Source organism: Streptomyces sp. NPDC086835 (genome assembly GCF_044745705.1).
Classification (GTDB): Bacteria; Actinomycetota; Actinomycetes; order Streptomycetales; family Streptomycetaceae; genus Streptomyces.
Window position 1 is genome coordinate 210,655 of sequence record NZ_JBIVAU010000009.1, and the last position, 57,671, is coordinate 268,325.

At 72.5% G+C, this 57,671-nt stretch carries 51 protein-coding genes (2 of these 51 only partly in view); 38 read left to right on the forward strand and 13 right to left on the reverse strand.

What is annotated here, in order from left to right; genetic code table 11:
• On the forward strand, positions 1-472 hold the 3' portion of the coding sequence (locus ACIPJI_RS27010; protein WP_307710268.1) for a glycerophosphodiester phosphodiesterase family protein. 179 nt of this gene lie to the left of the window's left edge; 472 of the gene's 651 nt are visible here — the last part of the coding sequence; its start codon lies beyond the left edge, outside the window; its stop codon occupies positions 470-472.
• Between the two features lie 66 nt (positions 473-538).
• Here the strand turns inward: ACIPJI_RS27010 and ACIPJI_RS27015 are convergent, their stop codons facing one another.
• A complete protein-coding gene (locus ACIPJI_RS27015; RefSeq protein ID WP_402249380.1) occupies positions 539-1,090 on the reverse strand; it encodes a GNAT family N-acetyltransferase in 552 nt (183 codons plus the stop codon).
• Between the two features lie 217 nt (positions 1,091-1,307).
• Between ACIPJI_RS27015 and ACIPJI_RS27020 the strand changes: the two genes are divergently transcribed.
• From ACIPJI_RS27020 to ACIPJI_RS27040, 5 genes are all read left to right on the forward strand, one after another.
• Entirely contained in the window at positions 1,308-1,850 is a 543-nt protein-coding gene (locus ACIPJI_RS27020; protein WP_402249381.1) for a DUF5134 domain-containing protein, read from the forward strand.
• A 113-nt stretch (positions 1,851-1,963) separates the two neighbouring features.
• Complete coding sequence (locus ACIPJI_RS27025; protein ID WP_402249383.1) at positions 1,964-2,899, forward strand: M56 family metallopeptidase; 936 nt, start codon at positions 1,964-1,966, stop codon at positions 2,897-2,899.
• Positions 2,900-2,931: 32 nt separating this feature from the next.
• Positions 2,932-3,663: a phosphatase PAP2 family protein gene (locus ACIPJI_RS27030; protein ID WP_356620394.1), complete on the forward strand. Its 732-nt coding sequence runs from the start codon at positions 2,932-2,934 to the stop codon at positions 3,661-3,663.
• A 19-nt stretch (positions 3,664-3,682) separates the two neighbouring features.
• The gene (locus tag ACIPJI_RS27035; RefSeq protein WP_356620393.1) at positions 3,683-4,393 is read left to right on the forward strand and encodes an HAD family hydrolase; all 711 of its coding nucleotides are present in this window, start codon (positions 3,683-3,685) and stop codon (positions 4,391-4,393) included.
• Positions 4,394-4,545: 152 nt separating this feature from the next.
• Entirely contained in the window at positions 4,546-5,199 is a 654-nt protein-coding gene (locus tag ACIPJI_RS27040; protein ID WP_356620392.1) for a helix-turn-helix domain-containing protein, read from the forward strand.
• Here ACIPJI_RS27040 and ACIPJI_RS27045 read toward each other — a convergent pair.
• Positions 5,175-6,686 carry a hypothetical protein gene (locus ACIPJI_RS27045; protein ID WP_356620391.1) on the reverse strand — a complete coding sequence of 504 codons (1,512 nt, stop codon included), beginning with the start codon at positions 6,684-6,686 and terminating at the stop codon, positions 5,175-5,177. The genes ACIPJI_RS27040 and ACIPJI_RS27045 overlap by 25 nt on opposite strands.
• Before the next feature lie 182 nt (positions 6,687-6,868).
• Between ACIPJI_RS27045 and ACIPJI_RS27050 the strand changes: the two genes are divergently transcribed.
• Together ACIPJI_RS27050 and ACIPJI_RS27055 are read left to right on the forward strand one after the other, a co-directional pair.
• Positions 6,869-7,534, forward strand: coding sequence for a DUF305 domain-containing protein (locus ACIPJI_RS27050; protein WP_402249386.1), 666 nt, complete (start codon positions 6,869-6,871; stop codon positions 7,532-7,534).
• Positions 7,535-7,788: 254 nt separating this feature from the next.
• On the forward strand, positions 7,789-9,156 hold the full coding sequence (locus ACIPJI_RS27055; protein WP_307705098.1) for an FAD-dependent oxidoreductase: 1,368 nt from the start codon (positions 7,789-7,791) through the stop codon (positions 9,154-9,156).
• Positions 9,157-9,231: 75 nt separating this feature from the next.
• Here ACIPJI_RS27055 and ACIPJI_RS27060 read toward each other — a convergent pair whose 3' ends face one another.
• On the reverse strand, positions 9,232-9,582 hold the full coding sequence (locus ACIPJI_RS27060) for a helix-turn-helix transcriptional regulator (RefSeq protein WP_307705099.1): 351 nt from the start codon (positions 9,580-9,582) through the stop codon (positions 9,232-9,234).
• 203 nt (positions 9,583-9,785) lie between these two features.
• Here ACIPJI_RS27060 and ACIPJI_RS27065 point away from each other — a divergent pair, with 203 nt between their 5' ends.
• Positions 9,786-10,865, forward strand: coding sequence for an NADH:flavin oxidoreductase/NADH oxidase (locus tag ACIPJI_RS27065; RefSeq protein ID WP_402249389.1), 1,080 nt, complete (start codon positions 9,786-9,788; stop codon positions 10,863-10,865).
• 318 nt (positions 10,866-11,183) lie between these two features.
• A complete protein-coding gene (locus ACIPJI_RS27070; protein WP_307705101.1) occupies positions 11,184-12,269 on the forward strand; it encodes a sialidase family protein in 1,086 nt (361 codons plus the stop codon).
• A 368-nt stretch (positions 12,270-12,637) separates the two neighbouring features.
• Here the strand turns inward: ACIPJI_RS27070 and ACIPJI_RS27075 are convergent, their stop codons facing one another.
• Entirely contained in the window at positions 12,638-13,315 is a 678-nt protein-coding gene (locus ACIPJI_RS27075; protein WP_307705102.1) for a uracil-DNA glycosylase, read from the reverse strand.
• A 345-nt stretch (positions 13,316-13,660) separates the two neighbouring features.
• Between ACIPJI_RS27075 and ACIPJI_RS27080 the strand changes: the two genes are divergently transcribed.
• Positions 13,661-14,671: a BadF/BadG/BcrA/BcrD ATPase family protein gene (locus ACIPJI_RS27080; protein WP_356620386.1), complete on the forward strand. Its 1,011-nt coding sequence runs from the start codon at positions 13,661-13,663 to the stop codon at positions 14,669-14,671.
• Positions 14,672-14,743: 72 nt separating this feature from the next.
• Positions 14,744-15,661, forward strand: coding sequence for a sirohydrochlorin chelatase (locus ACIPJI_RS27085; protein WP_307705104.1), 918 nt, complete (start codon positions 14,744-14,746; stop codon positions 15,659-15,661).
• A 288-nt stretch (positions 15,662-15,949) separates the two neighbouring features.
• On the opposite strand, the gene ACIPJI_RS27090 is transcribed toward ACIPJI_RS27085, so the two are convergent.
• Both ACIPJI_RS27090 and ACIPJI_RS27095 read right to left on the reverse strand, forming a co-directional pair.
• Positions 15,950-16,999, reverse strand: coding sequence for a lactonase family protein (locus tag ACIPJI_RS27090; protein ID WP_402249392.1), 1,050 nt, complete (start codon positions 16,997-16,999; stop codon positions 15,950-15,952).
• A 130-nt stretch (positions 17,000-17,129) separates the two neighbouring features.
• Positions 17,130-18,638, reverse strand: coding sequence for an FUSC family protein (locus ACIPJI_RS27095; RefSeq protein ID WP_402249394.1), 1,509 nt, complete (start codon positions 18,636-18,638; stop codon positions 17,130-17,132).
• A gap of 506 nt (positions 18,639-19,144) precedes the next feature.
• Here ACIPJI_RS27095 and ACIPJI_RS27100 point away from each other — a divergent pair.
• The 5 genes from ACIPJI_RS27100 (at position 19,145) to ACIPJI_RS27120 (ending at position 25,462) form a co-directional block, all read left to right on the forward strand.
• The gene (locus ACIPJI_RS27100) at positions 19,145-19,807 is read left to right on the forward strand and encodes a dienelactone hydrolase family protein (RefSeq protein WP_402249396.1); all 663 of its coding nucleotides are present in this window, start codon (positions 19,145-19,147) and stop codon (positions 19,805-19,807) included.
• A gap of 65 nt (positions 19,808-19,872) precedes the next feature.
• The gene (locus ACIPJI_RS27105) at positions 19,873-21,297 is read left to right on the forward strand and encodes an FAD-dependent oxidoreductase (RefSeq protein WP_402249398.1); all 1,425 of its coding nucleotides are present in this window, start codon (positions 19,873-19,875) and stop codon (positions 21,295-21,297) included.
• 155 nt (positions 21,298-21,452) lie between these two features.
• Entirely contained in the window at positions 21,453-24,173 is a 2,721-nt protein-coding gene (locus tag ACIPJI_RS27110) for a SpoIIE family protein phosphatase (RefSeq protein WP_307705109.1), read from the forward strand.
• 94 nt (positions 24,174-24,267) lie between these two features.
• On the forward strand, positions 24,268-24,750 hold the full coding sequence (locus ACIPJI_RS27115; protein WP_402249400.1) for an Lrp/AsnC family transcriptional regulator: 483 nt from the start codon (positions 24,268-24,270) through the stop codon (positions 24,748-24,750).
• A gap of 25 nt (positions 24,751-24,775) precedes the next feature.
• On the forward strand, positions 24,776-25,462 hold the full coding sequence (locus ACIPJI_RS27120; protein WP_307705111.1) for an HAD family phosphatase: 687 nt from the start codon (positions 24,776-24,778) through the stop codon (positions 25,460-25,462).
• 87 nt (positions 25,463-25,549) lie between these two features.
• Here the strand turns inward: ACIPJI_RS27120 and ACIPJI_RS27125 are convergent, their stop codons facing one another.
• Together ACIPJI_RS27125 and ACIPJI_RS27130 are read right to left on the reverse strand one after the other, a co-directional pair.
• Positions 25,550-26,758, reverse strand: a complete 1,209-nt coding sequence (locus ACIPJI_RS27125) for a helix-turn-helix domain-containing protein (protein WP_307705112.1) — start codon at positions 26,756-26,758, stop codon at positions 25,550-25,552.
• Complete coding sequence (locus ACIPJI_RS27130; RefSeq protein ID WP_307705113.1) at positions 26,755-26,907, reverse strand: hypothetical protein; 153 nt, start codon at positions 26,905-26,907, stop codon at positions 26,755-26,757. Before ACIPJI_RS27130 ends, ACIPJI_RS27125 begins: the two co-directional genes overlap by 4 nt.
• Positions 26,908-27,090: 183 nt before the next feature.
• Here ACIPJI_RS27130 and ACIPJI_RS27135 point away from each other — a divergent pair, with 183 nt between their 5' ends.
• The 17 genes from ACIPJI_RS27135 to ACIPJI_RS27215 all read left to right on the forward strand — a co-directional run bounded on the left by ACIPJI_RS27135 (position 27,091) and on the right by ACIPJI_RS27215 (position 46,914).
• The gene (locus ACIPJI_RS27135) at positions 27,091-28,074 is read left to right on the forward strand and encodes a DUF3068 domain-containing protein (RefSeq protein WP_402249403.1); all 984 of its coding nucleotides are present in this window, start codon (positions 27,091-27,093) and stop codon (positions 28,072-28,074) included.
• A 162-nt stretch (positions 28,075-28,236) separates the two neighbouring features.
• A complete protein-coding gene (locus ACIPJI_RS27140) occupies positions 28,237-29,442 on the forward strand; it encodes a glycosyltransferase family 4 protein (protein WP_402249405.1) in 1,206 nt (401 codons plus the stop codon).
• Entirely contained in the window at positions 29,439-30,158 is a 720-nt protein-coding gene (locus tag ACIPJI_RS27145; RefSeq protein ID WP_402249407.1) for a class I SAM-dependent methyltransferase, read from the forward strand. The genes ACIPJI_RS27140 and ACIPJI_RS27145 overlap by 4 nt, the downstream gene beginning before the upstream one ends.
• Complete coding sequence (locus ACIPJI_RS27150) at positions 30,155-34,435, forward strand: alpha-(1->3)-arabinofuranosyltransferase family protein (protein WP_402249408.1); 4,281 nt, start codon at positions 30,155-30,157, stop codon at positions 34,433-34,435. Before ACIPJI_RS27145 ends, ACIPJI_RS27150 begins: the two co-directional genes overlap by 4 nt.
• Positions 34,435-35,736: a condensation protein gene (locus ACIPJI_RS27155; RefSeq protein ID WP_402249410.1), complete on the forward strand. Its 1,302-nt coding sequence runs from the start codon at positions 34,435-34,437 to the stop codon at positions 35,734-35,736. Before ACIPJI_RS27150 ends, ACIPJI_RS27155 begins: the two co-directional genes overlap by 1 nt.
• Entirely contained in the window at positions 35,733-36,452 is a 720-nt protein-coding gene (locus tag ACIPJI_RS27160) for a class I SAM-dependent methyltransferase (protein WP_307705119.1), read from the forward strand. Before ACIPJI_RS27155 ends, ACIPJI_RS27160 begins: the two co-directional genes overlap by 4 nt.
• 5 nt (positions 36,453-36,457) lie before the next feature.
• Positions 36,458-37,366, forward strand: coding sequence for a hypothetical protein (locus ACIPJI_RS27165; protein ID WP_307705120.1), 909 nt, complete (start codon positions 36,458-36,460; stop codon positions 37,364-37,366).
• A gap of 53 nt (positions 37,367-37,419) precedes the next feature.
• Positions 37,420-37,629, forward strand: a complete 210-nt coding sequence (locus tag ACIPJI_RS27170; RefSeq protein WP_307705121.1) for a Trm112 family protein — start codon at positions 37,420-37,422, stop codon at positions 37,627-37,629.
• Entirely contained in the window at positions 37,626-38,420 is a 795-nt protein-coding gene (locus ACIPJI_RS27175) for an FkbM family methyltransferase (RefSeq protein WP_402249412.1), read from the forward strand. The genes ACIPJI_RS27170 and ACIPJI_RS27175 overlap by 4 nt, the downstream gene beginning before the upstream one ends.
• A 52-nt stretch (positions 38,421-38,472) precedes the next feature.
• Positions 38,473-39,282, forward strand: a complete 810-nt coding sequence (locus ACIPJI_RS27180; RefSeq protein ID WP_307705123.1) for an alpha/beta fold hydrolase — start codon at positions 38,473-38,475, stop codon at positions 39,280-39,282.
• Complete coding sequence (locus ACIPJI_RS27185) at positions 39,279-40,559, forward strand: PP2C family protein-serine/threonine phosphatase (RefSeq protein WP_402249414.1); 1,281 nt, start codon at positions 39,279-39,281, stop codon at positions 40,557-40,559. Before ACIPJI_RS27180 ends, ACIPJI_RS27185 begins: the two co-directional genes overlap by 4 nt.
• Before the next feature lie 243 nt (positions 40,560-40,802).
• Positions 40,803-41,297 (forward strand): DUF2617 family protein, encoded by a 495-nt coding sequence (locus tag ACIPJI_RS27190; protein ID WP_356620373.1) that lies wholly within the window; start codon positions 40,803-40,805, stop codon positions 41,295-41,297.
• A complete protein-coding gene (locus tag ACIPJI_RS27195) occupies positions 41,294-41,695 on the forward strand; it encodes a DUF4247 domain-containing protein (RefSeq protein WP_356620372.1) in 402 nt (133 codons plus the stop codon). The genes ACIPJI_RS27190 and ACIPJI_RS27195 overlap by 4 nt, the downstream gene beginning before the upstream one ends.
• Before the next feature lie 77 nt (positions 41,696-41,772).
• Positions 41,773-42,210: a DUF350 domain-containing protein gene (locus ACIPJI_RS27200; RefSeq protein WP_307705128.1), complete on the forward strand. Its 438-nt coding sequence runs from the start codon at positions 41,773-41,775 to the stop codon at positions 42,208-42,210.
• Between the two features lie 8 nt (positions 42,211-42,218).
• Positions 42,219-43,886, forward strand: a complete 1,668-nt coding sequence (locus ACIPJI_RS27205; RefSeq protein WP_402249416.1) for a polyamine aminopropyltransferase — start codon at positions 42,219-42,221, stop codon at positions 43,884-43,886.
• Positions 43,887-44,286: 400 nt separating this feature from the next.
• Complete coding sequence (locus ACIPJI_RS27210) at positions 44,287-45,201, forward strand: diiron oxygenase (protein WP_307705130.1); 915 nt, start codon at positions 44,287-44,289, stop codon at positions 45,199-45,201.
• A 63-nt stretch (positions 45,202-45,264) separates the two neighbouring features.
• A complete protein-coding gene (locus ACIPJI_RS27215; RefSeq protein ID WP_402249417.1) occupies positions 45,265-46,914 on the forward strand; it encodes an FAD-dependent oxidoreductase in 1,650 nt (549 codons plus the stop codon).
• A gap of 102 nt (positions 46,915-47,016) precedes the next feature.
• On the opposite strand, the gene ACIPJI_RS27220 is transcribed toward ACIPJI_RS27215, so the two are convergent.
• A complete protein-coding gene (locus ACIPJI_RS27220) occupies positions 47,017-47,781 on the reverse strand; it encodes an SDR family NAD(P)-dependent oxidoreductase (protein WP_402249419.1) in 765 nt (254 codons plus the stop codon).
• A 370-nt stretch (positions 47,782-48,151) separates the two neighbouring features.
• Complete coding sequence (locus tag ACIPJI_RS27225) at positions 48,152-48,574, reverse strand: YjbQ family protein (protein ID WP_356620368.1); 423 nt, start codon at positions 48,572-48,574, stop codon at positions 48,152-48,154.
• Between the two features lie 74 nt (positions 48,575-48,648).
• On the opposite strand from ACIPJI_RS27225, the gene ACIPJI_RS27230 reads away from it, so the two are divergent.
• On the forward strand, positions 48,649-49,731 hold the full coding sequence (locus ACIPJI_RS27230) for an NAD(P)-binding domain-containing protein (protein ID WP_356620367.1): 1,083 nt from the start codon (positions 48,649-48,651) through the stop codon (positions 49,729-49,731).
• A 68-nt stretch (positions 49,732-49,799) separates the two neighbouring features.
• Here ACIPJI_RS27230 and mltG read toward each other — a convergent pair whose 3' ends face one another.
• From mltG to ACIPJI_RS27245, 3 genes are all read right to left on the reverse strand, one after another.
• Positions 49,800-50,666 carry an endolytic transglycosylase MltG gene (gene mltG, locus ACIPJI_RS27235; protein WP_402249421.1) on the reverse strand — a complete coding sequence of 289 codons (867 nt, stop codon included), beginning with the start codon at positions 50,664-50,666 and terminating at the stop codon, positions 49,800-49,802.
• Positions 50,667-51,217: 551 nt separating this feature from the next.
• Positions 51,218-51,811 (reverse strand): flavodoxin family protein, encoded by a 594-nt coding sequence (locus ACIPJI_RS27240; RefSeq protein ID WP_402249423.1) that lies wholly within the window; start codon positions 51,809-51,811, stop codon positions 51,218-51,220.
• A gap of 491 nt (positions 51,812-52,302) precedes the next feature.
• Complete coding sequence (locus ACIPJI_RS27245) at positions 52,303-54,111, reverse strand: ABC transporter ATP-binding protein (RefSeq protein ID WP_402249425.1); 1,809 nt, start codon at positions 54,109-54,111, stop codon at positions 52,303-52,305.
• A gap of 88 nt (positions 54,112-54,199) precedes the next feature.
• Between ACIPJI_RS27245 and ACIPJI_RS27250 the strand changes: the two genes are divergently transcribed.
• The 3 genes from ACIPJI_RS27250 to ACIPJI_RS27260 all read left to right on the forward strand — a co-directional run.
• On the forward strand, positions 54,200-54,646 hold the full coding sequence (locus ACIPJI_RS27250) for a MarR family winged helix-turn-helix transcriptional regulator (RefSeq protein WP_189469902.1): 447 nt from the start codon (positions 54,200-54,202) through the stop codon (positions 54,644-54,646).
• Positions 54,647-54,754: 108 nt separating this feature from the next.
• Positions 54,755-56,581, forward strand: coding sequence for an ABC transporter transmembrane domain-containing protein (locus tag ACIPJI_RS27255; RefSeq protein ID WP_402249427.1), 1,827 nt, complete (start codon positions 54,755-54,757; stop codon positions 56,579-56,581).
• Positions 56,578-57,671 carry the 5' portion of an ABC transporter ATP-binding protein gene (locus ACIPJI_RS27260; protein WP_356620362.1) on the forward strand. The gene runs 688 nt beyond the window's last position, so the window shows 1,094 of its 1,782 coding nt (coding positions 1-1,094); it begins with the start codon at positions 56,578-56,580; its stop codon lies off the right edge, out of view. Before ACIPJI_RS27255 ends, ACIPJI_RS27260 begins: the two co-directional genes overlap by 4 nt.

The window sequence follows — 57,671 nt, forward strand, 5'->3', positions numbered from 1 at the left end:
GCTGCGTCAGCTCGACGCGGGCGGCGGCCAGCGGGTGCCGGTGTTCGAGGAGGTTCTCGACGCCGTGCGGTGCCCGCTCCAGGCGGAGATCAAGGACGTCGCCGCGGCGCGTGCGCTGGCCGAGGTGATGCGCAAGCGCGATCTGGTGCCCCGGGTCGAGGTCTCCTCGTTCCACGACGACGCGATCGCCGAGATCTCCGCGCTGGTGCCCGGGGTGCGCACGGTGCTGATCGCCAGCCGCTGGGGCGCCGACGTCACGGACCGGGCGAAGGCCGTCGGCGCCCACGCCCTGGCGCTGAACATCCGCAGGCTGACGCTGGAGACCGTCGAGACGGCGCACGCCGAGGGGCTGCGGGTGATCGGCTGGGTGGTCAACACACAGGAGCATCTGCGGCTGGTGCGCGCCCTCGAGCTCGACGGCGCGACCACGGACTTCCCCGAGATCCGGCGCACCGGCCGGTTCACGGCCTGACCACCGCCCGCTCCCGCGCTCGCCGGCACCGCCACGGAACCGGCGGGCGCGCCCGGGCCCGGTCGCTCAGACGAGGGCCTTCACCAGCAGCTCGAAGGCGAGGTCGTCACGCCGCGGAATCCCGAACCGCTCGTCGCCGTACGGGAAGGGGGTCATCCGGCCCGTACGGCGGTAGCCGCGGCGCTCGTACCAGGCGATCAGGTCCTCCCGTACCGAGATCACCGTCATGTGCATCTCCGCCACGCCCCAGGTCTCGCGCACGCTGCGCTCCGCCTCCGCGATGATCCTGCGGCCCAGACCGGCGCCCTGAAGGTCGGGGCGGACCGCGAACATGCCGAAGTAGGCGGCCTCGCCACGGTGCTCGAGCTGGCAGCAGGCGACCGGCTCCCCGTCCCGTTCGACGATCATCAGACGGCTGCCGGGGGCGGTGATGACCTCGCGCACCCCCTGCGGATCGGTGCGCTGCCCGCCGAGGATGTCGGCCTCCGAGGTCCAGCCCGCGCGGCTCGCTTCCCCGCGGTACGCCGATTCGATCAGCGCGACGAGAGCCGGCACGTCGCCCTCGGCCGCGTCGCGGTAGGTGAGCTCGGCCGAGTCCCTGGGCGGGGCGGTGTCCATGGAGTGGCTCCGTTCCAACGGGGTGCGATCCGCACGAGGGTAACCCGGGCCGCGCACACGCCCCGAGCCGGTCCGCCGTGAGCTCTCGTGCGCTCGCCGCGCTCCTCTCGCACCTCCGTGTACTCCCCCAGTACCCCCGTGCGCTCGCGTACGGGGACGGGAGGTGGGCATCGACTCCTCGACCGCCGCCGAGGCCGGCCGAAGGGGGAGGTACGTCGTGCACGGACCCGCGATGTCCGGCTGGCTGCTCATGGTGCTGTGCTCCGCGACGGGTTTGTACTGCCTGATCCGGATGCGCAGTTGCCGAGGACCGGACAGAAAGGCGGCGGGCGGCGAGGCGCTGATGGGACTCGGCATGGCGGTGATGGCCGTGCCCGCCACCGTGTTCACTCTGCCGAGCTGGCAGTGGGTGGTGTACGCGGTCGTGTTCGGCGCGGCGGCGGTGCATGCCGTGCGGCCCGGCGGGCGACATCTCCACCATGCAGTCGGCTGCCTGGCGATGGTCTACATGGCGGCCGCGATGGCAGGCACGGGCGCTCACGGTGCGCACAGGGCCGGCGGCGTCCCGCTCCTCACCGGCGTCCTGCTCCTCTACTTCGCCGGATACGTGCTGCGCTCCGGGCCCCGGCTCGTATCGTTCGCCTCAGTGGGCGGCGGCACGGTCCCGGTGGCGGATCCGGCCGGTTCACGGCCCGAGTTGGTGCCGGCGTGCAGGGTCTCGATGGCGACGGCCATGCTGGTGATGCTGCTGGCCCTGTGACAGGCGCCGTGCGAGCGGCGGCCGCGCAGCGCCGCCGCATCCGCGCCGTGGCGTGCGTCACTTGACGCGCACGGGCATACCCGCAAGTAGCCCCGCGCTCATAGGCTGCCCTCATGATGGTCTCGCTCGCGCTGCTGCTGCTCGGCGCACTGGCCGCCGTCGTCGCCCCGCGCCTCGTGTCGCGTGCCGACTGGCCGGAGCGCGAGCCCGTCGTCGCCCTGTGGGTGTGGCAGTGCGTGGTCGCCGCCGTGCTGCTGTCGTTCGCCCTCTCCATGACGTTCAGCGCTGCCACCGCCTGGCAGCTGGTGCGCGGCCACGTCTTCGCCTCCGCGCCGCACGGTGTCGTCGAGGCGTACGCGCTCGGGGCGAACGAGACATGGTCCGCCGCCCTCGCCGTGATCCTGGCCTGCGGCGGCGTGTGGACCGGGGCCATGCTGGCGCGGGAGATCCACCGGGCGCATGCCCGGCGCAAGCGGCAGCGCGCCGAGCTGCTCGTGCGCTCCCCGCTGATGCCGGACGAGGTCCCCGGCAGTGAGCCCTTGGTCGTCCTGGAGGCCGAGCGGCCGGACGCGTGGTGGCTGCCTGGCGCCGCGCCCCAGCTGGTCATCACCACCGCGGCGCTGCGGCGGCTGAAGGGCCGCCAGCTCGACGCGGTGCTGGCGCACGAGCAGAGCCACGCACGGGCCAGGCACGACTGGCTGCTGCACTGCTCGGCCGCGCTGGCGGGCGGTTTTCCGCAGATCCCGGTGTTCGCGGCGTTCCGTGACGAGATGCACCGGCTGGTCGAGCTGGCGGCCGACGACGTCGCCTCCCGGCGGTTCGGCCGGCTGACGATCGCGCTGGCCCTGGTCGAACTGAACGAGGAACGCGGCGTGTTCGGTCCGTGCCCCACACCGGGGGCGCAGCTGCCGCAGCGCGTGAACAGGCTGCTGACCCCGGTGCCCCGGCTCACTCCGGCCCGCCGGCTACGGCTGACGGCGGCCGCCGCTCTGGTCCCGGTGGTTCCGCTGCTCGTGGCCTTCGTACCGGCACTGCGCGCGCTGGGATAGCCGTACGGCCACGAAGAAGACAGGATTTGTTCATGTCTTCCCCCCGCTCCACGAACCCCGCTGCCCCCCACCGCGCCAAGGACACCTCCCTCCGCGCCGAGCGGCCGGAACGGGCGACCAGAGCGAGCGCCCTGTGCGTGCGTACCTGCGTGGTGACCGCCGCGCTGAGCGCCCTGCTGCTGGTCGCGGTCGCCGTCACCTGGTCACCGCTGATCTCCTTCGACCGGGCGGTGGTGGACACGCTGCACACCTCCGCGGTCCAAGAGCCGACGTTCACGCAGGTCAACCGCGTGCTGACCGACTGGGTGTGGGACCCGTGGACCATGCGGCTGCTCGCCGCCGCGGCGGTGCTGTGGCTGTGGCTGCGCGGTGAACGCCTCCTCGCGGTGTGGGTGGCGCTCGCCAGCGCCCTCGGGACGGGCCTCCAGCAGGGCATGAAGGCCCTCGTCGGGCGGGAGCGGCCCCTGTGGCCCGACCCGGTCGACTCGGCGCACTACGCGGCGTTTCCGTCCGGGCACGCGATGACCGCCGTGGTCACCTGCGGGCTGCTGCTCTGGCTCTTCAGGCGGCGGGGCATGGCCACAGGCGCCTGGATGTCGTGCGTCGCCGTCGCGGCCGTCTCCGTCGTCGGCGTCGGCTTCACCCGGCTCTATCTGGGGGTGCACTGGCCCTCCGACGTGGTCGGCGGCTGGCTCCTCGGGGCGTGCGTCGTCGCTCTCGCCGTGGCCTCCTACGGTCGGGTGGCCTTGTCCCGCGGTCACTGAGCGGCCGAGGATCCGGTCCATGACGATCAGGACTGTTCTCTTCGACTTCTCCGGGACGCTCTTCCGTATCGAGTCGGCCCGCAGCTGGCTCCGCACGGTGCTGCGGGACCACGGGGCCTCCCTGCCCGGGGACGAACTCGACCGGTACGCCCGGCGGTTGGAGGCGGCCGGCGCCCTGCCGGGCGGTGCCCACCCGGAACGGATCCCCGGCCACCTGGCCGAGCTGTGGGCGGCGCGGGACACGGACATGGACCGGCACCGGGCGGCGTACACGGGCCTGGCGCGCGAGGTGCCCCTGCCGGACGAGGCCCTGTACGACGCCCTCTACGACCGCCATATGACGCCGGGGGCCTGGAGCCCCTACCCGGACGCCGCGGAGGTGCTGCGCGGCCTGCGCGAGCGGGACATCGGCGTCGGCGTGGTCAGCAACATCGGCTGGGACCTGCGCCCGGTCTTCCGGGCCCACGGCCTCGCGCCGCTGGTCGACACGTACACCCTGTCGTTCGAGCACGGCGTGCAGAAACCCGATGCCCGGCTGTTCCGTACGGCGTGCGAGGGATTCGGGAGCGATCCGCGGGAGGTGCTGATGGTGGGCGACGACCGCCGCGCCGACGGCGGGGCCGCGTATCTGGGCTGCGCCGTCCACTTCGTGGACCACCTGCCGGTGGACGAACGGCCCGTGGGGCTGCTTCCGGTGCTCGGGCTCGTCGACGGGCGCCCCGCGCCGTAGGAGACTGGAAGCAGGACAAAGCCACCCGAACCGGACGATCCCCCGCGTCGCCCGGTTCGGGCAGCACCACCCGCCGGCCCCGGCCCCCGAGGGCCGGACGACGGGACGCGCTGAGTATATTGGCTGTGAGCCAGTCAACGCAGGAGCCAAGCATGTCCCCGCGAAGCGCATCGGTCAATGAAGAGCTTCGTCGACGTTCTCGCCAGCGGCTTCTGCAGGCGACGGTGGAGCTGGTCGACGAGCGCGGTTACGAGGCCACGACCCTCGGCGACATCGCCGACCGGGCCGGTTCCGCCCGGGGCCTCGTCTCGTACTACTTCCCGGGCAAACGGCAGCTGCTGCAGTCCGCCGTGCACCGGCTGATGCACCTCACGCTCGAGGCGGCGCTGGAGAGGGAACCGCGCACCGAAGACGGCCGCGAGCGGCTGGCCAGGGCCATCGACGCGATCCTCGGTCTCGCGACCGACCATCCCGTGCTGATGCGCACGCACATGGCGGGACTCCTGCAGGCCGACGGCTTCGTGCAGTGCTCGGAGCAGCAGCGGCTCGCCGGACTCCTCCGGGACACGGTGGAGCGCTACGGATCACGGGACGTCGACACGGACTACCCGCTGCTGCGCGGGCTGTTGATGGGGGCGGTCTTCGCCCTGCTGCTGCCCGGCGTACCGATGCCCCGCGCGCGGCTGCGCGCGGAGCTGTTCCAGCGGTACGGGCTGGACTGGGAGCTGGGTGCTCCCCCGGGCGGTCTCCCGCCCGGCGGAGCACCGGGTCACATCCCGGATCAGTCGTCGAAGTCGTCGAAGTAGTCCGGCTGCGTCTGCACGTTGAGCTCGTGCATCCGCACCTTCGCGCCGGCGTCGGTGCGCCGGTCGCTGATCTTCAGGACGTCGAAGCCCTTGGCCATGTCGTTGGAGTAGATGTAGCCGTTGTAGTAGTACGCGGACCAGGAACCGGCCACGGAGAGCCTGTCGGTGGTCAGCGGACCGCGCTCGAAGTAGGCGATCTCCTTCGGCTTCGAGGAGTCGGTGAAGTCCCACACGGAGACGCCGCCCTGGTACCAGGCCTGGACCATGATGTCGCGGCCCTTGACCGGGATCAGCGAGCCGTTGTGGGCCACACAGTTCTCGGTCGCGGCCTGGTGGCGCGGGATCTTGAAGTAGCTGCGGAAGACCAGCTTGCGCTTGTCGCCCTTGCCCACGATGTCGTAGATGCCGTCCGCGCCGCGGTTCGGGCCGATCTCGGCGTTGCAGGTGGCGGCGCTGCCGCCGCCGAGCTCGTCGGTGAAGACGACCTTGTTCGCCTTCTGGTTGAAGCTGGCCGAGTGCCAGAAAGCGAAGTTGACGTTGTCCTGGACCCGGTCGATGACCCTCGGGTGCTCCGGGTCCTCGATGTCGAACAGGATGCCGTCACCCATGCAGGCGCCGGCGGCCAGGTCCTTGGAGGGCAGCACGGTGATGTCGTGGCAGCCCGTGGTCTTGGAGACGCCCGGGTTGGTGGGCGCGCCCGGGTTGCCGCCGCCGTCGGGTCCCTCACCCGGGAAGAGCACCGGGAAGTTCACGATCGCCGACTTCTCCGGGGCCTTGCGCGGCACCTTGATGACGGAGATCCCGTCGTGCGGCGGCTGGCAGTCGGGGAACGCGGCGTTCGGCGAGTACGAGGAGACGTACACGTAGACGTTCCTGCGCTCGGGCACCAGCGTGTGGGTGTGGGAACCGCACGCCGTCTCGACCGCGGCGACGTACTTCGGGTTCCTCTTGTCGCTGATGTCGAAGATCTTCATGCCCTCCCAGGACGACTTCTCGGTCGCCGGCTGGGACGTGCTGTTGCAGGAGTTGTCGCTCCGCGAGGAGTCGGTGGACAGGAACAGCAGGTCACCGGAGACGGTGATGTCGTTCTGCGATCCCGGACACAGGACCTGCGAAACGGTCTTCGGGCGCTCCGGGTTGCTGATGTCGTAGATGACGAAGCCGTCGTAGTTGCCGGCGAACGCGTACCTGCCCTGGAAGGCCAGGTCCGAATTGGTGCCGGTGATCGCATCCTTGGGGATGTTCGTCACGTGCTCGATGTTGTCGCTGTGGACGACCTCGTCCACGCCGGGTATCTCCCCGTCGCGGATCGCCGACCTGGTCTCCGCCGACTCGCTCGCGGAGATGCTCTCGCGAGCGGTGGCGTCTCCCGGATCAGGAATCGCCGCCGCCGGCCCCGCCGCCAGCATGGTGGCGAGCAGTCCGGCGGCCGCCGCGGCGACACCCAGTCGTCTGCGTCGCACTCGGGTGGTGTGCAACAGGATCACTACAGTCCTCCCCTGGTATCCGTTCGTGGTTGAACGGTTCACGGACCCCGGCAGTATCTTCCCTAGCATGCACATCTCAACAGATGGCAACACGGACGTCATCAAGGTTTCTGACCGGCGACACGTGCGCAGTAAGTGAAGGCGGCCGTCCGAAGAGGCCCGAGTTCCCCAGGAGGTCACCTGTGTTGAACCGCCCCCGTACCGCGCGTCCGCGCAGATCGGCCGCGGCCGTGGCGGTCGCCGTGGCCGTACTGGCCCTGGGCGCATGCGAGTCGGAGTCCGACGGCCCGAAAAGGGCGGCGGGCGATGACAGACCCTCGGTGGTGGCGCCGGGGAAGCCCGGAGAGCCGGCGAGGACGCTCTCCGCGGAGGAGGCCGCCGCCGAACTGCCGGACGACAGCCCCAACTCCGCCGACTTCGGCTATGCGCAGATGATGATCGAACATCATGAGCAGGCGCTGCAGATGACCGCGCTCGCTCCGCAACGGGCCGAATCGACGCAGGTGAAAAGACTCGCCGAGCGAATAGCCGCCGCCCAGAAGCCCGAGATCGACTCGATGCGCGGCTGGCTCGCGAACAACGGCGGCCCCAAGAAGGACGGCGCGCACGGGCACGACCACGGCGCGATGCCCGGCATGGCCACGCAGGCCCAGCTGAAGCAGCTGCGCGAGTCCGACGGCAGCGCCTTCGACGAGCTCTTCCTGAAGCTCATGATCACCCACCATCAGGGGGCCGTGACGATGGCCGCCGATGTGCTGTCCGACGGCAACAACGTCCAGGTCGAGGAGATGGCCAACGACGTGATCGCGCAGCAGACGGCCGAGATCGGCCGCATGCGCGACATGTGACGCGGGCGGGACGGAGGGGGCTGCGCCGGGGCGGACAGGGCCGCCCTGGGGCGGGCGCGTTGCCCGGGGCCGACGGGCCACCTGGGAGGGGACGAGGGCTGCGCCGGGGCGGACCGCGCCGGATGGACCAGCGCCGCGCCGGGACGCGCGCGGGCCGCCCTCGGGGCGCGCCGGGAAGGACGCGCGGGCGCAAGGCTCCCCAGCGACGCGCTCCGGTGCGATGCTGGAGATCCCCCTGCGGGAAGGAGCGCCACGTGCTTCGCGTCGCCGTCGTCGGATCGGGTCCCAGCGGGGTCTACGCCGCGCAGGCCCTCGTCGGCCAGACCGCTGTGCCCGATGTCCGGGTGCACATCCTGGACCGCCTCCCCTGCCCCTACGGACTCGTGCGCTACGGAGTGGCTCCCGACCACGAAAAGATCAAGTCGCTGCAGAACAGCCTGCGAGCGGTCCTCGAGGACGACCGGATCGATTTCCTGGGGAACGTCGAGGTCGGCAGGGCGGGCCTCGGTCCGGCGGAGCTGCTGGGGCTCTACCACGCGGTCGTGTACTGCGTGGGCGCGGCCAAGGACCGCAAGCTCGGCATCCCCGGCGAGGACCTGCCCGGCAGCCACTCGGCCACCGACTTCGTCTCCTGGTACAGCGCCCACCCCGACGCGGCCCCGGACGCCTTCGCCCTCGGGGCGCGGGCGGCGGTCGTCATCGGTGTGGGCAATGTGGCGGTGGACGTGGCGCGCATCCTCGCGCGGGGCGCGGACGAGCTGCGCGGGACGGACGTCCCGGAGCGGGCACTGGCGGCGCTTGCGGCCAGCCAGGTGCGCGATGTGCACATGGTGGGCAGGCGCGGCCCGTCGGGCGCCAAGTTCACCACCAAGGAGCTGCGGGAGCTGGGCGCGCTGCCCACGGCGGACGTCCTGGTGGACCCCGCGGATCTCGCCCTGGAGACGGCGTACGCCGATCCGGCCGCCGTGCCCGCGATCGTGCGGCGCAACCTCACCGTCGTACGGGAGTGGGCCGCCAGGCCGCCGCAGGGCCGGCCGCGCCGCATCCATGTGCGGTTCTTCCTGCGGCCGGTGGAACTGCTGGAACGTGACGGACGGGTGGGCGGTGTCCGCTTCGAGCGGACCGAGCCGGACGGCACGGGCGGCGTGCGCGGCACCGGCGCGTACCAGGACATCGAGGCGCAGCTGGTGCTGCGCGCGGTGGGCTACCGGGGCGTGCCGACGGAGGGGCTGCCGTTCGACGCCGATCGAGGAGTGGTGCCGAACGCCGCGGGACGGGTGCTGCGGGACGGTCGCTTCTCGCCCGGCGAGTACGTGGCGGGATGGATCAAGCGCGGACCGAACGGCGTGATCGGCACCAACCGTCCGTGCGCGAAGGAGACCGTCAACTCCCTGCTCGAGGACGCGGCGGCCCTGGTGGGGCGGCCGGTCGCCGCGGATCCGGAAGCCGAACTCCGGGCCCTGGGGCAACAGCCGGTGCGGTGGCGCGGGTGGCTGGCGATCGAGGAGGCGGAAGCAGCGCTGGGACGCTCTCTGGGCAGGCCGCCCGTCAAGATCCCGGACTGGGCGGGGCTGCTGGGGGCGGCACGGGGGCCCGGCGGCTCCGGCGAGGGCGGGCGCTGACGACCGTCACGTGGGCGTCCGGGGCGTTCGACGGTGCCAGGGCACGGGGTCGCCGGGGGCCCCTCGAGAGTCGCGTCAGGCATCGGCGAGGCGGCGTTCCTGGGCCTCCGCCGCGTCGAGCACCCGGTCGAGCAGGCCGGGGAACAGCGCTTCGAGGTCGTCCCGCCGCAGACCGTTCATCTTCGCCGTGCCCTGGTAGGTCTGGCGGATCACACCGTTCTCGCGCAGCACGCGGAAGTGGTGGGTGGTCGTCGACTTGGTGACCGGCAGCTCGATGTCGGAACAGGTCAGATCGGCCTCGCCGGCCGCGAGTTCACGCACGACACGCAGTCGCATCGGGTCGGCGAGGGCATGGAGCACGTTCTCCAGCCGGATCTCGTCGCGGCCGGGGTGGGCGAGCACTCGGGGGCTGGTCACGGTGGTCACGACGGCTCCGCTTCGTCCGGGGAGGTCCATGGTACGAGGCCCTTCGTAGTTCGACGCCTCTCGCGGTTCCCCTCCGGGCCCGGCCCGCGTTCGGTAACTCGGCGACTCTTGTAGTTCGATATCTCTCGTAGTTTGACTTCCATCGTACTACGGTGTCTATCGTACGAGGAGTACACCGGTCCCTCTCCCGAACGGAGCCCGCCGTGAGCGCGTTGTTCGAGCCCTTCACCCTGCGGTCACTGACCATCCCCAACCGCGCCTGGATGGCGCCGATGTGCCAGTACAGCGCCGAGATCTTCGGCCCGAACGCGGGTGTCGCCGGCGACTGGCACTTCGCCCACTACGCCGCCCGTGCGGCCGGTGGCACGGGGCTCATCCTCGTCGAGGCGACCGCCGTGAGCCCCGAGGGGCGCATCAGCCCCGCCGACCTCGGCATCTGGAACGACACCCAGGTCGCGGCCTTCCGCCGGATCACAGCGTTCCTCGAGAGCCAGGGCACGGTGCCGGGCATCCAGATCGCCCACGCCGGACGCAAGGCGTCGACCGACCGGCCGTGGAACGGCGGCTCGCCGGTCGGCCCGGAGCAGCACGGCTGGCAGCCCCTGGCGCCGAGCGCGATCCCGTTCGCCGAGGGGCATCCCGTGCCGGAAGAGCTGACCGGCGCGCAGATCGCCGAGATCGTCGAGCAGTTCGCCGACGCCGCCCGCCGCGCCCTGGCCGCGGGGTTCAAGGTCGCCGAGATCCACGGCGCGCACGGCTACCTGATCGGCGAATTCCTGTCGCCGCACAGCAACCACCGCACCGACGAGTACGGGGGATCCTTCGACAACCGGGTGCGCTTCGCGCTGGAGGTCGTGGACGCGGTACGCGCCGTCTGGCCCGAGGAGCTGCCGCTGTTCTTCCGGATCTCCGCCACGGACTGGCTGGAGGAAGGAGGCTGGACGCCGGACGACACGGTCCGCTTCGCCTCTCTGCTCACGGAGCACGGCGTGGACCTCTTGGACGTCTCCAGCGGCGGCAACGCCGCCGGCGTGCGGATCCCCACCGGCCCCGGCTACCAGGTTCCGTTCGCTGCCCGGGTCAAGGCGGAGACCGACCTGCCGGTGGCGGCGGTCGGCCTGATCACCGACGCGGAGCAGGCGGAGAAGATCCTCGCGAACGGCGAGGCCGACGCGGTGCTGCTCGGCCGCGAGCTGCTCCGCAACCCCTCCTGGGCCCGCCACGCGGCACGCGAACTCGGCGGCGATGTGCACGTGCCGCAGCAGTACCACCGCTCGGTCTGAGCGGGGGGTCCCCGGCCTGAGCGGTGGGCGGTCCACGACGCGGACGCGGTCGGCGGACGACTCCGCGCGGACGGCGGGCTGCGGCAGCACGGGCCCGCGCCGAATTCCTCCCCGGAGGCGCGGCGCGGGCACGGCGGATGCGCTCGTGTTCCCGTTCCACCGATGAGTTCCAGGCCGACCGGCGGTCAGCACTTGCATTGCCGGGCCGGCCTGATGACGGGCGCCCACCTGCGCCGAGAGCGTCCTGCGGGTCACTGTCGGTGGTCGGGTGCAGACTGGCCCACAACCGAGACAAAGGCGTCCTGGAGGTAGCGGGTCATGACCGATGTTCTTCTCACCGTGGGCACACGCAAAGGACTCTTCATCGGCCGCAGGAGCGGCGGCACCTGGGAGTTCAGTGGCCCGCACTTCAACGCGCAGGCCGTGTACTCGATCGGCATCGACACCCGCCGGGCCGTCCCACGGCTCCTGGTCGGCGGCGACAGCGCCCACTGGGGCCCCTCGGTGTTCCACTCGGACGACCTGGGAAAGACCTGGACCGAGCCGGAGAAGCCGGCGGTCAAGTTCCCCCAGGACACGGGTGCGTCGCTGGAGCGTGTCTGGCAGCTGCACCCCGCCTCCGACGCCGACCCGGACGTGGTCTACGCGGGCACCGAGCCCGCGGCGCTCTTCCGCTCGGAGAACGGCGGCGACAGCTTCGAGCTGGTCCGGCCGCTGTGGGAGCACCCGACGCGTTCGCAGTGGGTGCCCGGTGGCGGCGGCGAGGCCGTCCACACCGTGATCACCGACCCGAGGGACCCGCTGGCCGTGACGGTCGCCGTGTCCACGGCCGGGGTGTTCCGCTCCCGTGACGGCGGGGAGAGCTGGGCCCCGTCGAACCAGGGCGTGTCGGCCGTCTTCCTGCCCGACCCGAACCCGGAGTTCGGCCAGTGCGTCCACAAGATCGCGCAGGACGCCGTCGACCCCGACCGCCTGTATCTGCAGAACCACTGGGGCGTGTTCCGCAGCGACGACGCCGGGGCGAAGTGGACCGACATCGGCGCGGGGCTGCCGTCCGACTTCGGCTTCGCCATGGCGGCCCATCCGCACCGCGCGAACACCGCGTACGTGTTCCCGATCACCGCCGACGCGGACCGCGTCCCCGCCGAGCGCCGCTGCCGGGTCTACCGCACCCGTGACGCGGGCGAGACCTGGGAGGCGCTGTCGGCCGGCCTGCCCGAGGGTGACCACTTCGGCACGGTGCTCCGGGACGCCCTGTGCACGGACGACGCCGACCCGGCGGGCGTCTACTTCGGTAACCGCAACGGCGAGGTGTACGCGAGCGCGGACGACGGCGACAGCTGGCAGCTGCTCGCCTCACATCTGCCGGACGTGCTGTGCGTGCGGGCGGCCGTCATGAATTGACACCGATGAAGTGACGCCGGAGGCTCACGGCCGCCTCGAGGCTTCTCGTTCGCCGGGACGCGCCGGAGGGAGGAGGTGCCGCGCACGACCGGTGAGGAGCATCAGCAGAACCGAGACGGGCGCACGGGCCTCGTCCCCCGCGCCGCGGGCCCAGTGGGTGTCGGTGGCGACGAGCCAAACCGTGGGGAGCGGCCAGGCCGGGGCGGGAAAGCAGGTCCATACCCGGTCGGCCGCGGCGGACACCGGCATCGTGCGCTCCCGGCCCAGGCCAGGGCGATGTCCTGGCCGTGCACCAGGATGCCGGCGAGCGCTTCACGAGGAGTGATTCAACGCGACGCGGCGGGAGCCGGCGGCCGCGAAGCGCGTCTTTACGGGAGCCGCCAGTCGACCGGCTCGGCCCCCTGGCGGAGCAGGAGTTCGTTGGTGCGGCTGAAGGGCCGCGAGCCGAAGAAGCCCCGGTCCGCCGACATGGGCGAGGGGTGCGCGGACTCGATGGCCGGCAGGTCGCCCAGCAGGGGGCGGGCATTGCGGGCGTCACGCCCCCACAGCACCGACACCAGCGGCTTGCCCCGGGCGGCGAGCGCCCTGATGGCCTGCTCGGTCACTTCCTCCCAGCCCTTGCCGCGATGGGCCCCGGGCTTGCGAGGGGCCGTGGTCAGCGCCCTGTTGAGCAGCAGCACGCCCTGACGGGTCCAGGGAGTCAGGTCACCGTTCGACGGGCGGTCCACGCCGAGGTCCGTGTGCAGTTCCCGGAAGATGTTCTCCAGGCTTCCCGGCAGCGACCGGACCTCGGGGGCGACCGCGAAGCTGTGTCCGATCGCCATTCCCGGTGTGGGGTACGGGTCCTGTCCCACTATCAGCACCCGCACCTCGTCGAAGGGCTGCTGAAAGGCGCGCAGAACGTGCTGCCCTGCCGGCAGATAGGTCCGGCCCGCCGCGATCTCCGCACGCAGGAAGTCACCCATCGTCGCGATGCGCCCTGCCACGGGGCGCAGCGCCTCGGCCCATCCGGGCTCCACAAGTTCACTCAACGGTCGTGCTGCCACGGCCCGTCACTCTACCGGCCCACAGAGTGCCCTCCGACCGGTTGTGGAGCGCGAGTGCGGCGGACACGTCAACGCCCGCAGCCGACCGCGAGCGTGTTCCCGGTCCCGCCCGCGACCGTGTTCCCGCAGCCGACCGCGGGCGCGGCCGCCTGGGCGCTGAGGGGCCGCGCCCTCCACCCCTGATCCCACGCCCGCACCGCGACGGCCCCGACCCCCGCCGCCACGTCCCCACATGCCCCGCCTGCGGATAGGCTGCCGCCGTCGTTACCGGTCCTCTTCGTCCTGGAGTCGCGTGAACGAGCTGATGCTGCGTCAAGACGCCCGTCCTGTCAGCCGGCGGCTGCCGTGAGCTGGGTGCTGGGTGTGGACTCGGGCGGCTCCGGACTGCGCGCGGCGCTCGCGGAGGCCGCGCAGCCGGAGCAGGCGCGGACCGCCTTCTCCGGCGAGCCGGTGCGCACCGGCGACGCGGGAATCGACGCCGGGCACATGCGGGAGCAGTTGGTCCCCATGGTGCGGGGGCTCATGGAGCAGGCCGGGGCCGGCCGGCTGTCCGCCGTGGTGATCGGCGCGGCGGGGATGGCGACACTCGGAGGCCGGCTGCGGGCCGAACTGCCCGCCGCGCTGGACAGCGAGCTCGGCGTACGGCGGCTGGGTCTGGCCGCCGACGCGGTCACCGCGTACGCGGGCGCGCTAGGGGGCAGGCCCGGGGCCGTGGTCGCCGCCGGCACCGGGATGATCGCCCTCGGCACCGATCTGACCTCCTGGCGCCGTGCCGACGGCTGGGGTCATCTGCTGGGCGACTGCGGCAGCGGCGCCTGGATCGGAAGGGCGGGACTCGAGGCGGCGCTGCGTGCCCACGACGGCCGGCGGGGCGGCTCGGCCGCGCTCCTGGAGCGGATGGAGTCGACGCTCGGCCCGGCCGCGGAGCTGCCGGGGATGCTCTACCCCCGCACGGACCGTCCCGCCGTGCTCGCCTCCTTCGCACCGGAGGTCGGCCGGTGCGCCGGACACGACCCGGTGGCCGCCGGAATCCTCGAGCGGGCCGCGGGGCACATCGCGGAGGCCGCCGCCGCCGTCTGCCCTCCGGCGGACGAGGTGCCGGAGGGTTGCGAGGTCGCCCTGACCGGCGGGCTGCTGAAGCTCGGGGAGCCGCTGCTCGGCCCGCTGCGCGCCGAACTGGCCGGGCAGCTGCCGCACGCCCGTCAGGTGCCGGCCGACGGCGACCCGCTCTTCGGGGCGCTGCGCCTCGCGGCGTTCCTCGCGGCCGGTGAGCTGCGGCTGCCGGCGCATCCGACCATGCTCTACGTCCCAGGTGGGACGGGGTTGCGGGACGGTCACGAGGACCCCACCGGATAAACCGGGACAGATGACGCTCGTCCGCCCCCTCCCCGAACAGCCGCTCAGGCAAAACCAGTAGCATGCGGCGCCATGAGCTCCTCCACTGGGCCTGCACCCGGCCTGCCTGTACGAATGCCGCGACCCCGCCAGTCCGGGCGACACCGTCGCCCGGAGCCCGTGGCGGCCCCCGAGGGCGCGCCCGCCCTTGTGCTCGCTGTGCCCGGCGCCCCGTCGCCCACCACGCGCAGCCTGGCCGAAGAGGTCATAAGCATCGCCCGGTCCGAGCTGCCCGGCCTCGACGTCGCCGTCGGCTACCTCGACGGTGACGACGCCGAGTACCCCACGCTGCAGAACGTGCTCGCGCACACCGCCGCCCGGCGTACCGAGCGCTACGAGATCGCCAAGGCCGCCGGCCGTGAGGTGGCGGAGCCCGAGGGACCCGCCGCGGTCGTGGTGCCGCTGCTGGCGGGCCCGGACAACGCGCTGATGCGCCGCGTCCGCCAGGCCGTCATGGACAGCCGCGCCGCCGCGGAGCTGACCGACGTCCTCGGACCGCACCCGCTGCTGGCGGAGGCCGTGCACGTACGCCTCTCCGAGGCCGGGCTGGCACGCGCCGACCGCGCCCGGCTGTTCACGGTGGCCACCGCCGCCGACGGCATCATCCTGGCCACCGTGGGCGGCGAGGAAGCGGTGCAGGCCGCGGGGATCACCGGCATGCTGCTCGCCGCGCGCCTGGCCGTGCCGGTGATGGCCGCCGCGCTCGACGAGGAGGGCTCTGTCGCCGCGATCGCGGAGCAGCTGCGTGGCTCCGGGTCGGTGCAGCTTGCCCTCGCCCCGTACCTGGTCGGTCCGGAGCTGCCAGAGGGGCTTCTCGACGCCGCCGCTAAGGACGCGGGCTGCCCGGCCGCGGAGGCGCTCGGCGCGTACCCGGCGATCGGCAAGCTGGTGCTGTCGCAGTACACGACCGCGCTGGGCATCGCGCCGCAGCCCGGGACGCCGCCCCACTGACGCCACCGGGCGGCGGTCGCGGCCGACGAGGAGCATCACGCCACAGGGCCCGTGCCGGGCGACTCAGGTCGCCCGGCACGGGCCCTGTGCGCTGCGACGGGCGTGGCGTGCCCCGCCGACCTGCACGCGGCTCACGAGCCCTTGATGCCGTACGGCCGCCCGGGGTGCCGGTCATACGTCCCGCCCGCCCGGAGGCGCCGCCGGCCGGCGTCCCAGACGTACGCCCCGCGCGCCGCCCCGGCCGCCGTCCGTCCGTCCGTCCGTCCGGAAGGCTCAGGCCCGGAAGGTTCAGGCGAAGACCACGCAGGACGCCGCCGGAACGGCGAGCGACCCGTTGCGGTGCGGGATGCCGGTGGCCTGGTCGACGGTGAACCAGGTCACGTCGCCCGAGCGCTCGTTCGCCGCGTAGAGCCGGCGGCCCGTCGGGTCCAGGGCGAGGTCCCGTGGCCAGCGCCCGCCGCACGGCACGTTGGTGACGAGCGTCGCCTGCTCCCCCGTCGGGTCGAGAGCGAGCACGGCGATGCTGTCGTGGCCGCGGACCGCGGCCCACAGGTGTCGGCCGTCGTGCGAGACGACCGGCACGGAGGGGTAGGTGGGGCCGGTCGTGCCGTCCGGGACCACCGCCGTCTCGCCGACCGGTTCCAGCAGGCCGGCGGCGGGGTCCCAGCGGCAGAGGGTGACGGCCGGCTCGAGCTCACCGAGTACGTAGACGTGCCGCCCGTCCGGGTGAAAGGCGAGATGGCGCGGCCCGGTGCCCGGCCGCAGCGGCGTCTCGCGGTGGGGCGTCAGGGCATCCGCGGCGGTGTCGAGCGCGCAGATCCGCACGGAATCGGTCCCGAGGTCGACGCTGAGGACCCAGCGTCCGGTCGGGTCCGGAAGCACCTGGTGGGCGTGCGGCGCGCTCTGGCGCTCGGGTACGGGGCCGTGTCCCTCGTGCCGCATGACGCCCCCGAGGGGTCCCGGCGCGCCGTCGGTGCCGACGGGCAGGACGCTCACGCTGCCGGAGCCGTAGTTGGCGGTCATCAGGTGCCTCTGCGAGACCGCGATGTGCGTCGGGGCGGCGCCGCCCACCAGTACCTGTCGGCCGATGGGCCGCGGTGCCCCGCCGGTGGCGGCGAATGCCGCCACCGCCCCGTCCGCCGTCTCGGAGACCGTATAGAGGACGGTGCCGGCCGGCGTCGTCACGGCGGCCAGGTAGGAGGGGTCGGCGACGGCGTCGCTCGCCCCGGTCTCGGTGAGTGCTCCGGTCGCCGGATCCACGGCCGCGGCCACGATGCCGCGCCCTCCCGCCGAGGTGTACGAGCCGATGAACGCCCGTCCCGCGCTGTTGTCCGCCACTGCGCCGCCCCTCTTCGGCCCGCCGGCCGTCCGTCATGGATCACTGCTGCCGCCAAGAAGGTAGCAGGCTGGTCCAGACCAATCTGGTGTTCGGCGCGACGGACGTGCGGTCACCCCGCAGGGGAACGGCTCAGGCCGCTACGAGCGGCGCGCGCGGCGAGGTACGTACGGGAGCGGCCAGCTCCGCGAGTGCGCGCTCCAGGCCGTGCAGATGCGCGAGTGCGCCCTCGGCACCCGGGTGGTGCCCGGGCAGGGGTGCGACCGCCACGACCGCCGGGGCGACGGGCGGCGCCACCAGGGCGTGGACCGCCGCCTCCACGCGCCGGCAGGCCGCCGCGAGGCGGGCGTCGTGCGAGGCCTGCGGGTCCGCCGCGACCGCGGCCAGCCCGCGCACCTCGCGGGCGCAGTCGTCGAGGAGTGCCAGCACCCGGCGGGCGCGCGCCTTGCGGGCGCGAAGCGGGGAAAGGGGGTGCATCAGCGGCGCGAGCGACAGCCGGACCCTGGCGAGCAGCCCTTCCAGCTCGGTGACGTGCGGGGCCGGGTCGGCGTCCACCACGCCGGCCAGGCGTGCGGCGGACTCCGCGGTGCAGCGGTGCACACTGCGGACGGCCTGCTCGATCCAGGCATGGGTGGTGGCGTGTGTGGTGACGGGAAGGACGAGCAGCACGGCGAGCGTCGCGCCCGCCGCGCCCACGGCCGTCTCCGCGAGGCGGAGCAGCAGCAGGGCCGGCTCCAGGAAGCCGAGGAGCCCGTACAGCAGGCTGACCAGGACCGTCACGGCGAACATCATCCAGCTGTACGACACGGCGGCGGTGTAGAAGATGCCGAAGACGCACGCCGCGGTGAGCACCGCCGTGGGGACGGTCGCCCCGTGCAGCGGGACGGCGACGAGGGCACCGGCGCCGATCCCGAGGAACGTACCGAGGACCCGGCGGAAGCCGCGGACCAGGGTCTCCCCGCGCGAGGAGGTGTTGACGAACACCCACCAGGAGGCGCCGACGGCCCAGTACCAGCGGTCGCCGGAGACGACCTGGCCGACGACGAGCGCGAAGGCTCCGCCCGCCACCGCCTGGACGGCCTGCCGTGTGGTGATCCGGGCAAGCCCCGAGCCGCCGGGGAGCGCCGGGACGACCGGCACCGGCAGCCGCCGCTCGTAGCACCAGAGCCCGAAGCGGACGGCCGAAGAGGCCAGGACGGCCAGGAGCACGGCGGCGTACACCTCGGGCAGCTGCCGCGGCGCCGTGTGCAGGAACTGCGCCACGAAGAACGTCATGAAGGCGAAGGTGCCGAGCGCGTGGCCGCGCGGACCCCAGCGCCGCACGTACACACCGGCGCCGGCCACGGCGAGGAACGCCAGGTCGCGGGGCACGGCGTGATCGTGCAGGCCGGCGGCGATGGCCAGTACGGGAAGGCCGACGGCGGGCAGCAGCGCGGTGGTGACGGCCTGGCCGCGGACCGTGCGGTCCGTGACGGTGAACAGGGCGAGGAGCGCGGAGAGCCCGCCGGTGACGACCGCGGGCAGAGCGAGACCGGCGAGAGCGCAGATCGCGACCGCCAGGCCGGTGCCGAGCACGGCCCGGACGGCGCCGCGCAGGCGCAGCCGTCCGGGATCCGCGGCGACGAACATCCTCTTCAGCACTGCTTACCGTCCCCTTTTCGTTCGGGCATGAAAAAGGCGCCACGGATTCCCGCAGCGCCATCGACACGCCTATGACACCATCTTCCGGCCCGCTGGCTCAACTCATCCGGATCCGACTGGGCCATTGGCTCAAGCAAGCGCGCCGCTGTGGGCCGCGGAGGCGGCCATTGGTCCACGGTCCAGGGCCTCGGGCCGTCCACCGCCCCGGAGCGCGGCCCCGGCACCGTCCGGCCGCAACACTCGCGCGGCCCGCCCCGTCCGTGGCGGGTACCCCGCCGCAGGATCCCTCCCACAGCGGTCGCGCCGCCCCGTCCGTGGCGCGTGCCCCGCAGACGGGCCCCGCCCTCACGCGCGGCGCCTTCCGCCGTCGGTCTTCGCCGTGCAGTGCGTCTTCGCCGTCCATGGGTACCCGCCGACATCCGGACGGCGGCGGCAGCACGGGCCGAGGCGGCACCGGCAGGAGAGCGGTCGGCGTCCCGGACGAGAGGCACAGGAGGTGCGGTCCCATGGCAACGGCAACGCAGACGGTCGCCATCGACGCCGGCGACGTCACCCTGACGGGTGATCTGGTGCTGCCGGAGGCGGCTCCAGGCATCGTGTGCTTCGCCCACGGGAGCGGCAGCTCGCGGCACAGCCCGCGCAACCGGCAGGTGGCGGAGACACTGCAGCGGGCCGGCCTCGGCACGCTGCTCATGGACCTCCTCAGCGAGGAGGAGGAACGCGTGGACCGGGTGACCGCCGAGCTGCGCTTCGACATCCCGCTGCTCGGCCGGCGGGTCTCGGCGGCCGTCGACCGGCTCGCCGAGCGGCCGGACACCGGGTCCCTTCCGGTGGGTCTCTTCGGTGCGAGCACGGGCGCCGCGGCCGCACTCGTCGCGGCAGCGGCCAGAGCGGACCGGGTGAGCGCCGTGGTGTCCCGCGGCGGCCGTCCGGATCTGGCGGGCACGGCGCTCGGCCGGGTGCGGGCTCCGGTGCTGCTGATCGTCGGCGGGGAGGACCGCCAGGTCCTCGAGCTGAACGAGCAGGCCGCCGAGCAGCTGACCGCCGAATACCGGGTCCATGTGATCCCCGGGGCGACCCATCTCTTCGAGGAACCGGGGACCTTGGAGGCGGCGGCGGACGCGGCCCGGGACTGGTTCCTGCGTATGGGCGGCGCCGGAGGGCGGTGAGCCGGGCGCGGCCGGCGGGATACTGGTCGTGCTCGATCGACCCGCTGACCACGAGAGGCATACGCATGGTGGACGACGCGCAGGGGAACGGCAGTTGGGGGCGGCGGGGCGCAGGCGGGCGGCACGCTGTCGTCGTCGGCGGGAGTCTCGCCGGGCTGCTGGCCGCGCATGTGCTCGCGGATCACGCCGACACCGTGACGCTCGTCGAGCGGGACCGCTTGCCCGAGGACGCCGCACCCCGCCCCGGTGTTCCGCACGGACGGCACCCCCATGTGCTCCTGGAGGGCGGTCAGCTCGCGCTGGAGGACCTGTTGCCCGGCTTCATGGCCGAGTTGAGGGCGTCGGGTGCACCCCGGATCGGTATGCCGTCGGACATGGTCCAGTGGCAGGGCGGCCATTGGTTCAGCCGTACGGAGGCCACCACGCACCTCTACACCGGCTCACGCGGGCAGGTGGAGCATCTGGTGCGCCGGCGTGTCCTCGCCCGGCCCACGATCAGGGTGCTCGCCTCGACCGAGGCCGTCGGTCTGCTCGGAGACCCCACGCGCACACGGGGCGTCCTGGTGCGTGACCGCGGCGCGGCCGCCGCCCAGGAGCCGCGGCCGCTCGAGGCGCACCTGGTGGTGGACGCTTCGGGACGGGCCTCGCGCGCGCCCCAGTGGCTGTCGGCGATCGGGGCGGAGCCGGCGCAGGAGGAGACCATCGACACGGGCCTCGCGTACGCCTCCCGCGTCTATCACAACAAGAGCGACAACCTCGGCTCCCAGTCGCTCGGTTACTACGTCCTCCCCGGGCCGTCGCAGGTGCACGGGGGCGGGGTGCTGCCGCTGGAGGACGGCCGCTATCTGGTGACCCTCTCGGGGCTGCGGGGCGACGAACCCCCCACGGACGAGGAGGGGTTCACCGCGTACGCGGCCCGTCTCCCGCATCCCTTCATCCACGACTGGCTGCGCGAGGCGCAGCCCGAGGCGCCGGCGTTCGGCTTCCGCGGCACGTCGAACCTGCGCCGCCGCTACGACCGGCCGGGCCGCCGCCCGGCCGGTTTCCTCGCCACGGGCGACGCGCTGTGCACGTTCAACCCCATCTACGGGCAGGGCATGGCGGTGGCCGCGATGAGCGCCGTGGCACTGCGCGACGCGCTGGCCGACCCCCGCCGTACACCGTCCACGCGCCGGGTCCAGCGTGCGCTGCTGGAGGCGTCACGGCAGGCGTGGGACATCTCGGCGGGGGCGGACAAGAAGATGCCGGGGGCGGTGGGCAGTGCCGTCGCCGCCAGGCCGGCCGACCGGGCGGCCGGCTGGTACCTGTCCCGTGTCCAGCACCGCTACCCGGGGGACCCGGTCGTCGGACAGGCGTTCCGCTCGGTGCTGACGCTGACCACTCCTCTCAGCACCCTGTTCGCGCCGAAGGTGCTCCGGGCCGTGCTCCTCGGCCCGCCGCCCCGGACACCCGCCGAGCCGCCGATGACAAGGGAGGCCGCGCCGCGCTGAGCGTTGCGCGCCGCCGCGCGGCGACGCCCGCTAAGCACATCAAGTGTTAGAAAAGAGACATGACCGGGCCGACCGCTCGGTCCGGAGTGCGGTAAGTGGCCTTTCGCCGGTGCGTCAGCCCGGCGTCGGCGCCCATCTCCGGGAAGTGGAGCGCTATGAACGGGCACAGGCCCGACACATCGAGGCGCCCGCTGTGGGGACCGCGGGAGTCCCTGCTGGGCGCGCGCAGCGTCGCCGGGCAGGTACTCCTCCTGCAGATCGCGGTCGCTGTGCTGCTGATCATCGCCGCGGTGGCCGCGCTGGTGCTCCAGGCTCGCAACAACAGCGAGCAGGCCGCGGAGAACCGTTCACTGGCGGCGGCCGCGGCCTTCGCCCACGCTCCCGGCACGGTGGCCGCGCTCGAATCACCGGACCCCACTGCCGCGCTCCAGCCGCTCATCGACGGTGCGAGCCGGGAGGCGGGCGTCGACTTCATCACCGTGATGTCGAAGAACGGGACCCGGTACGCCGACACCGACGCCCGCCTGGTCGGCGCGCGGAACATGGGCGTCGAGCGGGCCGCCGCCGGTGAGGCCTTCACCGAGATCTACGAAGGCGCTCCCAGCGACGCGGCACGGGCGGTCGTTCCCGTCGTCGACTCCCAGGGCGACGTCATCGGCCTGGTCGGGGCCGGCGTCCAGATCGAGACCGTGGGCAACGCGGTGGACCGGCAGCTCCCGATGCTCCTGTTCTCCGCCGCCGGGGCGCTGGCACTGGCCACGGGCAGCGCCCTCCTGGTGAGCCGCCGGCTGCGCCGTCAGACGCACGGCATCGGTCCCGCCGAGATGACCCGGATGTACGAGCACCACGACGCGGTCCTGCACGCGGTGCGCGAAGGCGTCCTGATCGTCGGGGGCGACGGGCGGCTGATGCTGGCCAACGACGAGGCCCGCCGGCTCCTCGAACTGCCGCCGGACGCGGACGGACGCCTCGTCACCGGCCTGGGGCTCGACACCGGCATCGCCGCTCTGCTGGCGTCCGACCGTACGGTGACCGACGAGGTGCACACGGCCGGGGACCGGCTGCTCGCGGTGAGCACCCGCCCCACGGCTCCGTACGGCGGGCACTCCGGCAATGTGGCGACCCTACGGGACACCACGGAACTGCGGGCCCTGTCCGGCACGGCCGAGACCGCCCGGCAGCGTCTGAAGATCCTCTACGACGCCGGTGGACGGATCGGCACCACGCTGGACGTGGTGCGGACCGCGGAGGAGCTGTCCCGCGTGGCGGTCCCGCGGTTCGCGGACTTCGTCACGGTCGAGCTGCTGAACCCCGTGCTGCACGGTGACGAGCCGTCGGGCGCTCCCACGGAGATGCGCCGCGCCGCGCTGACCGGCATCAGCGCCGACCACCCGTTCCAGCCGGTGGGTGACGTGATCCGCTTCCTCGCCCCGGCCACGCCGATGGCCGCGGCCCTGTCGGGCGGGCACGCGGTGCTCGAGGCCGACCTGACCGTCGCGGACGGCTGGCGCGCCCAGGACCCGGAAGGCGCGGACAACGCACTCGCGTACGGCGTCCACTCGCTGATCACCGCTCCCCTTCAGGCCCGTGGCGTGGTGCTGGGCATGGTCAACTTCTGGCGTTCGGCGCGCCCCGAGCACTTCGGCGAGGAGGACCTGTCCTTCGCCGAGGAACTGGCGACGCGGGCCGCCGTCGCCATCGACAACGCCCGCCGCTTCACGCGCGAACACACGATGGCCGAGACCCTCCAGCGCAGTCTGCTGCCCCACGGCCTGCCCAGTCAGACCGCCGTCGACATCGCCTACCGGTATCTGCCGGCGCAGGCCAGGGTCGGCGGCGACTGGTTCGACGTCATCCCGCTGCCGGGGGCGCGGGTGGCCCTCGTCGTCGGGGACGTGGTGGGCCACGGACTGCACGCCGCCGCGACGATGGGCCGGCTGCGCACCGCGGTCCACAACTTCTCCACCCTCGATCTGCCGCCGGACGAACTCCTCGCCCGTCTCGACGAATTGGTCGGCCGTATCGACCAGGACGAGCCGGGCGGGGGTACCGAGGGGATCACCGGTGCCACCTGCCTCTACGCCATCTACGACCCGGTCTCCGGTCTGTGCACGCTGGCGACGGCCGGGCATCTCCCCCCGGCGCTCGTGCGCCCGGACGGCAGCGTGGAGTTCCTCCCGCTGCCCGTGTCCCCGCCGCTGGGCCTGGGCGGCATGCCGTTCGAGTCCGCGGAGGTGCGGCTGCCCGAGGGCAGCCGTCTCGTCCTGTACACCGACGGTCTCGTGGAGCATCGCGACCGCGATCTGGACGCCGGCTTCCAGGCGCTGAGCACGGTGCTGGCGGGCCGCGACGACCAGACCCCCGAGGAGACCTGCGAGGCCGTGTTCGACGCCATGGTGCCGGCGACCCGGCGGGACGACATCGCCCTGCTGGTGGCCCGCACCCGGCTGATCGACAGGAGCCGGATCGCCACCTGGGACGTCCCGCGCGACCCCGCGGCGGTGGCGCCCGTCCGCAGCGCGTGCAGCCGGAAGCTGGACGAGTGGGGGCTCGAGGAGGCCGGATTCACCACCGAGCTGGTCCTCAGCGAACTGATCACCAACGCCATCCGGTACGGGAGCGAGCCGATCCGCGTGCGGCTGCTCTACGAGCGGACCCTGATCTGCGAGGTGTCCGACGGCAGCAGCACCTCGCCGCACCTGAAACGGGCGGCCACGACCGACGAGGGCGGCCGCGGCCTGTTCCTGGTGGCCCAGCTGTCCGCGCGGTGGGGAACGAGGTACACGGCGACCGGCAAGGTGATCTGGACGGAACAGTCGCTGACCGACGGGCAGGTGCCACCCGGCGGCACACTGCTGGACGACTTCGAGTGGTGAGCGCCGGGGACACCGGCCGGCCCCCCGCCCGTCCCACTGGGCCATTGGTACGGTGGAAGTCCGGAAAACGCGCCGCGAAAGGGCCCGACGGACCATGGCGGTGGACGAACTCGACACCCGCATCCTGCGTCTGCTGATCGAGCAGCCGCGCACCAGCGTGCGCGAGTACGCCCGCATCCTCGGCATCGCCCGCGGGACGCTGCAGGCCAGGATCGACCGCCTCGAGCGCGAGGGCGTGATCACCGGGACCGGCCCTCACCTCTCCCCCGGCGCGCTGGGCCATCCGGTGCTGGCGTTCGTGCACATCGAGGTCACCCAGGGGCATCTGGACGAGGTGGGCGACGCCCTGGCGGCCGTGCCGGAGATCATCGAGGCGTTCTCGATCACCGGCGGTGGAGACCTGCTGACCCGGGTCGCCGCACGGGACAACGGACATCTCGAGGACGTCATCCAGCGGCTGATCAATCTGCCCGGCGTGGTGCGGACCCGCACCGAGATGGCCCTGCGCGAGCGGGTGCCCTACCGGCTGCTGCCGTTGGTCGAGGCCGTCGGCCGGTCGGCCGGTGCGTCGCGCTGAACCGGCGCTTGGCATGCTGGACGCCATGAGCACTGCGCGTACCCCTTCGGTCATCTTCGATCTCGACGGCACACTCGTGGACAGCGAGCCGAACTATTTCGAAGCGGGACGCCGGGTCCTCGCGGCGCACGGCGTGCTCGATTTCGACTGGGAGCAGCACAAGCGGTTCATCGGCATCGGCACGCGCGAGACGCTGGAGATTTTGCGCGCCCGGTACGCCCTCGACGCGCCGCTCGACGAGCTGCTGGCCGCGAAGAACCGCGCCTACCTGGAGCTGGCGAGCGCCTCGACGGACGTCTTTCCGCAGATGCGCACGTTCGTGGAGCGCCTGGCGGCCCGGGGCGTGCCGATGGCGGTGGCCTCCGGGTCGTCACGGGCCGCCATCGAGGCCGTGCTCGCCGGCACCGGGCTCGCCGCGCACATCGCCGTTATGGTCTCCGCGGAAGAGGTCGGCCGCGGCAAGCCGGAGCCCGACGTCTTCCTGGAGGCGGCCCGGCGCCTTGCCGCGGAGCCGGGCGACTGCGTGGTCGTGGAGGACGCGCCGCCGGGGGCGGCGGCCGCCCGCGCGGCGGGTATGCGGTGCATCGCCGTGCCGTACGTCGAGGACACGGCCGAGGACACCGCGTTCCTCGCGGCGGACCTGCTGTTCAAGGGCGGGCAGCGGGAGTTCACGGCGGAGGCCGCGTACGGGTGGGTCATGGGCGGGGCGTGACGCGCGTACACGTGGATCACGCGCGAGGCGCGAGGGCCGGGCAGGCGCACGCTCGGACGCCGCCCTCCCCCGAGGGCCGGGCAGTGCTCAGACGCCGCCCTCCCCCAGTTGCCCGCGCAGTCGCTGGGCGCGCAGGACGAGGAGCATCTCGAAGCGGCGGTCGGGGTCGTCGATCACGTCGCCCCACAGTTCGCGGATCTGCCGCAGCCGGTAGCGGGCCGTCTGGGGGTGGATGCCGAGGCGGTGCGCCACCTCGGGTGCTCCGCCCGCGGTCTCCATCCAGGCGAGCAGGGTCTCCGCCAGGCGGCGGGCCTGGGTGGGGGCCGCGTCGCGCAGCGGCGCCAGGCAGCGGCGGGCCGCCGCGTCGATCAGTTCTCCCGACGGCAGTAACACCAGCTCCTCCGTGCGCTCCGTGCAGTGCAGCACCTCGCCGTCCGGCAGCAGCCCGCTCTCGATGAGACGGACCGCCGTCTCCGCCCAGCGCAGCGACCTGGCGGCCGCCGCGAGCGGCACCGGCGGGCCGATCGCGCCCGACCAGCCGGCCGTGGCGCGGCGCAGGGTCTCGGAGCGGCCGGCGGTGCACGGTTCCGGCACCACGATGCGCGGCTGTTCGCTCTCCATGTCGAGCAGGATCCCCTGTTCGACGGCCGGTGCGACGGCTTCCCTGGCGGGGCGCACCAGGACGCCGACGGCGACGGTGGCGGGCAGTTCCCAGCTGATGCGGGCCGCCCTTTCCGCGAGCGTCCCGGCGGGGTCGCCGCGGTGCTCGACGAGCAGCAGGTCGATCAACTGGCGTTGCAGGCGCAGGCGTTCGCCCGCGCGGCGTGCCGCTGCCTCGGCGTAGCCGCGTACCGACTGTTCCACGAGGCCGTCCAGGTACTCGAAGCCGGATTCGGCGAGTTCGTACATGGCGGGCGCGGCGATGTCGACCTTCTGCCCGATCTCGGCGAACCGCCGCCAGGCCAGTCTGACGCCCAGCCGATAGGTGGCCTGGAGGAAGTCGAGGCTGCGGCCACCGCGGCCTTCGCCGCGGCCGAACTCCTGGAAGACGTCCGGCGGTACGCGGGGGCACCCTCTGCCGGACGCCAGATTGTGTACGAAGCCTTCGATGGCGCGGCGGATGCCGACGAGTGCCATCGGCTCGCCGGACTCGTCCTCCACCAACTTCAGTTGGGGGTACTCGCGCCGTATCTCGCCGAGGATCTCCTGGGCGAGCTCCTGTGCCCCGGCCAGGGCGATGACGGCGAAACGGTCGACCTGTGCCTTGGGCACCTCGCTCCACGCGGGGCGGGTCATCGGGCGGGCCGGCCGGTGTCGTAGCTGATCAGTGGGGTGTTCGGCTGTTCCGGGGTGGTCTGCAGCGCGGCCACGATGCCCAGGGCCGTGCCCACGGCGAGCGCCGCGGCCAACGCTGCGGTGACGGCGGCGGCAAGAAGTCTGCGCATGTCGGGTCAGCTCCTAGCTGGAGGCGATCCCCACCCGTCGGCCGGCCCCCACCGGCTGAACGCACAGTGTTGACAGTACATTGACATTCCGTCAAGTGGCTGCCTACTGTCTGAGCCCTTGAGGGCTGACCGGCCCGGGGTCCGTGCATCTCCCTGCGAATTCATTCGATCCAGGAGTGCCGGATGCGCCGTACTGCTTCACCGACCTCGCTTCTGCTCTTCGGGGCAGGGGTCTTCCTGCTCGTGCTGGCTCCCCTTCTCGCCTGGTACGTGGCACCCCAGGCCAAGCGCACACCTGTCGACGTCGACACCACGACCGTGTTCACCGGCACCGGCAGCTACTTCGACACCTCCAAGGTGAGAACCGTGCACGGGCAGCGGATCACGGTGACCCGTCAGGTACGGGGCGACGTGGCCGACAGCGAGAAGAGCGGCAACGCCGTGTGGGACGTGTCCACCTCCGTCGACAGCGACGCCACACTGCCGGCCGCCGACACCCGGGACTCCTTGCAGTGGACGCTGGAGCGCTGGGTGACCGACCGTGCCACCAACGAGCCGGTGCACTGCTGCGACGAGTCCCCCGTCTTCGACGGCGAGGCGTACCTGAAGTTCCCCTTCGACGTCGAGAAGCGCTCCTACCGCTGGTGGGACGGCACGCTCGGGGGCGTTGTCCGGCTCCGCTACAGCGGCACGGCGAAGGTCCAGGGGTACGAGGGGCTGCGGTTCACCGGCAGCGTGCCGCCGACCAGGACCGGGGTACGCCAGGTGCCGGGACGGCTGGTCGGCAAGGCAAGGACCCCGCAGGTGCTGGCCGAGGAGTGGTACTCCAACAGCGGCGTCGAGCTGGTCGTGGACCGGCGCACCGGGCGGATCGTGCACGCCGCCATCGGTCCCCGGAAGACGCTGCGAGCGCCGGGGTCGGACAAGGACGCCGTGGTGCTGCTGGAGAGCAAGCGGCTCGCGTTCACCGCGGAGACACAGCGGCAGCAGGTGGAACTGGCCTCGCGCGACAGTGGCAAGCTCGCCGTCATCAGCTCGACCGCTCCGGTGGGCGCGGCGGCGCTGGGCGCCTTGCTCGCGTTGATCGGCGCCGCGCTGGTGGCACGCGGTCGCCGTCCGGCTCCGGACCGCGCGAATGCTCACCTGATGACGAGTCCGCCCGCCTGAGAGCGGCAGAAGTTGTCATACCGGTGAGTAGCCGCGCGCCGACGGCGTATCCAAAACTGGCTGTCCCCACCACAGCACGGCCCCCCGGTCACCCCCCACCGTCCCCGACCCGGCACCGTCATCCCCTTTCCCCTCCGCACCCCGAAACGAGTTGGAGCACCCATGCCCCAGCACGTACCTCCCCCACTGCTCGAGGCGCCGCAGCAGCCGCCGGCCCGCGCGCACCACCGCCAGGCCGTGCTGCCGGAGTTGTCCGAGAGCCCCCGGCACATCGTGTTCCTCGCCCATCGTGACCTCGGCAACGCCGCCGCGGGCGGCTCCGAACTGCTCGTCGACCAGCTCGCGCAGGGCCTCACCGCGCGGGGCCACCGGATCACCCTGCTGTGCGGCGGACCCGCCGTGCACCGGTCGTACCGGGTGGTGTCCGCCGGCGGCACGCTCGGGCACTACGCCGGCGCCCGGGCCGCGTTCGCCCGGCAGGTCGGCGCGTGCGATCTGCTGGTCGAGGTCTGCAACGGCATGCCCTACCTGACCCCCCTCTGGCATCGCGGGCCCACCGTCTGCCTGGTCAACCACGTCCACACCGAGCTCTGGGACATGCGCTTCCCGCCACCTGTCGCCCGTGCCGGCCGGCTGCTCGAGCACTGGGCCCTCGCCCGCGCGCACCGCGGCAACCTCATGGTGGCCGTCTCTCCCTCCACGGCCGGCGCCCTGCGCGCGATCGGCGTGCCCGACCGGCAGATCCGCGTGGTGCACAACGGCGTCGACGAACCGGCCGCGCGCAGCCCGCGGTCGCGGACGCCGATGTTCCTGGCGCTGGGCCGGCTGGTCGACTACAAGCGCATCGATCTGTTGCTGCACCTGTGGGAACGGGTGCGGCCGGTCACCGGCGGCCGGCTCGTCATCGTCGGTGACGGGCCCGAGCGGGCCCGTCTGGAGCGACTCGCCGGTGAGGGCGTCGAGTTCACCGGCCATGTGCCGGAAGAGGAGAAGCACCGCCTGCTCTGCGAGTCGTGGCTGCTGCTGCATCCCGCGGCCGTCGAGGGCTGGGGTCTCGTGGTGACGGAGGCGGGGGCACGCGGCACGCCCACGCTGGGCTTCGACGTACCCGGCCTGCGTGATTCCGTCCAGGACGGCGTCACGGGCCTGCTGTGCCGGGGCGAGTCGTCGTTCGCCGCGGCGTGGTGCACGTTGGCGCTCGACTGCGACCGGCGTGAGGACATGGGGAAGGCCGCGGCCGAGCGGGCCGCCGCGTTCCGCTGGAGCAGCACGGTGCGGCAGTTCGAGGCCGTGGCCGCGGAAGCGGTGCACCGCTCACGTGGTCCGCAGGGCGGGGCACCCGCTGTCACGAACGGCGCGCGGACGTGAAGGACCCTTCGTTCCGGCGTTCCCTCACCCTCTTCCGGGCGTTCATGCGCGAACAGGCCGACCCTGCCGTGGCCTACGGGTTGCTGGCCCGCGACGCGGCCGACCAGGTGGAGCGCTATGTGAAGCTGGACGGCCGGGTCGTCGTCGACGTCGGCGGCGGCAGCGGTCACTTCACCCGCGAGTTCAGACGGCGCGGCGCCCACGGCTACCTCTTCGAGCCGGACGCCGCCGAACTGGCGCCCGAGCCGGCCGAGGGAACGGTCGTCGCCGACGGATACCTCCTCCCCCTCGCCGAGGGGGCGGCCGACGTCTGCTTCTCGTCGAACGTGCTGGAACACGTCGCCGACCCGCAGACCTTCCTGAGCGAGATGGTCCGCGTCACCCGCCCCGGCGGCCTGATCTACGTCTCGTTCACCAACTGGCTCTCGCCCTGGGGCGGTCACGAGTGGGCTCCCTGGCACTACCTGGGCGCGGAGCGGGCCCGTGCCCGGTTCGAGCGTCGCAGCGGACGCGCCGCGAAGCACCGGCTCGGCGAGAACCTCTTCCAGATCGGCGTCGGCTCGACACTGCGCCATGTCAGGGGCCGCGGCGATGTGGACCTCGTCTGCGCGCGCTCCCGGTACTGGCCGGTCCTGCCGGAACTCGTCCCGCGCCTGCCGGGCCTGCGTGAGTTGGCCACCTGGAACCTCCTCCTCATTCTCCGGCGGTGTTCATGACCAGCGCTGTCCACATCCGACCGCCCGCCCGTCCCGCGAGCGGGGGCCCGCCACCCGACCGGCCGCCGGGGCCCCGGTCGCGCCGGTGGCTGCTGGGCTTCTGGGCAGCGGTGTTCGTGGCCTTCCTGGCGGTGTCGCCGGGCCGGATGACGTTCGAGACGAAACTCGGCGTCGTCGCCGACCCGTGGCAGTTCCTCAGCGACCTGAGCGGTCTGTGGCACGACCGGTCCGGCTTCGGCGGCATCGCCGACCAGTACATCGGCTACGTCGTCCCCATGCTGCCGTTCCACGCCCTGGCCGATCTGCTCCAGTTACCTGTCTGGCTCGCCGAGCGGCTGTGGCTCTCGATCGTGGTGACCACGGCTTTCTGGGGCGCGCTGCGGCTGGCCGAGCGGCTGGGAGCGGGATCGCCGGGCAGCAGGCTCCTCGGTGCGGCCGTCTACGCCCTGTGGCCCACGTACACGATCGTCGTCGGCTCGACCTCCGCGGCGGCGCTCCCCGGCGCGATGCTGCCGTGGGTGCTGCTGCCGCTGACGAACCCGCACACCGCGCCGCGTATCGCCGCCGCCCGTTCCGCGTTGCTGATCCCGCTCATGGGCGGGGTGAACGCAGCGTCGACACTGGCCTCGCTGCTCCCCGTCGGGCTCTATCTGCTGTGCCGGCCCGGCGGGCCGCGCAAGCGGGCGCTCATCGCCTGGTGGACCCCCTTCGTGGTCCTCGCCACCACCTGGTGGATCGTTCCGCTGCTGCTCCTCGGCACGTACGGCGAGAACTTCATGCCGTACGTGGAGTCCTCGCAGACCACCACCGCCACGATGTCCGCGACCGAGGTGCTGCGCGGCGCGGGCAACTGGGTCGGTTATCTCAACTTCGGCGAGGCCTGGCTCCCGGCCGGCTGGACGGTCGTCACCTCGGCCGTGGCCGTCCTGTGCTCGGCGCTCGCCGCGGCACTGGGGCTCGCCGGTCTCGCCCGGCGTGATCTGCCCGAACGCCGCTGGCTCGTGGTGACCGTGCTGACCGTCGGCCTCATCACGCTGGCCGGGTACGGCGGGGCGCTCGGCGGTCCCTTCCACGGCGTCGTGCAGGACTGGCTGAACGGCCCGCTGGTGCCGTTCCGCAACATCTACAAGTTCCAGACGGGAGCCGCGCTCGCCCTGGCGCTGGGCCTGATGCACCTGACCGCCGTCGTCTCCCTCCTCCCGCGGGTCCGCGGGCGCGATCTCGTCCCGGCGGCGGCCCTGCTCGTCCTGCCGGGCCTGTGCTGGCCGTACGTCAACGGCTCGATCCTCCAGCCCGGTTCGTTCCAGCGGCTGCCCGCGTACTGGGAGACGACCGCCGACTGGCTTGCGGACAACGCGGCCGAGGACCGGGCCCTCGTCGTGCCGGCGACCGCGCACGGCATCTACACCTGGGGCTCGCCCATCGACCAGCCGCTCGACGTCGTCGCGCGCTCGCCGTGGGCGCAGCGCGACTACGTGCCCTTCGGCACACCGGGCAACCGCCGTGCGATGGACGCCGTCGAGCAGGCGCTCACCTCCGGTGGCGAGGTGCCGGGCCTGAGCGCCTTTCTGCACCGGGCCGGGCTGCACCACGTCGTGGTACGCAACGACCTCGACCCCCGCCAGCTCGGCCACGTCCCGACCACCACGGTGAAACGGACCCTGGAGGCTTCCGGATACCGGCGCGTCGCCGGCTTCGGCCCGGTGCTGACCGGCGGACGGATCGCCGACGACACACCGGTCCAGGTGGAGGGCCTGTTCCCGCGGCAGCGGGCCGTGGAGATATACGAACCGCCGGCGGGCACCGCACGCCCCGGCAAGGCCCGGCTGACGCCGGCGTCGGCGGCGGCCGTCGTCAGCGGCGGTCCCGAATCCCTGCTGCCGCTGTCCGCCGGCGGGCGGCTCGACGGCCGGCCGGCCGTACTCGCCGGTGACGAACTCCCGGGCGTGGACCGGCCGTCGCTGTACGCGGCGGGGGACGGGATGCGCCGCGCCGACACCCGCTTCGGGCTGGTCAACTCGAACACGTCCCACACCTACACCCGAGAGGAACGCAACGCCCCGGAGGCGGTGCAGGACCCCGGTGCCGAACCCCGGCAGATCCTGCCCCTGCCGGGCCCCGGGCACCAGACCACCGCCGTGCTGCGGGGCGCCGCGTCGGTGACCGCGTCGTCCGCCGGGAACTGGCTCTTCCACCTGCCGCAGTACGACCCGGTCAACGCCTTCGACGGCAACCCCGGCACGGGCTGGGCGGAGGGCTCGCCCGGATCACCGGCGGGCGAATGGGTCAGGATCGACTTCAACGGCCCGACCGACGTCCCGGCCACCCTCCGGCTGACCCCGCTGCCGAGCGGCGACGTCCGGGCCGCGCCGACGGCCGTCCGCGTCGAGACCGACCTCGGCAGCCGTACGAGCACGCTGCGGCCCGACGGCTCGGTGCAGGACGTCGACGCCCCTGTGGGGGCCGCGACCTGGCTGAAGGTCACCGTCCTGGAGTCGCAGCAGGGCCGTCCCGGGCTGACCGGCGCCGGGTTCGCCGAGATCTCCGTGCCCGGCGTCCAGGTCACGCGCATGCTCCAGCTTCCCGAGGACGCCCCGAAGGAGACCGGCGACTTCGTCCTCTACTCGCTCCAACGCGGCAGCGACCCGGGCGGACTGTCCGCTGTGGCCGCCGAGGTGGGGCTGCACCGGCAGTTCACCGCGGCCCGCTCCGGCCCGTACACCGTCCGTGCCACCGCGCTGCCCGTGCCGGGCGAAGCACTGGACAACCTGCTGTTCGACCTGACCGGGCAGCGCGACAAGATCGTCGCGAGCGCCGACTCGACGGCGGCCCTGGGGACGAACCTCAGCCCCCGCAACCTCACGGACGGCGACCTGACCACGGCCTGGATCGCCGGTGAGCGTCCGGTGCTCCATCTGTCCTGGCCGAAGAAGACATCGGTCGGCGAGATGGTCTTCGCGGCGGCCGGTGGGCTCTCCGCCCGGCCGGAACAGGTGCAGATCAGCTCGCCCGACGGGACCGCCGTCGCCGCGGTGGACGAGAACGGCATGGCCCGGTTCCCGCCCATCACCACCGACCGGATGGACATCACCGTCTCGCGGACCGCGCCGCTGACCCTGCACAACCCGGTCGCCGACGACCAGTTGCAGCTTCCGGTCGGCCTGAGCGAGATCCACATCCCGGCCCTGAAGGAGTTCCGCGCACCGCAGCCCGACCCGGAGCGGAGGTTCACGTTGCCGTGCGGCAAGGGGCCGGTCCTCTCCGTCGACGGGCAGTTCCTCGAGACCCGTGCCGAAGGACGGGTACGGGACCTGACCGGGCGCCGGCCCGTCGAGGTCTCGCTCTGCACGGACGGGAGCCGGGTGGACCTCGACGAGCGGACCCACACGGTCGAGGCCGGAGACGCGGGCCCCCTCGCCGTCACCGGCGTCACGCTCGCCACCGGTACGCCGGCATCCGCCGCAGAGGCCGGGGCGGAACGGGCCCTGGAGGTCCGGGAAGGAACGGGCGACCACCGGTCCGTGCGGGTCGGGCCGGGAGACGCCTCGTACCTCCAGCTCCACGAGAACCACAACCCGGGCTGGAAGGCCACGCTGGACGGCGAGGAGCTGACACCCCTGAGGATCGACGGCTGGCAGCAGGCCTGGCTGGTTCCCGCTGGGCAGGGCGGCACGGTGACGCTCGAGTACGAGCCGTCGTGGATGTACCGCGTCGGACTGGGCGTTGCCGGGCTGCTGCTCGCCGTGCTGGTGTGCCTCGCGCTCGTCGGACGACGCGGCCGGGCCGCGGAGCACACCGCGGCCGCCCTCCCCGCGCCCGGGCCGCTGCTCGGCGCCGTGGCCCTGACCCTGGTGGCCGTGGTGGTCGCCGGACCCGTGGCGGTGGTGGTGCCCGTGCTGGCGGTCGTGGCATGGCTGCGACCGGCGTTCCTCGTACCGCTCGCGTTCACAGCGATGGCCGGCGCCGGCGCGGTGGCCGCGCTGGGCGCCGGCGACGGGCTCTCGCCGGACCGGGGCGCGTACGGGCCGACGGCCCAACTTCTCGCTCTCACAGCCCTGTTCGCCGCCTTGGTGAGCGTGGGGCGGGAACGCGGCGGCCCCACCGGCACGCACCGGTCCGGCGGCGGGCCCGCCCCGCGGGTGCCGGGCCCCGACGAGGACCGTCCAGCCGGTGCCGGCACACCGAAACCGGGTCCGCCCAGGCCGCCGGGGGTGCCGGCGCCCCCGACAGCCGGCAGCGGCGGACCGCCGCACCAGCACACCGGAGGGAGTCTCTGATGGCGACGGTCGAACGCTCCACGTCCCCTGACGCGGTGGACCCGGACCTGCCGCGGGTGCCGTTCCCCGTCGTCGACGAGGTCGCACGGCACTGCGCGCAGGAGGCGGAACCCAACACGGTGCACATCGAGATCCATCTCCCCGGCACCGTCGAACCGGACCGGCTGCGCGCCGCTTTCGGGCAGGCCCTGTGCCGTTATCCGCGCGCGCTGATGCGCGAGCGGGCGCGCGGCCCGTTCGCACGCCGCTACGAGTGGGAGCTGACGCGGGGGCCCGACACGGAGGTGGTGACGTTCCCCCCACGCGCGGCCGGCGCCCTCGGCCGGGCACGGGAACGCGCCCTCGCCGAGGCGCCGCCGCTCACGTCCTCGCCGCCACTGCGGCTCGAGGTCGTCGAGGAACCCGGCAGACCCGGCTGTGTGCTGGTGTTCACGCTCAACCACACGGCCCTCGACGGTCCCGCGTGCCTGCGGCTGGCGGCGACGGCCGCGGAGATCTACAGCGGAACGCCGGCCCCTGCCGCACCCCCGCCGGCCCGGCCCGCGCCCCCCGGGCGGCCGCACCGGACGGGCGGCCCCGCCGTGCCGGGCAGACCGGCGCGGGTCGCGGCGGGCACCCCGGGACCGGTGCCGGGCAACGCGATGCTCGTGACCGAACTGCCCGTGCCCCGGCGGGAGGCGGGGGCTCCCTACACCGTCAACGACCAGCTGATGGTGGCCACCGCCCTGACCGTAGCCGACTGGAACCGGGCCCATGACGCCCCACGGCGACCGCTGCGCATCACCATGCCCGTGGACGACCGCAGCCGGGGTCCCGAGATGCCCATCGGCAACGGCACCCGGCTGGTCGAGGTCGGCTTCACGGCCGCCGAGACCGAGAGCTTCGACCTCGCGCTGTTGCTGCGCCGCACCGCGGAGCGGACCCGTGCCCTCAAGGCCGCACCCCGCCCTCAACTGGGTCACGGCGCGGCCCTGTTGACGCTCCCCGTACTGCCGGTCGCGGCGCGGGCGGGGCTCACCCGTGGTCTGCGGCTGCTGGCCGCGCCGTGGACGTCGACGACGCTGCTGAGCAACATCGGCCGCATCCCGTATCCGCTGGACTTCGGCGACGCCGGACGTGCCTTCGCCGTCTGGTTCTCCGCGCCGGCCAGGATGCCGCGCGGCCTCACCGTCACCACCGCCGCCACGGGAGGCCGGCTCCATCTGGTGCTGCGGTGGTCTCGTTCGCTGCTCTGCGAGGAGGACGGCGTACGGCTGCGCGAGCTGTTCGCGCACCATCTGAAGGCGACGGAGGCCCTGTGACCAGCACCGGCTCGCCGGCCCTGCGGGACTTCTACGAGGATCCCGATGTCCCCGTCGCCTCCGGCGACGCCCGCAGCAGACGCCAGGCACGGCTCCTGGCCGAGGCCCTGGGCACGGCGCCGGGGCAGCTCGTCGTCGACGTCGGATGCGGCGACGGCAGCGCGGCGCGGGCCGCGGCGCCGTACCTCGGCGGCCATCGGCTCGTGGGCGTCGACTGGTCGCACGACGCGCTGCGCCGCGCCCGGCCGCACATCGGGAACGTGGTGCGCGGCGAGCTCGACCATGGGCTGCCGTTCGCCGACGGGTGCGCGGACGCGGTGCTGTTCAGCGAGGTCATCGAGCATCTCGTCGACCCGGACCACGCCCTGGACGAACTGCGGCGGATCCTTCGGCCGGCCGGCCATCTGATGCTCTCCACGCCGAACCTCGCGGCCTGGTACAACCGCGCCCTGCTGCTGGCCGGGGTGCAGCCGGTGTTCTCCGAGGTGAGCCTGCGCGGGATCCACGGCCGGCCCGGCTCGCAGGTGGTGGGTCACCTGCGGCTGTACACGGCCCGTGCCCTGCGTTCGTACCTCACGGCCGCCGGATTTCGCGACGTACGGATCACCGGCGCGCCGTTCCACGGTGTGCCGCGCGGGCTGCGGCTGCTGGACCGGGCGGCGTGCGCGGTGCCCGGCGCCGCGTCCATCCTCCTCGCGCACGCCCGGCGGGGGTAGCGGCCGTGTGGTGGGGCGTGGGCGCGGCGCTGATGGCCAACCTGCTGTACAGCGTGGGATTCGTACTGGAGAAGAAGGCCCTCGGCCGGCTGCCCGCGCTCTCCGCGGGCAGGCCCGTGCATGTCGTCCTGGTGCTGCTGACCAGTCCGGCGTGGATCGCCGGATCGCTGGCACTGGCCGCCGGGTTCGCGGCCCAGCTGATCGTCTACCGTGCGCTGCCGATCGCGGCCGCCCAGGGAATCTTCGTGTCGGGCCTCGTCCTGCTCCTGCTGCTCTCGTCGGCAGTGCTCGGCGAACGGCCGTCGGGCCGCGAGCGCTACGCCCTCGGCGCGGTGCTCGTGGCGCTGCTGATGGTCGTCGCCTCGGTCCGGGAGGGCGAGGACACGGTGAGCGGCGGAGCTCCGTGGGCGCTGGTGCTGCTGGTGAGCGTGCCGACCCTCGCCGCGGGCGTGTGGCTGTACGGCCGGGTCGAGCGGCGCTCCCGCAAGCGCCACCGGCTGCCGACCAACGGCATCGGCTACGGCGTGGCCGTGGGCCTGCTGTACGGGGTCAGCTCGCTGGCGATCAAGGGCGCGTCGAGCCGGCTGACAACGGCCGACATCGGCGACGCGGCCCGCTCGCTGTTCACCTCGCCCTACCCGTATCTGCTGATGTTCACGGCGGCGGCCGGCCTCGTCATGTCGCAGGCGGCACTGCAGCGTTGCCGAGCCTCCCTCATCGTGCCCGTCTGCACCACGGTGACCTGTCTGTTCACGGCGGTGCTCGGGACGATCACCTTCGGGGAGCGGCTGCCGGAGGATCCGCTCCTGCTGACACTGCGGGTGGCCGGCACGGCGCTGGCGCTGTCCGTGCTGCTCGCCCTGCCCCGCCACGATCCGGCCCCGCGTACGCAGGGGCCGCCCCCAGTTGCCTGAACCGACGGAACCGACCGAACCGACCGAACTCCCGGAACTGTAAGGACGTTGCCATGGACGCCGACGACCCGCTGCTGCGCATCCTCGCCTGCCCGCTCGACAAGGGCCCCCTGACGCTGCTCAGCGGACAGAACATCCTCTACAACCCGAGGCTGCAGCTGAGCTACCCCATCGTGGACGGCATCCCCCAGCTGCTTCCGTCCTCGGGAAGCAGGGTCACGGAGGACGACCACGCCAGGTACCTGCGGGCGGCCGCCGAGTGACCACTGTCGCGGCAGCGGTCGCCTCCCGCCTGCCCACCCGCTGGGTCGGCTCCGCGGCCTGCGCGCTTTACCCGCGCTTCGAGCCGGAGCTGGGCCGGCTGGCCGACTTCTGCCCGCGAGGCGGCACGGCGATCGACATCGGCGGCTGGTACGGCCCCTGGTCCCGTCGGCTGGCCGCCCGCTGCGATCGGGTCGTGACCATGGAACCCGTGCCCCACCTGGCCCGCCATCTCCGGTCGACGCTGCCCGGCAACGTCCGGGTCGTACAGGCGGCCGCCAGCGACCACGAGAGCACCGCCCGGCTGTGGCTGCCGACGGGCGACCGCGGGGACCGGGGGGTCTCCTCGCTCGCCCGCCGGGACATCCACTCCCACAGCGTGGCCGTGCCGGCGGTCACGGTCGACAGCCTCGCAGTGCACGACGTGCGGTTCGTGAAGGTGGACGTGGACGGCGAGGAACTTCCGGCGCTGCTCGGCGCCGCGGGCCTGCTGCAACGGGACCGCCCCGCGCTCCTCGTCGAGCTGGAGACCCGTATCCGGCCCATCGCCCCGGTGATCGCCCTGCTGACCGGCCAGGGCTACCGGGGCTGGGTGCTGGCCGCCCGCTCGTGGATGCCCCTGGCCGACTTCGACCTGGCCGGCCACCAGTCGAGGACCGAGCACCTCGTGCACCGGGGGCTGCTGCGCCGGGCGCTCGTGCCGCGGGAAGGCCGGTACATCAATTCGGTGCTCTTCCTGCCGGCGGGACGGGTCCCCGGGGGCACGGCGGTGCCCGAGCGACGGCCCGAATGACCCCTACATGGCGAAATGACACGGTTTGACACGTTGATGCGAAGATGTCCGTATGGATGTGCGGAACAGGAACCGCGTCACGGTGAGCGGGAGGGCCGACGGTCCGGTGGTGATGCTGGCGCACGGGTTCGGGTGCGACCAGAACATGTGGCGTCTGGTGGTACCGGCGCTGGAACGTGACTTCCGGGTCGTGCTCTTCGACCACGTGGGGGCCGGCCGGTCCGACCTGTCGGCGTGGAACGAGGAGCGGTACACCTCGCTGGACGGCTACGCCGACGACGTGCTGGAGATCTGCCACGAGCTGGACGTGCGTCCGGTCTTCGTCGGACATTCGGTGAGCGCGACGGTCGGCGTGCTGGCGGCCTCGAGGGAACCGGAGCGCTTCGCGGGACTGGTCCTGCTCACCCCGTCGCCGCGCTACATCGACGATCCCGCGACCGGCTACCGGGGCGGATTCAGCGCCGAGGACATCGACGAGCTGCTGGAGTCGCTGGAGTCGAACTATCTGGGCTGGTCGGCGGCGATGGCGCCGGTCATCATGGGCAACCCGGAGCGTCCTGAACTGGGTGAGGAGCTGACCAACAGCTTCTGCCGCACCGACCCCAAGATCGCCCGCGTCTTCGCCCGCGCGACCTTCCTGTCCGACAACCGGGACGACCTCGCCAAGGTGCGTGTCCCGACGCTGATCGCGCAGTGCTCCCAGGACGCGATCGCCCCGCGCGAGGTGGGGGCGTTCGTACACGCGCAGATCGACGGGAGCGAGCTGGTCACGCTCACCGCGACCGGGCACTGCCCGCAGCTCAGCGCGCCGGAGGCGACCGCCGCGGCGATCGCCTCCTTCGCCGCCGGAGCGGGCCGGTGACGTCCCGGGAGGTCCCCGGCCGCACACCCGGCCGCCCCCAGGACCTCGGTCCGGTCCCCGGCGGCGAAGAGGGCGCCGACCAGGTCTCCGCACTGCTGGAGGACAGCGCCGAGGACCTGTACGAGAACGCACCGTGCGGCTACCTCTCCACCTTGCTGGACGGGCAGATCGCCAAGATCAACCAAACTCTGCTGGACTGGCTGGGTCATCGGCGTGAGGACCTGGTGGGCCGCAAGCGGTTCGCCGACCTGCTCACCGTCGGCGGGAAGCTCTACCACGAGACCCACTTCGCGCCGCTCCTGCGACTGCAGGGAGAGGTCAGCGGTATCGCGCTGGAGCTGAAGGCCGCCGACGGCAGCCGGCTGCCGGTCCTGGTGACCTCTGCTCTCAAAAGGGACAGCGACGGCCGGCCCCTGCTGATCCGCACCACTGTCTTCGACGCCCGTGACCGCCGGGCGTACGAGACGGAGCTGCTCCGCGCCCGGCAGGAGGCCGACCGGGAACGTGAACGCCTCCAGCGCCTCGCCACCACACTGCAGAGGACGCTGCTGCCGCCCGCGCTGGAGAACGTTCCCGGCCTGGACGTCGCCGCGCACTACCACATCGCCTCGGCCGACGAGGTCGGCGGCGACTTCTACGACCTCTTTCCCCTGACCGCGGGCACGTGGGGGCTGTTCCTGGGCGATGTGTGCGGCAAGGGGGCCGCCGCCGCGGCCGTCACCTCGCTGACCCGGTACACCCTGCGGGCCGCCGCCGTCTACCACCCCGACCCGGCGGCCGTGCTCACCAACCTCAACACCGTGCTGAACCACGAGCCCCACGGCGATGAGCCCCGTTTCTGCACCGTCCTCTACGGCCTGCTCACCCCCGCCGACCGCGGAGGTTTCCACATCACCCTCGCCAGCGGGGGGCACCCGCCGGCGGTCCTCATGCGCGCCGACGGCAGCGCCGACTACGTGCACACCCCCGGCGGGCAGCTGCTCGGTGTCGTGCCCGACGCCGACATCGCCACCGCCACCGTCCACGTGGGGCCCGGCGACACGCTGCTCCTCTACACCGACGGCCTCACCGAGGCCCACACCACCATGGCCGGCGGTCGCTACGGCGACGAGGCGCTCCTCGACTTCGCCCGGTCCCTCGCCCCGACCACCGCGCAGGCCGCCATCGGGGCGGTGCGGGACCTGCTCGCCTCCTTCGACAAGGTGGACGACGACACCGCCCTCCTGGCCATCACCGCTCCCCGCCCCGGTCGTGAGGAGGCTCGGGGAGCCGGCTGACGAGCACGCCGCCCCGGGCGTGGCCGAGCCGTGAGGATTCGGCGTTCCCCCGTGACAGCGGCGTCATGACGCTGTGCCATACTCAGCGCGCTCACTGCCCGTCCCGAAGTCGTGGGGAACACCGTTGAAGCCCGACCTCGCCGCCCTCGGCGCCGGACCCGCCGCCGCCCTCCCCACCCGGGCCGGCGCGCGGACACAGGTCCCCGTCCCGGCGGTCGCCGGCGTCCGCACGGGCAGGAATACGTGAGCGGTATAGAACTGACGACCCCGTATCTGGACACGGACGCGGACCAGCTCTCCTTCACCCTTGGCCGGCCGGCGCGCGAGGCACTCGCCGTACGCGACCTCACCGTCGGCGGGCTCGACGTCCAGCTCAGGCTCCTCGGCGCGTCCCATCAGGTTTTCGCGGGCCCGGTCCGGGAGACCGTGGCCTGCCTGCCCGGCGTCGCCGGAGGCCTGCCCGGATCCGCGGAGCACGAGTTCGACGAGTGGCGCTACCGCTTCACCGCCCGCGTCCGGCACTTCACTGCCGCCGGGTTCAGCGAAGAGGTGCACGGGATCCGCAAGCGGTCCGACGACGCCGCCGAGTCGCTGCACGGCATCTTCCCCGGCTCCCCCGAGGCGGTCACCGCACTGACCGTCGAGCGGCTCAGCACCGGGCTGGGCTGGCGCACTTGGCACACCTACCCGCAGAGCCGCCAGATCGTGGCGACGTACACCCGGCTGGAGGCCCGATGAAGACAGCCCGACTCATCAGCGTGACGATACTCGCCACGATCGCGCTCACCGCCTGTTCCAGTGAGCCGGACGACGGCAACGACGTGCCGTCCACCTGGATCCGCCAGCAGTACACCAGCAGCGGCGTGGGCTATGTCGACACCAGCGACACGACGTCCAAGGTCGCGAAGGAGATCGACGGCCACGCCTCGGCCCGTGACCGTATCGACGACTCCGGCAAGGTCTTCCTGCGCTACCGGGACGACATCGTCTCGATCGTCCCGCACCAGAGCGGCAGCCGGATCGAGATCGACGACTACCGCACCGGCTACTACCGCTGGAAGTCCAACATCCGGTCCGTGTGGCCGGACCCGGACAGCAACGAATTCCGCGGCGGCGGCCCCGGATCCGGCAAGTGACCGCCCGCCGCGCCCCGTAGCGCCTTTGGTCCCGCACCCACCCGCACCCCTCGACGACGTCCCCGAAAGGCATCCCCGTGGCAGAGATCTTCGAGTCGGCAGGCGTCGCCCTGCTCTACGGTCTGGTCGGCTTCATCGTCATGGCCGTCGGTTTCATCGCCCTCGACCTGGTGACCCCCGGCAAGCTCGTCCATGTGGTGTGGACCGAGCGCAACCGCGGCGCGGCGGTGCTCCTCGCCGGCCAGACGATCGCCATCGGTCTTGTCATCGACCAGTCCATCCGGGCCAGCGAGTCCGAGCAGGGCCTCGGCCTGGGGCTCGCCAGCACCCTGCTGTACGGCCTGTCCGGAGTGGTCGTGATGACGTTCATCGCCGTCGTCGTCGGTCTGCTCACGCCCGGCCGGCTGGGTCACGCCGTGCTCGACGACAACGGCGACCGCCCCCATCCCGCCGCCTGGGTCCAGGCCGCGATGTACATCGGCACGGCCTTCATGGTCGGCGCCGCGGTCTCCTGAACCGGACGATGGGCACCACCACTTCGGACGACACGGCCGCGGACGAAGCGGCCTCGGCCCCGACCGCGGCGGGGACCGCCGCCGCGGCGGACGGCCCCCCTGCCGCTCCCGCCGGAAAGACCCCGCCCGCCGCGTACTCGCGGGGCTCGCGCTTCCTGCTGCTGTTCGCGGTGTTCCTCTGCGCGGCCTGCGGCCTGGTGTACGAACTGGCGCTGACGGCGCTGGGCAGTTACCTCATCGGCAACTCGGTGATGCAGACCTCCGTGGTCATCTCCGTCATGGTCTTCGCCATGGGCATCGGCTCGCTGGCGGCCAAGCCGCTGCAACGGCGCGCGGTCGGCGCCTTCGCGCTGGTGGAGGGGCTGCTCGCGCTCGTCGGCGGGCTCTCGGTGCTCGTCCTTTACGTCTCGTTCGCCTGGCTGCGGATCTACATGCCGTCGATGGTGGTGGTCACGTTCGCCGTCGGCCTCCTCATCGGGGCCGAGATCCCGCTGCTGATGACGCTGCTCCAGCGGATCAGGCGCCAGGAGGCGGGCAGCGCCGTCGCCGACATGTTCGCCGTCGACTACATCGGAGCGCTGGTCGGCGGGTTGTGCTTCCCGCTGCTCCTGCTTCCCGCCTTCGGACAGCTCAAGGGCGCGCTGGTGGTGGGCGCCGTCAACGCCGTGGCCGGGGTCGTCGTCGTCCTGTGGATCTTCCGCCGGCAGACCCGCCGGGTCGTACGCGTGTCGCTGCTGACCGGTATGGCGGCCGTCCTCGCCGTGCTCGGCACCGTGTACGCGCTGGCGGACGACATCGAGGTGACCGCACGGCAGCAGTTGTACCGCGACCCGATCGTGCACGCCGAGACCACGCCGTACCAGGACATCGTCGTCACCCGGTCCACCGCCTTCACCGGGGACCCCGACATGCGGCTGTTCCTCAACGGCGATCTGCAGTTCTCCTCCGTCGACGAGTACCGCTACCACGAGGCCCTCGTCCACCCGGCGATGTCGGGCAGGCGCTCCTCGGTGCTGATCCTCGGCGGCGGCGACGCGCTCGCCCTGCGCGAGGTCCTGCGCTACGACGACGTCGAGGACGTCACGCTCGTCGACCTCGATCCGGCGATGACCAGGCTCGCCCGCACCTTCGAGCCGCTGCGTGAGCTGAATCGGGACGCGCTGCGCGACCGCCGGGTCACCGCCGTCAACGCCGACGCCTTCAACTGGCTGCGGGACGCCACGCGGCGGTTCGACACGGTCATCATCGACTTTCCCGATCCCGACAACGCGGCGCTGGCCAAGCTGTACTCGGTCGAGTTCTACCACCTGCTCAAGCAGGTCCTGAAGCCCGAGAGCCAGGTCATGGTGCAGGGCGGTTCGCCGTTCTTCGCCCCCAAGTCGTACTGGTCCATCGCCGCGACGATCGGCGAGGCCGGATACCGCACCACCGAGTACCAGGTGGACGTCCCGAGTTTCGGCAACTGGGGCTTCGTCCTGGCCACCCCCGGCACCGACGGCCCGGCGCCGGCACTGCGCCTGGCCGAACAGGCGCCGCCCCTGCGGTTCCTGGACGACTCCGTCCTCGAGGCCGCCGCCGTCTTCCCGCTGGACCGCCGCCGCCTGGACGTCCGGGCGAGCACGCTGATGGACCCGGTGGTGCTGGAGTACACGCTCAACGAGTGGCAGAACTACTGAGCCTCCGAGGACTTCGAGGCAGGCGGCGGCAGTAGGACCGCCCCCGCCTCCGTGCCGGTGCGTCCTCTCCCGCTGGCTCTTCTCCCAGGCTCTCCCGCCGATTCTTCTCCCCCGCCTGGAGCCGGCCTTCGCTTCTGCCCGCTTCACGGCACTTCGCCGCATTCATGACGCTCCGCGGAATCCCGCTCCGGCGACGTCCGGCCATGCCCTCTCACCGATTTCGTACTGAGGGGTAGGCCCGTGACCGCTCTTGCTATACGGTCCGTCTAACAGCTTGCTAGACGTCACGTCTAACAAGCTGCGGCGGCATCCCGGCGGCGAGGACGGCCGACGGTGCCTGCCGGCCCGCACCCGACAGCGAACAAGGAACATCACACCACTCGTTTCGAGGAGCCGCACCATGTCCAGCAGCACCCTCCGGCCCAAGACGCAGGAACGGCCCCACGAGCAGGACGTCGCCCGGCGGTTGCTCGACTCGGCCGCCGTGCTCGCGTACGACCCCGCCACAGAGGTGGACTGGGAGACGCCGCTGGACAAGGACTTCCACGGCGCCAGCCCCGAGTGGAGCACCCTGTACGGCACCGCGTACTGGAACGAACTGACGGACGCCCAGCGCAAGGAGCTGACGCGGCAGGAAGCCGCGTCCGTGGCCAGCACCGGCATCTGGTTCGAGATGATCCTTCAACAGATGGTCCTCCGTGACATCTACGCGAAGGACCCGACAGACGCCACGTTCCAGTGGGCGCTCACCGAGATCGCCGAGGAGTGCCGGCACTCGATCATGTTCGCGCGTGGCGCCCAGAAACTCGGTGCCCCGGCGTACCGGCCGCACCGCTTCGCGGTCGAACTCGGCCGCGTCTTCAAGACCGTCGCGTTCGGCGAGGCGGCGTACGCCGCGATCCTCGTCGCCGAGGAGGTCCTCGACGTCATGCAGCGTGACTGGATGCGCGACGAGCGGGTGGTGCCGTTCGTCCGGACGATCAACAACATCCATGTCGTCGAGGAGTCCCGGCACATGAAGTTCGCCCGTGACGAGACGCGCAAGCGCCTCCGGGGCGCCGGCCGGTTGCGGCGGCAGATCAACGCCCTCGTCGTCGCCATCGCGTCGTACGTCATAGTCACCAGCATGGTGAACAAGAACGTCTACGCGAACGCCGGGCTCGACAAGGAGCGCGCCATCGGCGAGGCCAAGGCCAACGAGCACCACAAGTCCATGATGCGGTCGAGCTGTTCGGGCCTCATGGAGTTCCTGGCCTCGGCCGGTCTGCTCACCAGGCCCGCCCTGTTCTTCTACAAGCGCGCCGACCTGATCTGACACCGGAGCGACCCGACCCGACGACCCGACCGAACCTGAGCCGAGCCGAGCCGAGTTGACGACATGACCTATGCCATCACGCAGACCTGCTGCAGCGACGCCACCTGCGTCGCCGTGTGCCCGGTCAACTGCATCCACCCCACCCCGGAGGAACGGGCCTTCGGCAGCACGGAGATGCTGTACATCGACCCGAGATCCTGCATCGACTGCGGCGCCTGCGCGGACGCCTGCCCGGTGGACGCGGTCTTCCCCGTGGACAGCCTGTCCGGGTCCCAGCAGGAGTACGCGGCGATCAACGCGGCCTACTTCGAGGACGGGACGCCCCGACCGGCGGACGACAGCCCGAACTTCCACGTCTGGGGAGAGCCGGAGTTCAAGCGGGTCCTGCCGGCCGACTTCGCGCCGATCCGGGTCGCGGTCGTCGGCACCGGCCCGGCCGGCATGTACGCGGCGCAGGACCTGCTGCTGCACACCAGCGCCGAGGTGACGCTCGTCGACCGGTTGCCGGTGGCCGGTGGTCTCGTGCGTTACGGCGTGGCACCGGACCATCCCGCGACCAAGAAGGTCGGTGACACCTTCGGGCGGTTCCACACGCATCCGCGGGTGCGGATGCACCTGGGCGTCGAGGTCGGCAAGGACGTCACGGCGGAGGAACTCGCCGCGCACCACGACGCGGTGATCTACGCCGTCGGCGCCTCGCTCGACCGCCGGCTCGGGATCCCGGGAGAGGACCTGCCCGGCAGCATCTCGGCGACGGCGTTCGTCGCCTGGTACAACGCCCACCCCGAAGTCGCGGCGGATGCCGTCGACCTGTCGGCCGAGCGCGTGGTCGTGGTCGGCAACGGCAACGTGGCCCTCGACGTCGCGCGGATCCTGGTCAGTGACCCGCAGTCGCTGGCCGGCACCGACATCGCCGACCACGCGCTGGCCGCCCTGCGCGCCGGAAAGGTGCGGGAGGTGGTCCTCCTCGGCCGCCGCGGCCCCTCGGACGCGGCGTACACCAGGTCGGAACTGCTCGCTCTCAAGCACCTGCCCGGCGTGGAGCTGGTCGTCGACGACCACGATCCACGGATCGGCGCGGGCATCGAGAGCGCCGGGGCCAGGGACAAGGCCGCCGATCTGAAGGACGTCACCCGCCGCGAGATGGACTGGTCCCGTCCTCCTGCCCCGGGACGGCGCATCGTGTTCCGCTTCCACTCCGCACCGTCGGAGGTGCTCGGCGAGGACACCGTGCGTGCCGTACGCACCACAGGGACACATCAGGCGCGGAAGATACCCGCAGGCATGCTGCTGCGGGCCGTCGGCTACCGGGGCGCGCCGATCGCCGGCCTGCCCTTCGACGAGGCCAGCGGCACCGTGCCGCACGAGAACGGCCGCGTGACAGGCATGCCGGGGACGTACGTCGTGGGCTGGATCAAACGCGGGCCCTCCGGCGGCATCGGCGCGAACCGCACCTGTGCCGCCGAGACGGTCGGCACGCTCCTCACCGACGCCGTCGGTGGCGCGCTGCCCGCTCCCTCCCGGCCGGCGAAGGCGTTCCACCGGCTGGTGCGCAGCCGCAACCGCCAGGTCGTCGACGCGTCGGGGCTGGCGGCGATCGAGCGGACCGAGGTCGCCCGAGGCCTGCGTGAAGGCAGACCCCGGGTCAAGCTGACCACGGTCGCCGAGCTGGTGAAGTCGGCGAGGTCCGGCCGCCGGCTGATGTCGCGCTGACCGGGTCGGTCCAGGAAGCTCAGCCTGACCCGGCGTCGGGGCTGTCCTTGTCGGTGTCCGCCGACCTCCGCGAGGACAACCCCGGCGTAGGGGCGTCTCGGGTCAGTCGCGCGGGGTGCGCGAGCGGGCCAGGCGGGCTGCCAGGGGGCGGGGAAGATGGCGGGCGGCGAAGGAGTAGGCCTGGTAGTGGCGGCCGGGGATGCTGAGGGGACGGCCGCGGGTGAGGTCCTTCAGGGCCTGGGTGACGACGTGTTCGGGGCTCAGCCAGGCCCAGTCAGGGAGGTCGCTGACGTCCATTCCGGCGCGGCGTTGGAATTCCGTGCGGGTGAAGCCGGGGCAGACGGCGAGAACCCTGACGTGGTTCGGGGCCAGGTCGACGCGGAGGGATTCGCTGAACCCGATGAGCCATGCCTTCGCCGCGCCGTAGGTGCCTGTGGGCAGAAGGCCGGCGACGGAGGCGATGTTGAGGATGGCGCCACGGCCGCGGGCAACCATGCCGGGGACGGCGGCGTGAGTGAGGCGCAGGGGGACCCGTGTGAGGAGGTCGAGCATACGTTCCTCGTCCGCGAGAGGGCTGTGCGGAAACGGGGCGGGGAGTCCGAAACCGGCGTTGTTGACCAAGACGTTCACCGGAGCGGTGGTGTCGGCGAGGCGTTCCTCGACAGTCGCGCACGCTGCGGCGTCGAGGAGGTCGGCAGCCAGGGTCTCCACGCGGACCGCGTGGCGCTGCCTCAGGACGCAGGCGGTGTTGTCGAGGCGTTCCTCGTCCCGGGCGACGAGTACGAGGTCGCGGCCGTCGGCGGCGAACCGGCGGGCGAAGGCGGCGCCGATGCCGGAGGTTGCTCCAGTGATCAGGACTCGGGGCATTGCTGGTCTTCCTGTCGGGTGTGTGCCGTAGTGGTGCGGTCGGGGAGCGCTGCGGACGCCTTCGTCGCGAAGCGTGCGCCGTCACCCTCAGCCTCACCACCGCCACTGTCCTCGGCCGCAGCCGGCTGCCGCCGGGTGGAGAGGATCACCACCCAGCAGTGGGGAACGATCACCGCCCGACCGGGGCACGATCTTCCCAGGGCCTTGACGCCAGGCCGACCCCGCATGTGAACTCGAACCGCGGGGGACCAAGCCCAGGGCGCTGATCCGGACCGAAGAACGCGTCGCCCGCCGGAGGGCGCGGCGTGATGGTCAGCTCCGGCGCCTCCCACGCCCGCCGTCGCCACCATCGGCGCCCTGAACATTCTGGTCAGCCCAGGAAGCTCAGTCGAACCTGACGGTCGGGATTGTCCTTGTTGGTGTCGACGAGGCACACGGACTGCCAGGTGCCGAGCTCCAGCCGGCCGCCGACCACGGGAAGCGTCGCGTGCGGCGGGACCAGGGCGGGCAGAACATGGTCCCGCCCGTGGCCGGGGCTGCCGTGCCGGTGCTGCCAGCGGTCGTCGGCCGGGAGCAGGGTGTGCAGCGTGGTCAGCAGGTCGTCGTCGCTGCCCGCCCCGGTCTCGATGAGGGCGATACCGGCGGTGGCGTGCGGGACGAAGATGTTGAGCAGGCCGTCGGCACCGCCCGCGTTCTCCCTGAGGAAGCGCTCGCACTCCCCCGTCAGGTCGGTGACCGCCTCGTCGGAGCCAGTGCTGATGGTCACGGTCGTGGTGGTGAAGGTTCCGGGCATGACCCCATCTTCTCGTCCGCCGGACGGTGGGGCCCTGCGGGAAGATCCGTGCCGCCCACCCTGTTGGTAGAAACGTGAACGACTTGGTGGCTCGTGAAGTGGACGTGGTGGTCGTCGGCGCGGGGCAGGCCGGCCTGTCCGCCGCGTATCACCTGCGGCGCGCCGGCCTGCTGCCGGACCGCGACTTCGTCGTGCTCGACCATGCCCCGCGGCCCGGCGGCGCCTGGCAGTTCCGCTGGCCCTCGCTCACCTACGGCAAGGTGCACGGCATGCACTCGCTGCCGGGCATGGAACTGACCGGCGCGGACGACGAACGGCCCTCCGCGGAGGTGATCGGCGCGTACTTCGCGGACTACGAGCAGCGTTTCGGCCTAGGGGTGCGCCGGCCCGTCGCGGTCGCGGCCGTCCGCGAAGGGGACGGTGGACGCCTTTCGGTGGAGACCTCCGACGGAATCTGGTCGACGCGGGCCCTCATCAACGCGACCGGGACCTGGGACCGCCCGTTCTGGCCGCGCTACCCGGGCCAGGAGACCTTCCGCGGGCGGCAGCTGCACACCGCGGACTACCGCGGCCCCGAAGAGTTCACGGGGAAGCGGGTCGTCGTCGTCGGCGGCGGAGCGTCCGGGACCCAGCATCTGATGGAGCTCGCCGAGGTGGCGGCCGCGACGACATGGGTGACACGGCGACCCCCGGTGTTCCGGGACGGCCCGTTCGACGAGGACGCGGGACGGGCGGCGGTCGCGCTGGTCGAGGAGCGCGTACGGCGCGGACTGCCGCCGCAGAGCGTCGTCTCCGTCACGGGGCTGCCGCTGACCGACGCCATCCGGCAGGCCCTGCGGACCGGGGTGCTCGACCGGTTGCCGATGTTCCACCGGATCACACCGTCCGGGGTCGCCTGGGACGACGGCCGGAGCGTCGAAGCCGATGTGATCCTCTGGGCGACCGGCTTCCGCGCGGCGATCGACCATCTCGCGCCGCTGCGACTGCGTGAACCGGGCGGCGGTATTCGCGTGGACGGCACCCGCGCGGTGCGCGACGCCCGCGTGCACCTCGTCGGCTACGGCCCCTCTGCCTCGACGATCGGTGCGAACCGGGCCGGGCGGTCCGCCGTACGGGAGATCACCCGGCTGCTGGAGAAGGAGCCGGCACCCGTCTGACCGGCGTACGCCCTGACGACGGGCGCCCTCATGACCGAGGCCCTCATGACGGAGGCACGCCCGCCGGCTCAGCCGTCCGTGGCACGCGCCTCGGCCCGTGCGGCGTTGAACTCCGCCACATGCCGCTGATGTTCCTCGTAGCTCGCGGTGAAGCGGGTGTCGCCCGGTTCCACCGTCACGAAGTAGAGCCAGTCGCCGGGCGGCGGGGCGATCGCCGCGTGCATCGCCTCCTCGCCCGGGTTGTCGATGGGTGAGGGTGGCAGCCCCTGGTTCTCATACGTGTTGTACGGGCTGCGCAGACGGGTGTCCGCGGTCGTGGTGTCCACGGTGCTGCGCCCCAGCGCGTAGTTGATCGTCGAGTCCATCTGCAGCGGCATGCCCTGGGCAAGCCGGTTGTGGATGACGCGGGCCACCTTGCCCATGTCGTCGGCGGTGTCGGCCTCCGCCTGCACGATGCTGGCGATGTTCACCGCCTGATGAAGGGTCAGACCGTTGCGGCTGACCCCATCGGCGATGCGCCTGCTGCCGAAGCGCTGGTCGGCGGTGTTGACCATGAAGCTGAGCAGGCCGGCCGGGGTGCTGGTGGCGTCGTAGGGATAGGTGGCCGGGAAGAGGTAGCCCTCCGGGTTGCCCCGGGCGTCGGGCGGGAGCTTCAGCTTCGCCGTGGCGGCCGCCTTTCCGGTCGTTCCCGGCGCGACCTTGAGGGCCTTGTCGACGGCGGCGTACACCTGGGTGGCGCGCCAACCCTCGGGGATGACGAGCTTATGTTGCGCAGGCGGCGGGCGGTGCGGCTTCTCCGGCTCCGGGGTGAGCAGCGGCACCAGGACCGCGGCCGCCGTCACCGCCACGGCGCCCGCCACCAGCACCAGCCGGCCGCGGCGCGTCAGGCGTGGCCGGCGCCTGGACCGTCCCCGCGGTGAGGGCTCGTTCGTCATACAGGCACGCTAACCCGGTCCTCGGGCCGATCCGGGGAGCCGGCGTCGGACGACACGAGCACCCGTCGACCACCCCACCGACACGAACAAACGAACGCTCGCGCGGCTGTTCCCCAGAACGTGTGGTCGCACGGGTTTCACCGACCCAACTCCCTTGCGACACAGGATGCTTACGGTGGCGACGGGCTGCAGACCGCGACGATGCGCAGTCCCGTCATCAGCATCATGCACGAGGAGAAAACATCACCTTGAACCTCATCACCAACCTGCTCGCCGGCGTCGTCCACTTCGTGGGTCGGCTCGTCTGACGGCCGTTCACGACAGGCGCCGCCGCTCCCCCGTCCCACGGGAGCGGCGGCGCCGTCGTACGGGACCAAGGAGGGCCGGGCACCGACATGATTGATCACGGCTCGATGCAGGCCTGACGACTCGGTCCGCAATTGCTGTGGGGTGTAGATCCCCGGGGGGATCTACACCGGAACCAGGACGCCTCGACCGCCTGGGAGCCGAGCCACCCGAGGAGTAGACGTCGCCGCGGACGGCCCTCCTGGCTAGCGGGCCTGCTCGCTTGCGTAAGGGAACCGGGCCGGCGGAGCCTCCGTCGCGAAGAACGTCTTCGCCCGCGTAAGCGCCTGCTCGTCTTCCAGTACCTGTCCCGGGCGCGTGCCGTGGCCCAGTAGCACGCCGCCGAACCGCATGCCCATGTAGGCCGCAGTGTGGTTCAGCGTCAGCTCCAGCGGCAGGGCAACCTCCTCCTCCGCGTGGGCCATGGCCGTGATGCCCCACAGGGTGCGGCCGGACATCTTCGCCCGGAACTCCGGGTCCGGCGTGCGCAGCCACCGCGACCAGTAGTCCAGGTACCGCTTGGCGTAGGAGGAGAGCGAGTACCAGTACAGCGGCGAGGCGATCACCAGGTCCGTCGCGGCCAGCGTGGCCTCGTGGAGCAGGGCCTCGTTCTCCTGCTCGGGCCACGGCTCGGCCCCGTGGCGGCTGTCCTGGAAGTCCGGCAGGCGGTGCTCGGTGAGGTCCAGCCAGCGCTGCGCCGTACCGGGCGGCAACTGCTCCGCCGCCGCGCGGGCGAGGAGTTCGGTGCTGCCACCCGGCCGGGCCGCAGCCAGGAGAAAGAGGAAAGATCGCGTGGTCACGGAGGCCGGAACAGCCTCCGGTGCCGGGCTATTCCGCCCGGACCGCGATGCGCGCCGAGGGCATCGCCGAGCAGTTCCGACTCCGCCCGCGAAGGTGACAGCCGAGGTCGACGAGGGTTACCCGGGGCTGACGAACGAGTTCCCGGACCAGATCAGCGTCCCGCCGAAGAAGCCGAAGGGTGACGCACCGCTCAGCGATCAGTACGCCTGGCGAGAGGCGCGCGGCAGCAGTCCTCGGAGCGGATCTGTGTCGAGCACGCCAACGCCGAGCTGCGGCAGTGGCGCCCGCTCCAGCGCTACACCGGCCGACGCGAGGAGTACACCGAGACCCACCGCGCGATCGCCTGACTGGTCTCGGACCGCTCCGCCCGCCGGCCGGCCCGCCGCAAGCCGAGCGCCGAACTCGTGCTCGCCCAGCAGCCGGCCTGCCGATCAACCACCAGTCGACCCGCCAGGCCGGCACGCCCGGCCCTCAGTCGCGGAGCGAGTCGTCAGGGCGCGGCAGGGGTCAGCTGGGCGTCCCTGCGGACGAGGGCGGCGTAGCGGCCGTCCCGCTCCAGTAGTTCACCGTGGCTGCCGCGCTCGGCGATGCGCCCCGCGTCGAGCACGACGATCTCGTCCGCGTCCCTGACGGTGGAGAGCCGGTGGGCGATGGTGATCGTGGTGCGCCCCCGTGAGAGGGACTCGATGGCCTGCTGCACCGCGTGCTCGGTACGTGTGTCGAGTGCGCTGGTCGCCTCGTCGAGAACCAGGACCGGCGGGTCGCGCAGGATGGTGCGGGCGAGGGCGAGCCGCTGCTTCTCGCCGCCGGAGAAGCGGTAGCCCCGCTCGCCCACCAGGGTGTCGTACCCGTCGGGGAGGGAGGCGATGTGGTCGTGGATCTGCGCGGCGCGGGCGGCGGCCTCGAGTTCCTCGTCCGTGGCGTCCGGCTTGGCGAAGCGCAGATTGTCGGCGACGGAGGCATGGAAGAGATACGTCTCCTGGGAGACGACTCCCACGGCCTGCGCCAGCGTGTCGAAGGCCAGGTCCCGTACGTCGACGCCGTCGATGGTGACCCGGCCGCCGGTGACGTCGTACAGCCGGGGAACCAGATAGCTCAGCGTGGACTTGCCGGAACCGGTCGGGCCGACCACCGCGAGCGAGCCGCCTGCGGGGACGGTGAGGTCGATGCCGTCGAGGGTGGGCCGCTCCTGCGCGGGGTCGTAGGAGAAGCCGACCTTCTCGAAACGCACTTCACCCCGGACCTTGTCGAGCGCCACGGGCTCCGCGGGCTCGGTGATGTCGACGCGCAGGTCGAGATATTCGAAGATCCGCTGGAACAGGGCGAGCGACGTCTGCATCTGCACGCCGGTGGAGAGCAGGCTCACGGCAGGCCGGAACAGGCCCTGCTGGAGCGAGACGAAGGCGACGAGCGTGCCGATGGAGATCGCGGGCCCGCCGGTCCGCAGCGCGAAGCCCGCGGCCCAGTAGATGAGGGCCGGCATGGCCGCCATGACGATGCCTATGGTCGACATCCGCCAGCGACCGGCCATGCTCGAGCGCACCTCGAGGTCGACCAGGCGTTCCGACTCCTTGGCGAAGGACCGGGTGAGGGAGTCGGCCCTGCCCATGGTGCGGCCGAGGAGAATGCCGCTGACGGACAGGGACTCGGTGACCGTGGCGGCCATCGCGGCCATCTGCTTCTGCCGTTGAGTGGTGATCTTCTTCCGCTCGCGGCCGACCCGGCGGCTGATCCAGACGAACAGCGGCAGCAGGACGAGGGAGACGACGGTGAGCCGCCAGTCCAGGGCGAGCATGGCGACGACGCTGGCGACGACCGCGGTGAGGTTGGAGACCAGGGAGGTGGCCGTCGACGTCACGGTGGCCTGCATGCCGCCGATGTCGTTGGCGATGCGCGACTGGACCTCGCCGGTACGGGTCCTGGTGAAGAAGGCGAGCGGCATCCGCTGCAACTGCGCGTAGACCCCGGTGCGCAGATCGTGCATCACATGCTGGCCCACCGTGGTGGAGATCAGTGTCTGGAGCACCCCGAAGACGCTGGTCATCACGGCGGTGGCGATCATGCCGAGGGCAAGCAGACTGAGCAGCCCGGTACGGCCCTGCGGGATCGCGGTGTCGAGGATCTCGCGCAGCAGGAACGGCGAGGCGACGGACACCAACGACGAGGCGCCGACGAGCAGCCCCACGACGGCGAGCCGGCCGCGGTAGGGCCGGAAGAGCCGCAGGATCCGCCGCACCTCGGCGGGCGGCTGGTCCGGGTCCCTCGGCGGTGGTGTCCAGGTGGTGTGTTCGGGCCGCAATGGTCTCCTCAGGCAGGGATGCGATACGAGAGCCTAGCTCATTGTTACCTATACTCACAATGAACAAGGTCCTGATATTGTTCCCGGCATGAGCACCCCTGACGCCGACGGCCTGCTCGCCGAGCAGCTGCTCCGGCTGACCCGCCGGCTCCATCGCAGCCAGAAGCGCCAGCTCCAGTCGGCGGACATAGCGATCACCCCCGCCCAGTCACGGCTGCTGCGCACCGTGGCGCACTACGAAGAACCGCCCCGTATGGCGGATCTGGCGGAGCGTCTTGAGGTGGTCCCCCGCGCCGTCACGAGCCTGGTCGACGGACTCGAGGCCGGCGGCCGGGTCCGCCGGGTGCCCGACCCGGCCAACCGCCGTGTCACACGGATCGAGTTGACCGACACGGGCCGCGCCACGCTGCGCGCCCTGCGCGACGCGCGCCGCGCGGCGGCGGAGGACGTGCTCGCCCCTCTCACCACGGAGCAGCGCGAAACCCTCGCCGGCCTGCTGTCCGCCCTGGTCGACAGCCCGGGACCGCACTGCTGACCGACCAGGACCGAGCCCGGAGCGCCGGGATTAAATCGTTTGCTGCCGCCTGTCCCAGGGCGGGAGGCTGGCAGATCTGTGCCGACCTTCCGAACGATCTGGGACATCATGCAGATTCGCGACCTTCCGTATGTCGATCCTGGTCTGCCGGACGTCCGGTCGGGGCCGAGATTCCTCCTCTGGCTCGGACGCCGGCAACTGCGCGGCCAACTCCGTTCGCTGTCCTGGGGAATGCTGCACTTCGTGTCCGTCATGGCCCTTCCCTACGGGGTCGGCAGGGCTGTCCAGGCGGTCGTGGAGAAGTCCGGCAGCTCCCTCGCCGTGGCGGGCGCGCTGCTCGCCGTCTCCGCCGTCTGCATCGCCGTCGGCGACACCATGCTGCACCGCACGGCCGTCACCAACTGGATCACCGCCGCGGCGCGCGTCCAGCAGCTTTTGATCCGCAAGACCTCCGAACTGGGCTCCGCGCTCACCAGGCGGGTCGCGGCCGGTGAAGTGGTCGCCGTGTCCACCGGCGACGTCGAGAAGATCGGCTGGTTCGTCGAAGCGGTCTCGCGTTTCCTCGCCGCCGCCCTCACCGTCGTGCTGGTCTGCGTCGGCCTCCTGATCTACCAGCCGGCCCTCGGCGTCCTCGTGGCCGTCGGCGTGCCGGTACTGGCCCTCGGCGTCCTGCCGCTGCTCCCCCGGGCCACCCGTCTCGCGGACGTGCAGCGGGAGAAGGCGGGCCGCGCCACGGAGCTCGCCTCCGACACGGTCGCCGGCCTTCGGGTCCTCCGTGGCATCGGCGGCGAGAAGCTCTTCCTGAAGCGCTACCGGCACGCCTCTCAGGAGGTCCGCACCGCCGCCGTCCGCAGCGCCCGGATGTGGTCGGCCATCTCCGCCGTGCAGGTGCTGCTGCCGGGCCTGCTGCTGATCTCGGTCGTCTGGTACGGCCTCGGGCTCGTCGGTGACGGCCGGATCTCCGTGGGTGAACTGGTCACCGTGTACAGCGCGGTGATGCTGCTGAGCTACCCGCTCAGGCACTTCGAGGAGATCGCCATGGCGTACTCCTTCTCCCGGCCCTCGGCGCGCCGCGCGGCCCGGGTCCTGTCACTCGAGCGGAGCGCCCGGCAGGACACCACCCCCGCGGACGACGCACGCGAGCTGACCGGCGATCTGTACGACCCGGCCACCGGCCTGCTCGCCCCGGCCGGGACGCTCACCGCCGTCGTCTGCGGCGACCCGGACGCGGCGGGACAGCTCGCCGAACGGCTCGGCGGCCACCCGGCTGAAGCGGACGGCCTGCCCTCCGTGCTGCTCGGCGGTGTCGCGCTGGACGGCCGGCCGCTCCAAGAGGCCCGCGGCGCGGTGCTCGTCCAGGACAAGGACCCGGTGCTGCTCTCGGGCACCCTCACGGAACTGCTCGACGTGCCGGCGTCCGGGGAGGTCGCCGCGGAGCGGGCGCTGGCCGCGGCGGAGTGCGGCGACGTGCTCGACGCGCTGGCGCAGGCGTCCCTCGACAACGACCCCATGAACGCGCCCATCACCGAACGCGGGCGCTCGCTGTCGGGCGGTCAGCGGCAACGGCTCGCGCTGGCGCGTTCGCTGGTCACCGACCCCGAGGTGCTGGTGCTCGACGAGCCGACGTCGGCCGTCGACTCGCACACGGAGGCGCGGATCGCGGACGGCGTGCGCACGCTCCGCGCGGGCCGCACGACGGTCCTGTTCACGTCCTCACCGCTGCTGCTCGACCGCGCCGAGCGGGTCGTCCTGGTCCACGAGGGCGAGGTCGTGGCGGTCGGCGCGCACCGCGAACTGCTGCGCACGGAGCCCCGCTACCGCGCGGTCGTGACCCGGGAGACCGACACGGAGCAGCGCCTCGTGGCCGCCCCGCGCGGCCCGGTCGGGGCACAGCTCACCAAGGCCGGCACCGAAGACATCGAGGAGACAGCATGATCGGCCTGGCGCCACCGGAGTACGACCCGGCGGCCCTCCGCTCGGCGACCACCCTGCCGGTGGGCACGCCGGCCACCGTGCGCGCGTACGTGAGCGAGCTGCTGCGGCGGCACCGCGGCGCCTTCGCGCTCCTCGTCACCGTCAACACGGTCGCCGTCGTCGCCTCGATGGCCGGTCCGTGGCTCCTCGGTTCGCTCGTGGAGAAGGCGGCGGACGGAGCGCGCGACCTGCACCTGGAACGCACCGCCGCCCTGTTCGCGGCCGCCCTTGTCGTCCAGGCGGTCTTCGTCCGGCTGGTGCGGCTGCGCGGGGCGATGCTGGGCGAGCGGATGCTCGCCGATCTGCGCGAGGACTTCCTCGTCCGCTCCGTCGGGCTCCCCCCGGGCGTCCTCGAACGCGCCGGGACGGGCGACCTGCTGTCCCGTATCACCACGGACGTCGACCGCCTCGCCAACGCCATGCGTGAGGCCGTGCCGCAGCTGACGATCGGCGTCTTCTGGATCGTGCTGCTCCTCGGCGGGCTCACCGTGACCGCGCCGCCGCTCGCGCCCGCCGTGCTGGTGGCGGTGCCGTTGCTGGTCGTCGGCTGCCGCTGGTACTTCAAGCGCGCGCCGTCGGCGTACCGCTCGGAGGCCGCCGGGTACGCGGCCGTGGCGGGCGTGCTCGCGGAGACCGTCGACGCCGGCCGCACCGTGGAGTCGCACCGGCTCGGGGCGCGCCGGGTGGCGCTCTCCGACCGGCGGATCAAGGAGTGGACGTCCTGGGAGCGGTACACCCTCTACCTGCGGTCCGTCCTCTTTCCCGTCATCAACCTCACCCACGCGACCGTGCTCACCTCCGTGCTGATGATCGGCGGCGTGTTCGTACTGCAGGGCTGGATCGGGATCGGCCAGCTGACCACCGGCGCGCTGATCGCCCAGATGATGGTCGACCCGGTGAACCTGATCCTGCGCTGGTACGACGAGCTCCAGGTGGCTCAGGTGTCCCTGGCGCGGCTGGTGGGCGTGCGGGAGATCGAACCGGAGGCGGGCGACGACCGGCTGCGGCCCGAGGGCCGGGACGTCCGCGCCGACAAGGTGCACTTCGGATA

Bases quoted from the DNA above. Each gene is read 5' to 3' on its own strand.
- ACIPJI_RS27015 (WP_402249380.1), bottom strand. From the start codon at position 1,090: ATGGACACCGCCCCGCCCAGGGACTCGGCCGAGCTCACCTACCGCGAC.
- ACIPJI_RS27025 (WP_402249383.1), top strand. From the start codon at position 1,964: ATGATGGTCTCGCTCGCGCTGCTGCTGCTCGGCGCACTGGCCGCCGTC.
- ACIPJI_RS27030 (WP_356620394.1), top strand. From the start codon at position 2,932: ATGTCTTCCCCCCGCTCCACGAACCCCGCTGCCCCCCACCGCGCCAAG.
- ACIPJI_RS27035 (WP_356620393.1), top strand. From the start codon at position 3,683: ATGACGATCAGGACTGTTCTCTTCGACTTCTCCGGGACGCTCTTCCGT.
- ACIPJI_RS27040 (WP_356620392.1), top strand. From the start codon at position 4,546: ATGTCCCCGCGAAGCGCATCGGTCAATGAAGAGCTTCGTCGACGTTCT.
- ACIPJI_RS27070 (WP_307705101.1), top strand. From the start codon at position 11,184: ATGACCGATGTTCTTCTCACCGTGGGCACACGCAAAGGACTCTTCATC.
- ACIPJI_RS27085 (WP_307705104.1), top strand. From the start codon at position 14,744: ATGAGCTCCTCCACTGGGCCTGCACCCGGCCTGCCTGTACGAATGCCG.
- ACIPJI_RS27100 (WP_402249396.1), top strand. From the start codon at position 19,145: ATGGCAACGGCAACGCAGACGGTCGCCATCGACGCCGGCGACGTCACC.
- ACIPJI_RS27105 (WP_402249398.1), top strand. From the start codon at position 19,873: ATGGTGGACGACGCGCAGGGGAACGGCAGTTGGGGGCGGCGGGGCGCA.
- ACIPJI_RS27110 (WP_307705109.1), top strand. From the start codon at position 21,453: ATGAACGGGCACAGGCCCGACACATCGAGGCGCCCGCTGTGGGGACCG.
- ACIPJI_RS27115 (WP_402249400.1), top strand. From the start codon at position 24,268: ATGGCGGTGGACGAACTCGACACCCGCATCCTGCGTCTGCTGATCGAG.
- ACIPJI_RS27120 (WP_307705111.1), top strand. From the start codon at position 24,776: ATGAGCACTGCGCGTACCCCTTCGGTCATCTTCGATCTCGACGGCACA.
- ACIPJI_RS27125 (WP_307705112.1), bottom strand. From the start codon at position 26,758: ATGACCCGCCCCGCGTGGAGCGAGGTGCCCAAGGCACAGGTCGACCGT.
- ACIPJI_RS27130 (WP_307705113.1), bottom strand. From the start codon at position 26,907: ATGCGCAGACTTCTTGCCGCCGCCGTCACCGCAGCGTTGGCCGCGGCG.
- ACIPJI_RS27135 (WP_402249403.1), top strand. From the start codon at position 27,091: ATGCGCCGTACTGCTTCACCGACCTCGCTTCTGCTCTTCGGGGCAGGG.
- ACIPJI_RS27140 (WP_402249405.1), top strand. From the start codon at position 28,237: ATGCCCCAGCACGTACCTCCCCCACTGCTCGAGGCGCCGCAGCAGCCG.
- ACIPJI_RS27150 (WP_402249408.1), top strand. From the start codon at position 30,155: ATGACCAGCGCTGTCCACATCCGACCGCCCGCCCGTCCCGCGAGCGGG.
- ACIPJI_RS27155 (WP_402249410.1), top strand. From the start codon at position 34,435: ATGGCGACGGTCGAACGCTCCACGTCCCCTGACGCGGTGGACCCGGAC.
- ACIPJI_RS27170 (WP_307705121.1), top strand. From the start codon at position 37,420: ATGGACGCCGACGACCCGCTGCTGCGCATCCTCGCCTGCCCGCTCGAC.
- ACIPJI_RS27180 (WP_307705123.1), top strand. From the start codon at position 38,473: ATGGATGTGCGGAACAGGAACCGCGTCACGGTGAGCGGGAGGGCCGAC.
- ACIPJI_RS27195 (WP_356620372.1), top strand. From the start codon at position 41,294: ATGAAGACAGCCCGACTCATCAGCGTGACGATACTCGCCACGATCGCG.
- ACIPJI_RS27205 (WP_402249416.1), top strand. From the start codon at position 42,219: ATGGGCACCACCACTTCGGACGACACGGCCGCGGACGAAGCGGCCTCG.
- ACIPJI_RS27210 (WP_307705130.1), top strand. From the start codon at position 44,287: ATGTCCAGCAGCACCCTCCGGCCCAAGACGCAGGAACGGCCCCACGAG.
- ACIPJI_RS27215 (WP_402249417.1), top strand. From the start codon at position 45,265: ATGACCTATGCCATCACGCAGACCTGCTGCAGCGACGCCACCTGCGTC.
- ACIPJI_RS27220 (WP_402249419.1), bottom strand. From the start codon at position 47,781: ATGCCCCGAGTCCTGATCACTGGAGCAACCTCCGGCATCGGCGCCGCC.
- ACIPJI_RS27225 (WP_356620368.1), bottom strand. From the start codon at position 48,574: ATGCCCGGAACCTTCACCACCACGACCGTGACCATCAGCACTGGCTCC.
- mltG (WP_402249421.1), bottom strand. From the start codon at position 50,666: ATGACGAACGAGCCCTCACCGCGGGGACGGTCCAGGCGCCGGCCACGC.
- ACIPJI_RS27250 (WP_189469902.1), top strand. From the start codon at position 54,200: ATGAGCACCCCTGACGCCGACGGCCTGCTCGCCGAGCAGCTGCTCCGG.
- ACIPJI_RS27255 (WP_402249427.1), top strand. From the start codon at position 54,755: ATGCAGATTCGCGACCTTCCGTATGTCGATCCTGGTCTGCCGGACGTC.